The sequence below is a fragment of the Enterobacter sp. 342 genome, assembly GCF_036663495.1.
Classification (GTDB): domain Bacteria; phylum Pseudomonadota; class Gammaproteobacteria; order Enterobacterales; family Enterobacteriaceae; genus Enterobacter.
Map to the genome: position 1 here is coordinate 115183 of NZ_JAWUEI010000007.1, position 56071 is coordinate 171253.

Sequence of the window (56071 nt, forward strand, 5' to 3'; positions counted from 1 at the left end):
AATAGTCATTTCTTGATAGGCCCCCCCTAACAATGAGTGGTTTTCGATTGTTTTAAACGATTTAACATTCTGAATACACTTAGACTATATTCTGTCCAGCAATGGATTCATCGTGCTTCATTCCTGACAAGGAGTAGCATCGCTGAATGTACTTTATAAGCGTATTAATTCATCGAGAGTCTAAATATGAAAATCTCTAAACTGTCTGCTGTATTGGCATTGGCTGTAAGCACTGCTGCAATTTCTTCTTTCTCAGCTCAAGCTACTGACGGGACTATTACTTTCAATGGTAGAGTGACTGACCAAACTTGTACTATATCCACCCCAGGCGGTAAAGATTTCACCGTAACTCTGCCAACTGTTTCTGCCTCTACTCTGGCAGCTCAGAGCGCAACTGCTGGCCGTACTCCGTTCGCGATCAATCTGAGCGACTGCTCTAAAGGCAATGTGGCTACTTATTTCGAGCCGGGCGCTACTGTTGATTTCAATACTGGCCGTCTGAATAACCAAGCGCAGACTGACGCTGCAACTAACGTACAGATTCAGTTGCTGGGCAGCAACAACCAATTCCTGCCAATCCTTGCTGCTGGTACTAATGGCGCGCAGGAGAACTCCCAGTGGGTTACCGTTGCTAACGAAGGTGACTCTGCTGACCTGAACTACTACGCTGAATATTACGCTACCAGCGCTGCCAGCGCCGGTGATGTAACTTCTACCGTCCAGTACACCATTATTTATCAGTAAGTAATATTTCTTTAAGAAATATTCTTATCCCGGTGGGGATGTTATGTCCCCACCGTTTTCCCTTACTGTAGCGATAATATAATGAAGAACTCATTTAAAAAATACAGCCTATTGCTGAGCGCCATGTTGTTCAGCAGCAGCGTTTTTTCCAGTGTCATTATTAACGGTACTCGTATTATTTATCCGGGGAAGCAACGGGAAGTTACCGTCCAATTATCAAATAATGGTGCTTCACCGGCACTTATTCAGTCTTGGATTGATGAAGGCGACGCAAAAACCACACCAGAAAACAGCAAAGCGCCATTTATCATTTCACCGCCAATCAGCCGTGTTGAACCGACTACCGGCCAAGCGCTGCGTGTTTCATTGACCACGGCGAGTTTGCCGCAAGACAAAGAATCCTTGTTCTGGTTGAACGTACTGGAGATCCCGCCAGCACCAACCGGGGCTAACAATAGTGCACCTGAAAACTATTTACAGGTGGCATTCCGTTCCCGCGTAAAACTGTTATATCGGCCTACTGGTCTGCCGGGGGAAGCGAATGATGCACCCGAAAAACTGCAGTGGCGTTTCAGCACTGCGGGCGTCAGCGTGAAAAACCCAACGCCGTACTATGTGTCATTTACCGAGATTAATGCAGTCGTAAATCAAAAACGTGTGCCATTGGCCCCGAACGGTGACATGCTGGCACCTGGGCAGGAAAAAACATTGTCCTTCTCCGGTGACATCACGCGTATTGCTGATATTGCTTACACCACCATTAATGATTTTGGCGGACGCGTGTCCCGTACTAAGAATAAGCAAAAGTAATTCTTGGAACAGAGTTTCAGGCCCAGAACAATTTATTTCAGAGAGCGGGCTTAATTTGGTAAAGGAATGCTTTATATGAAAGAGTTACCTATCTCTGCAGCGATTAAAATGGCGTGGCCCAATTATAAATCGATTCTACTGTTAAGCGGCAGCGCGCTCTGTATGGCGGCCCCTGCAGCGTCTTGGGCGAATGGAGGGGCTGATAGCAAAAAGCCTACGGCACCGGTTGAAGCGACCTTTAACAGTAGCTTCCTGGTTGGGGAAGCGCAAGGTGTGGATCTTTCACGCTTCCGTGATGGTAACCCGATCTTAGCGGGAAAATATTCGCTCGACGTGTATGTGAACGGCGAGTGGAAAGGCAAAAAAAACATCGACTTTAAAAACGTGCCGGGAAAAAACAGCGCTGATACCTGCTTTACCCTACTGTCGTTGGATGAGTTTGGTGTAGACACCGCGACAATGAGCGGGGACCCTGCGGTTAATACCGAGACGTGCAAAACTCTGGCTCAGTGGGTGCCTGAAGCCTATTACCGTTTGGACACCAGTACACTGCGCATGGATATCAGTATCCCCCAAGCGGCGCTGCGGCGCAGCGCTCGCGGCTATGTAGATCCGCGCTTCTGGGATCGTGGCATTACCGCCGGCAGCTTGTTGTATAACTTCAATGCGTTCAATACTCACAGCTCCGCCAACGGCAGCAATTCTGATTCAACTAATGCATACTTAACTTTGAACGCCGGGCTGAACGTGGCTGGTTGGCAACTGCGTCATGACTCCAACGTGAACTGGCGTTCTAACGACAGCACTCATTGGCAAAATACCGCGACTTACGCGCAGCGGGCAATGCCGTCTATCCGCGGCATGCTGACATTGGGTGACAGTTACACCAGCGGTGATTTCTTCAACTCCATAGGTTTTCGCGGTGTTCAGATCGCCACGGATGATCGCATGCTGCCTGATTCCTTGAACGGGTATGCGCCGGTTGTGCGTGGGGTCGCGCAAAGCAATGCTCTGGTGGAAATACGCCAGAATAACCAGCTAATCTATCAAACTACCGTTGCTCCGGGCGAGTTTATCATCAACGATCTCTATCCTACGGGTTACGGCGGCGATCTGAATGTTACCATAAATGAGGCCGATGGCAGCAAACGCCAGTTCAGTGTTCCCTATGCTTCGGTAGCGCAGATGCTTCGTCCAGGCATTCAGCGTTATGCAATAACCGCGGGTCGAGTACGCGATGATAATTTAAGCAAGGAACCCGATATGTTCCAGGCGACTTATCAGCGCGGTTTTACCAACATTATTACGGGATACACAGGTGGGATCGTCAGTGATGGCTATGGCGCAGTGCTGGTGGGCAGCGCGGTTGCGACACCGATCGGCGCATTTGCGTTCGACGTAACGCAGTCTAATACCCGACTGAAGCAAGGTGATCAGACAGGACAGAGTTATAAGCTCAGCTATAGCAAACTGATGGCCGAAACTAATACCAACTTCACTATCGCCGCTTATCGCTATTCAACTTCCGGCTACCTATCTTTGCAGGATGCCGTCTACTCCCGAGACAATGAACGCAAGGGATTGAGCGTAGATGCGGTTAACCGCCAGCGTAGCGAATACCAGCTGACGCTGAACCAAGGGCTGGGGGACAATTACGGTTCCTTGTACATCACCGGTTCGGTGCGTGATTACTGGAACCGTGGTGGGAGCACCAAGCAATACCAGGTGGGCTATAACAACTATTACAGTCGTGTGACCTATGGCCTTTCCGCTATGCGTACCACGGATATGTATAACCGAGATGAGACTCGTTATTACCTGACATTGTCGGTTCCATTCAGCGTCGGTTCGCAGACCCTGAGCCTGAATAGTTCACTAGGCTATACCGACAACGGCTACGACAGCAGTCGTGTGGGCCTGAATGGTTCAACCGGCGAAGACAACAACATCAGCTATAGTGCCACGTTGGCCAACGATCGTTCCGGCGGGACTAACAGTAGTGTGAGCGGTGAATACCGTAGTCGTTTTGCCACGATGAACGGGTCCTACAGCTATGGTAAAGATTACCGTCAATCTTCGATCGGCGTATCGGGTAGCGTCGTTGCCCATAGCGGTGGTGTCACACTGACACCGCAACGCGGGCAGACCATGGTGTTGGTGGAAGCCCCGGACGCCGCCGGCGCGATTGTGACCAACTCGTCAGGCGTTCGTATCGATGATAACGGTTATGCAGTGGTTCCTTATGTTGCGCCATATCGCATGACGAGCGTAACGCTCGATCCGAGCGGCATGTCGCGCGACGTTGAATTGGAAAGCAGCAGCCAACAGGTTGCACCCTATGCCGGTGCGATTGCCCGGTTGGAATTCAAGACAACGAAAGGCCAGGCGTTGATCATTCATGCACTCGGCCCTGATGGCAACGCGTTGCCGTTTGGCGCCGAAGTGCTGGATACCCGTAATCAGGTGGTCGGCATTGTTGGGCAGGGCAGCCGTATCTACTTGCGTACCGAAGCTCAGAAAGGTTTGTTGCAAATTAAGTGGGGCACACAGCCAACGCAGCAGTGCTCTGTCAGCTACAGCGCTAAGGCGCAAATTAATAATACTGACTACGAAATTATTGAAGCGAGTTGCAAATGATAAAGTATACATGTGTTCCATCGCTGAATAAAACGGCAGCGAAATGCCTGATGCTGCTCGGACTGCTAATGGCAGGTGGTCAGAGTGCTTATGCCGCCTGTTACGTCAATAATGGCTACAAGGCGCAAGTGATCAACATGAATCTTGGGCGTGTGCTGGTTACACCAAGCAGCCAGGTTGGGGATACTTTGGTCACCGCTCAGTTCACGATTAACCCGGTCTCTAGGTATGGCAGTTGTACTAATGGCGGCAACGCGATTGGGGAGATCCTCCAGGGCAGCCCGACGAGCTTCAGCAATGTGTGGAGTACCAATATTCCAGGTATCGGGATTCGTTTATACCGAGAAGCGGGGAGTATAAGTACCTATTATCCCCATACCTTGCGGTTGAACGGCAACATTGCTGTCAACCTGAACGGTGGTTATTTCAAGATCGACATTGTTAAAACCGCCGCACAAACCGGTTCTGGGCAACTGGTCCCTGGAAAGTACACGACTTATTATATGGATGGCTCTGGACGGAACTTACCGATGCTGGAATCGATCGTCGACGCCAACAGTCTGACAATCGTTACATCGACTTGTAACGTGGACAGCGGTTCCAAGAACAAGGTGGTTAATCTGGATACCGTCACCGCAGCCTCATTTGGTGGTGTAGGTTCAACGCAGGGCGAAAAGGCATTTGATATCAATATTAATTGCGTTGGTGGCATTGGCGAGGATCTGTTGCCGGGCAATGCGGGGCAAGGGATCGTCAATGTACGTTTTGACTATACGCAGGATGCTTCCAATGCTCCTGGCGTGATCAAATCCGAACCTGGTGCCAACACCGCATCCGGCGTTGCCATCCAGCTGTTGACTGGCAATACGACCCAGCCGATCAAGAATGGTGATGCGGTCAATGCCGGACGTACCATTCCTAACCAGTCCAATACGCTAACGTTGCCGCTGAAGGCGCGTTACTATCGCACTGGCTCGACAATTAAAGGCGGCAATATAAAATCGACCGCCACCTTTACCATCGAGTACAACTAAGCCGCGTTCAGACGAAAAAGCCAATGGAGTTACCCATTGGCTTTTTTGTTACGGAATCCCATGAATAATCTAAAAAAATCAGAAAGAGATTATCTCGCCTGTCACATCGGGGCAGGAAACAGGCGCTGATGCCGCCTGCCTATTCCGCGTTAATCCTTCCACCGTGGGGTTGATACCGGATGACGGATATAAATCTATGCGGGGGATTGATAGCAGAGCATGGTCCGCAAATCTGACAGCGTTGAATTATTGGCAGTGTGGGCAGAAAATGCCAAACACTCTGATTTTAAATTACATCGTCGGGTTGCCTAAAGAACTACTTTCGCCGGATCTGACCCGATGGGAAAAGAAGGGCAAAAATGACGAAGCCTTGTTACATTTTGCATGTGGTCTCGTCGTCTGGAATAAAGTCATATTGAGATAGATTTTTATTCAAAATTTAATTCATCATCGGCTTTTAACTTGACCATAAAATTATATAAGTCATGTGTGTTTTTTAATTTAAGTTTACTTACGATTTTCAACCTATGAGAATATACTGTCTTAAAATTAACATCTAAAATTGAAGATATTTTTTTACAATCATATTCGCTGGATATTAAGTCGAAAATAATTAATTCCCTTTGTGTTAAAGTATGAATGTAAATATATCGATGATATACTCCGTCAAGTATTTTTTGATAATCTGAAAGCGGAGATTTAAGATCTATAACAATTATTTTTGAAAAGAGGATTAGTCGATAATATGGAAAGGACTGAACATTATCAACTATGAATACAGGTACAGAATCAACAGGATTCAATAAATTATTATTGATAAACTTGATCTTCTCATAGCAGGACAAGTTATCTTTTGCTAAATTAAAAAAAATTATACTGCTGGTGTGATTCTCTATTTTAAAGTTACAACTTTCAGAGAAAGGTAATACATCAATATTTTTATTGATACTGCTGATAAATAACTGGATTGCCATTCCTGAAATATTATCTTCAGTGTAGATTTTTATTTTCTTCATCCGTATATCCTACGTATGGTCTACATTTCTTAAATATTTATCCTAGTGCATATCTCACACAACCCGATCTTTTATTCCGAGATGTTCCGAACTTACTTCCCTGTTTAATTTGAGCACAAATTCACGGTTTACTACGGCCAGATTCGACCATCATAAGCTCCGTTAATAAACATGTTTACTTCTGTGATCAGGAGTGAACTATAAACGGAGTAGAGTTAACACTCATAGTGTAATTTCTGTTTTTACCCTCTGTGGTGTCGTGATAAGTTCATCAATCCTTTTCTCTGGCCACAGATATCCCTGTAAAGCGAACCATGGCATATCTTTTAACCATGAAACATAGTGCAAAGTCTCAACACCTTCAATGACCACTTTATAATTATTTACATGGAAGTAATTTAATAATGCACACATCAGGTCCTGCCCGCCGTTCTGCGCAGATAAATTCCACAGAAGGTTTTTACTAATCTTTATATTTTGAAATGAATTATTTTCTAATGCCATAAAACCTGCATACCCTGCACCGAAATCATCCATCCAGAGTGAATACTCTTTATTTAGAGTGTTAATGATTGACCCGGATTTCACCAGCGATTCAGAAAACTCATTCATTTCAAAATGCAGACAACCGATTTTTCTTACCCATTGTATTATAGCGTCATCAGTCAGTATCTGTAATGTTGATTCATCAACATTCACTGTAGCAATAATATCATTCTGATGAAACCACGACCGATGCTTTTCAACAAGCGAAATCTGCTGCAGAAGGATCTGCGAGCGTAGTGTGACAGATATCTGACGAAAAAATTCCTCCATGGGCAAGGGGGCGTCCGTTAGACGGGTCAGACACTCTACGGCAACAATATTTCCGTCACGACCGAACATGGGTTGAAAAACATAATATACATCAGCCAGCATATTGGGTGTAGTGAGCATTAATAGCCCCTTAGGTTATTTGAAGGTGACATCAACATTAGCCGATGCATTAAAAGCACCTATTCTGGTCAGAGCTGCGTAGGTGCGCCATTTCAGGCTGGCCAGAAAATGACTTTCAATGACGCTGCCGTTGACACAGCCAAGAGTGGCCGGGTTGTTCATCGGGATCCAAGCTGTTGGGGCTGAAGAAGATATCAATATCCCAAAACCTCTGTCAGAAGTGTGCAAAATAACCGTTGCATCCTAGATGAGATTAATAATGCTGAAGGTAACCATCAGTGTTTGCCCCCCACCCTTGGTCAGTTCAGCCCTGATACTGAACGGAACCTGCTTTTCCCACTACTGCATTTCGCGCCAGAATTTTACTAAAATCCACCGCGGAATCATTATTGACTAAAAACATTATATTTTGACACATAATATATAAAATTTAGCCAAAATGTATAATCGTTATAAACGATTTATTTAACACTTTTCTTTGTTTATACCTATTGATTATGGTAATCAATAATTCTCAAACAATAGGATCAGGCTATTGAATGTAACGTTCCGGTGAACGCACATTGACGACAGTGACCGGTTCTGCATTCCACAGTTCCAGTCAGTCGATCAGGAGATTTTTCGCGAAGGGTAACAGTTCGTGCAGCCTCTCCTGCGGTAATGAAGGCAGGCGCTCCAGCACCGATTTCAGCCAGCCATACGGCTCCACGCCGTTCAGCCGCGCTGTTTCCAGCAGGCTCATGATGGCAGCAGCACGATGCCCCGCCTGCAACGATCCGGCGAACAGCCACGTATTCCGCCCCATCACCACCTGCCGGATCGCCCGTTCGCACCGGTTATTATCCAGCGGCAGCGCGCCGTCATCCACGAACCTTCTGAACTATGAGGATTATCATTGATGAGACAGTTTAAAATCTCCCACCCCGGAGAGATGATCGCCAGGGATTTAGCTGATATGGGGATTAGCGGTTGTCGATTTGCTCTCAATATTGGGGTTACGCCAGCAACCGTATCTCGCCTTCTGGCTGGAAAAACTGCATTAACTCCCGCACTTGCCATTCGAATATCTGCTGCGCTAGGCAGTACGCCTGAGTTTTGGCTCAGACTTCAAAGTGCCTTCGACTTACGCCAGCTTGAAAGCGAGATAGACACCTCAAATATCGTGCTGTATGGCACAGGAAGCGACGCAAAGACCAGCGCATAAAAGAAACCCGCCACTATCGGCGTAATGCCGATCAGTTAAGGATCGGTTGACCGATCCAGTGGCTGTGTAAGAATCCGGAAATGTTCATTCGTTTCCGGATTTTTTTATGCTTCTCAGTCAGGTACTCAACACCGTTCATAATTTTACACCGGAGGCGTTTTCTGCGCTTTCTGAACTGCTTTCACCTGAACTCATTGATGAATGCCTCGCCGATACAGGTATCGTCACTATTCGCAAACGTCGGCTTCCGATGGAGATGATGGTCTGGGCCGTGACCGGAATGGCATTGTTTCGTTCCCTGTCCATGAACCAGATAGTCTCACACCTTGATATTCTTCTGCCTGGTAAACGTCCCTTTGTGGCACCCAGCGCCGTTGTTCAGGCTCGTCAGCGACTGGAAGCCGATGTCATCCGTCTGGTCTTTGAAAAAACACGCCTGAACCGCCCCGGTTTTCCTGGAGTGAGTTAAGTTCGGGAGTTCAGGCTGCCAGATCCTTGTTCCCGATGGAAGCGTAATACGCTTTTTCTGCCTCTACGTTTTGCATGCATGGTTAGTTTCCTCTTGATTTTTCCATACGCTGTTTTAACCATGTCTTTACTTCACTTTCAGTCCAGCGGGAGCTACGGCCCAATTTAATCGGCTTCGGGAATTCACCGTCCTTGATGAGTTTATAAAACCATTTGTCTGTTAATCCAGTGTAAGCAGTAATAAAGGCCATATTAACGAGGCGATCTTTTGTGAGGTCTGTATCTGACATGTGATTATTATTTTTATGATTAAATACTGATGCATGTTCTTTCATTATTAATTCTCTTTCGGTAAATATACAATATCTGGAGTTGTTTGAAGTTTAGACTGATTTTTTTCTAAACTTTACCTTTAAAATATAACTGTGCGAAGAAAAATCACCTTCGGATATTATAAGTATCATCATTCAGGATGGATCATGAATTAATAGCGATTTTTTATATATCGTTAACTTACCTATATGCTGACATGAGTTGATCTGGCAACAGCAATAAATATTGAATAGATGGTATTAGCATTACAGCTACAATATCAGATTGACATCGGGCGATTATTTATCCAGTCGTCCAGTTCTGACTCCAGCCAGCCAACTGATTTAGTGCCCAGGCGACGTTGGATGGGAAAAGTTGGATCATATCGTGGTGATTTGGTGTTTAACCAGTCATAGATGGTCGCACGAGCGATGCCTAGCTTTTCCATGACATCTTTGATCCTGAGCATTTTAGCTGGATTTACATACTTTACTGTCTGCTGTGTTGAGTTACTTTGAGACATAATCAATACCTTTTTTGCGTTTTAGACAGGGACTATGTTGCCAACAAATGCCAGGCTACAATAGGCCTTAAGTAAATGAGCAGTTAAATCACTTCAGGGGGCTTTACTTTTTATGGATAATGTGAGTTGCGATTCTTTGGATGAAATATATCAAGACATACGCAAGGCTTTTGAAGAGAAGCTTGAAGCGTTAGTAACAAAGCTGAAAGGTTCAGTCCAATACGATGAACTGATAACAATGCGTGAAAAAGCTTATGAGGTTATTGAGGAATTTAAGACCATCGAGGAGGTACTGCCGGAGAGAATTGTTGATGAATCCCATCCAGATAATTTCCGTTTACTACAGGAATTTAATGATGTTAATGGAATTATTGTGCCAAAACCGTATGTCTATAAAAAAACTTACGCTGAGGCTCGGGCCAGTATACAGAAAGAAATGTTTGACGGTCGAATTTCTGGAATTATCAAATTAGTGGATGAAAACTTCTGGTTACATTATCTTTTTATGGGGTTTAAGGATTTTTACTGGAGTGAGTATATTTTATCAAATGGCAATAAAAAAGATAGTTGCGAGTTTTTACTTTATGCACTACTTTATATCACCTACGCCGCAGACAGAAATGATAAAGCAAAGACTGGTGATTGGCTTAGATTAAATGAAAGGTTTGATAGAATTAAAAGAAAATCAGCATCAAGCCTTGGCGGAAAGAAAAAATTAAAAGATCTCGATTATCTAAAGCCATATATATCTTCAGCGCTGTCCGATCATTCCCCTGAAGGTGGTTGGGAAAGCAAGAGGCAATTCATTGATACCATTATCCCACTCGTTGTAAAACTTGATGGAGAACACAATTCCGAAAAATGGAAGGGAGATCCAATAAAAAGGGAAAACACATTACGTAATAGAATCGATAAATGGTTATTGGACGACCTGCGGGACAATTATGATAAATTTATTCGAAATAAGAATAAGCGTTAATTAATTGAGTTAAAAATAACTTTTTGCATCTCCAATGCCCTTCCATATCTCATGTATTCACAAGTATGCTTGACACTTGACCAGGGAAGGGCATTATTTTTCTTTGCAAACTTAGAATAGTATAAAATTAATATGATAATGTCCGGAGGTGACAGTGATAACTGATGTTTTTCCCGCCTGGAACACCATCCCTGAAAATAATATTTTTATAAAAAAAGTTTTTATATATTTTCAAAAACATCATATATATCAATTTATTGCCACTCCGTTTGAAATATTCAACATATCTTAATCACTGCTATCAGTTGCTACTGGTAGCAACTGATAGCAGTGCAGTTGACATCAATGACGATGGATATGTATTATTTCGCTGGTGCTGCCATTACTATTTTTAATTTTTTCAATTCTTATTTTCTCATCTTCTTCCAGATAAGCTAGCGCATCGTTAAGTTTTCTTGAGTTTCTTAGAGCATATGGGCCTTTTCTCCTTACTATCATTTTATTCAGAATGGTGGGAGTGTTTAATATTTGAGGGTAATTAACATCAGGATTCTTGTATTTTAATAACCATTTGTACAATATATCAGCGTTATGCTCTATTGAATCTGAGCATGATGAGATAGCATCAAGAGCCTGTTGATAATAAAAATACGCTGTTTTCGCACCTGCCTGAATGGTTCTTTCAGATATTTCATTTCCGTGCTCATCACTAAAAAGATGAAAAACCCCAGCCAGTCTGACAATATTTTCAGGCATCTTAGACAACATGCCTTCTACAACAGGATGTTTCTCTCTGTCTTTAAGTATACGTGATTCAATATGTTTATATACTAAACCGAGTGCTGACTGAGCCTCTTCGGATAAGTATAGATATTTATGCTTTTCATTATTTTTGTACCTCTCTTCAGAAAGCAGCAGTAGTTCCTTTATTCTGTCATGAAACCTGATGGTGTTACTTTTACTGTTATTCTTAACAGAGCTGCGGTGACCTCTTTTTGAAGTTACTCCGGTTATCATAAAACGGGACAGAAACCCTGAGCCTACTGCATAATCCCCCTGAAGTTTGATATATTTTTTAAACTCACTGGACTGAATCATTAATAACATTGTAAACATACATTCATCCATACTACACCTGCCACTTTTTCGTTCTATATCAAACGGAGCTCCATCCCATAAAAGGTTTAAAAATCCCAGGTTATTCTTTGCACGTCCTTTGAAGAAAATACCGGCCTCATCCGACATAAGACTCGATGAAGGCACATGACTGCAGAGTCCCTGCTGTAGTGCTTCTGGTGTCGTATCACTGTAGATCAACTTATGCAATGCGGGTGGTTGCGGTTTTTTTCGGTAAAGCTCTTTCATGCTCTGAGTATCGTATTCAACATCAATTCCTTTCTCGGTTTTTTTACTAATCACTTTCAATAGTGCTTTCTCCTGACTTTTCCATGACTGAAGTTCTGCATTGTAATCCAGCATTAATAACGTATATTTTTGACGTGATTCCTTTTCAAAATCAAAAAATGGTTGTGTGACTAATTTAAATACGGCACTTTTTCTCTCTCCAGAGTCAGCAATAACGGTGTAATACATTGGGCAAGGGCTCACTCTCCCGTCTGGATGTTGTATTTTTATTACCCCCTGGCATGCCAGTGATACAGCAGCCAGAACAACTGTTTCAATGAGTTCTACCGGAGCCTGTAGTTCTCTTTCTATCTCCTCCACGGCATCTCTTAAAATGGGAGGAAAAAAATTTACAGGATTGTTATTTCTATCATTAAGCGAACATCCAACACTCATATCTTATCTCTCATGTCAAGTTTATTTTAAGGGTATCTCCTTCCGGTAATGAGAATATGCTATCCGGCTGCTATTTGGAATACACCAGAAAACCATCAGACCAAATTAGCTTTATTTGGATTGATATTATTTTAGTCAGGATTGTTTTGCTACCTGATACTGTACAGATATGAGTCATGAACAGCCCTGTGCTGGTCTGTTTTACTCATGGGTAAATAGATGATTTGTGATGCCATTATTTAAAGCTACATCCGAAATTACGTTCACCATCTGTAAAACATTTGCTTTTCTTTTTTGCAAAGTAACTTGTCCGGTAAATCAGCGAGCAATATGACTCACTTTGCTTGCCATCCTTTGCATTCAGGTAATAACAAGGATTCCTGGGTGTGTGGACTAACTCTTTATCGGGGGGATAAATGAAACTGACAGCACTCATCCATGACTCACGTATAAGGCGGAGGAGTGTACCTTTTTTACTATCGTACGCTCCCAGTGTATTGAAAGTGTCCCCGTTGAGTAAAAGTAATACGTGATAATGTTTTTTATGTGAATCAGGTGCAAACTCTCTGGCCCAGACAACGCGTAATGATGTCTTACGAACTCGCTTTCCCTCTTTCTCCCGCTTGTTAAGATAATGTGAAATTTTTGCTTTCAGAGAATCCGCAAAGCGGGATATTACTGATGAATCTGTCCTTGCGAAATTAGCCTCATCAGGCATGTCATTTAATGGTTTGAGAACAGGAGTATGTAAATCTATTCTTACAGCCAATACTCTTGAGTGTTCACTCAATGCTTTATCAATAGTCTGTTCTATTTTCTTTAAATGGTATTGATTTAATTTTCCGTGAGAGGTGATATATTCGTACATACTATCTGTTTCCTTTTTTATATTTCGAAAGTGTTAGTCGTAGTAGAGCTGATTATTTAATTAAATCACTTGCTCTACGCTTGTATTGTTCATATGCATTATGCATACGGTATATGTTTACTTGCCGAGTTATATGCATGAGCGTTGTTTTATTGGTGATGGAATGTTTGTTGGTTTCAATGTATTGAATTACATGTGTTCTCATGTTTATTAATCTAAAGATGTTAATTTAAATGCATTGATATGTATCAGTAATCTATATACACATCTATATACATACATAGACAAACGCCACTGTTCTTTAGTCTGGGGTTGAAATTGCAATAAAGGAAGGAGTTAACGATATTCATGATTTTTATACCTTTTTAGCCATCAAATTGCTCTGGAGTTATCACATATAATGCTCGGGCTTTTTTTTATTAAGTTATGGATGAATTTGAATCTATATTACTTTGGTGAAAATCCGTTATTCCTCGAAGCATATATCTATTCTTCTGAGGTTAAGCCGTTTGGTGCAAAGAGATAAATTAAGGAACTCATCATGAAACTAGCCAGTCGTTTTGGACGGGTAAATCAGGTACGGCGCGACCGCCCGTTAACCCGTGAAGAATTAATGCAATACGTCCCCAGTGTTTTTAGTGAGAATAAGCACGAATCCCGTTCAGACCGATATACCTGGATACCGACCATCACTATTCTTGAGAATCTGCAGCGGGAAGGTTTTGAACCTTTCTTTGCCTGCCAGACCCGCGTTCGGGACCAGCGCCGACGGGAGCACACCAAACACATGTTACGTCTGCGTCGTGCAGGACAGCTCACCGGCCAGCAGGTGCCCGAAATTATCCTCCTCAACTCACACGATGGCTCATCCAGTTATCAGATGCTGCCGGGATTGTTTCGTGGTGTCTGTACCAACGGACTGGTCTGTGGGCAGTCATTCGGTGAAGTGCGGGTGCCGCATAAAGGGAATGTGGTGGAGAAAGTTATTGAAGGGGCTTATGAGGTACTGGGGATATTCGACCGGGTGGAAGAGAGACGTGATGCCATGCAGTCGGCTCTGTTACCGCCACCAGCGCAGCAGGCGATGGCGAGGGCCGCTCTCCACTATCGTTTTGGTGAAGACCACCAGCCCGTCACTACTGCTCAGATACTGACGCCACGTCGTTACGAAGACCGCAGTGACGACCTCTGGACGGTGTATCAGCGGGTGCAGGAGAACCTGATGAAGGGAGGACTCGCGGGGCGCACCGCACAGGGGCGAAGCAACCGTACCCGTGCTGTGAACGGTATCGATGGCGATGTGAAACTTAATCGTGCGCTGTGGGTGATGGCAGAGAATATGCTTGACCTGCTGGGACAGGCATAACTTCGATGCGGAGGAACATACCCGTGAACACCGAAACCCATCCGCAACTTCCCTCCGGCCCGTTTACCCGTGAGCAGGCTTCAGGCATCGCAGCGCAATATGACAACGTCGCCATTGAAGACGACCAGGGAACGCATTTTCGTCTGGTTATTCGTTGCGAAGGAGTGATGGTCTGGCGGGCATGGAACTTTGAACCTGAAGCCGGGGTTATGCTGAACAGCTACATTGCTCGTTATGGCATCCGCAGGTCCTGACCAACCTTACCAGACTTCAGTCTCAGCCTTTCCCGCCAGCCCTGACCGGCAGGCTTTTTTATTTCCGGAGTCATTAATCATGAACAACGCATTAACGGATAACACCATTCCGACAGACACTCTTTGTGCCACACCTGTTAAAGATGAACAGCGCCTTCGTTTCTGGCCTCAGCATTTTGGTCGTATCCCACAGTGGATAACCCTCGAACCCCGCATCTTTGCCTGGATGGACCGGTTGTGTGCGGATTACAGCGGTGGCGTCTGGACTTTTTACACTCTCAGTAACGGTGGTGCCTTTATGGCTCCGGAAGAGAGTGACGGTCTATGGTATCTGTTTAATGTACTGAATGGTAACAGCGCTGAAATGAGTGCTGAAGCTGCGGGGATTGCGGCCTGTCTGATGGCTTACAGTCACCATGCCTGCCGCACGGAGTGCGATGCCATGACGGAGCATTATTACCGTCTGCGCGACTATGCGCTGAACCATCCTGAACGCAACGCCATTATTTACATCATCGACTGAGGCCCCGCACCATGGAAAAACAGTTACCGTTGTTTGCATATGAACTGACGGCATCAGCACAACAGACCATCCGCGAGGCGCTGGCTCTGCTGGAGCGCCAGTTACGCGAGCCCGGCGCATCGTTTACGTCCAGCAGCTCAGTAAGTGACTGGTTACGGCTCCAGCTGACCATGGAGGAAAGAGAGGCATTTGTTCTGCTGCTTCTGGATAACCAACACCGGCTGATTACGCACGAAACGTTGTTCAAAGGCACCATCAGCCATACCGAAGTCCATCCCCGGGAAGTGGTGAAAGCCTCCCTGAAATACAATGCGGCAGCCGTGATTGTTGCTCACTGCCATCCCTCAGGCCATGCCGAACCCAGCCAGGCTGACAGACGGGTGACAGAGCGACTGAAGAACGCTCTGGACCTTGTGGGTGTGCGTCTCCTGGACCACCTCGTTATCGGCGGAATGGATATCGTCTCGTTTGCTGAACGGGGCTGGTTGTAAGGGAGGAGTATTAATGAAAATTATCAGTAAGCGTCAGGCAATGGCGATATACCGCCAGCATCCACAGTCCCGGTTGTTTCGCTTCTGTACGGGGAAATATAAATGGTCCGGCAGTATCTGCCACTATGCCGGTCGCGAGGTGGACGATATCAGCGGTGTACTGGCCGTATTCGCAGAGCGCCGCCAGGACCGCAATGGCCCGTATGTCGTATTACGCAGCGTAAGCCTGAATTAATTCACGATTAAGGAGGACTACATTTTGTCGAAGAAAACCACGATAGAAACGCATGATATCAGCGAATCCTGGTGGGGGCTCAGACGCAGTGTCTCCGCGTGTTTTGGTGCCCGACTGGTCCAGGAGGGAAACCGCCTGCATTACCTGGCTGACCGCGCGAATTTTAACGGACAGTTCTGCGATGCGGATTTGCGCCATCTTGACCAGTCTTTCCCGGTATTGATGAAACAGCTGGAGTTAATGCTCACCAGCGGTGAACTGAATCCCCGTCATCAGCACTGCGTCACGCTGTATGCAAAAGGTCTGACCTGCGAGGCCGATACGCTCGGTTCGCATGGCTACGTTTATATCGCGATTTATCCCACTCCCGTCACCACAGAATAACACCGTAATACTTCACCCTTCAGCAAACACATCTTCCACTATAGAGATAACGTTTATGCAAACCAAATCACCCCCCTTCATGCGGGCGGCATCGTCACGTCCGTCTCCCGTGGGCGTCTGGCAGACCCTGCTGACCTGCCTGCTGGAACACCACTATGGCCTTACGCTTAACGATACGCCGTTCAGTGATGAACTGGTGATTCAGCAACATATCGAGGCGGGTATCTCGCTGGCCGATGCCCTGAATTTTATTGTTGAAAAGTATGAACTGGTCCGCACTGACCGGCCAGGCTTCAGCATCAGGGAGCAGTCTCCGTTTATTACATCCATTGATATCCTCCGGGCCAGAAAGGCAACGGGGCTGATGAATTGTGGCACGTATAAAGATGTGACGGCCATTACCAGAGGACTGCATAGACAGGTCAGCACCCCCGGTAAACGCTGATATGCCTACAGAATCCCACAAAAATATAAACGCCAGCCCTGACCGGCTGGTGTTTTCTGTTGTATATAAAGGAGAAAGCTAATGAGCAGGAATATCGTGACTGAGCCTGAAGTGTTAACCGGACAAAACGGTATGATTTGCTCCACCAGCATTGAACGTATTGTCACAGGCCGTAATGCTGCGTTGACAAGGATTGAAAGCCTTATTCATGCGCTTGATGATATCTCCATTCTTACTCGTGACATCGGCGGCGGTACAGCACAAGTGTGGGGGATGCGGGAGGGCCATCGCTACGATTGCTGGTTTACGGAAAAACCCGATAAAGCGATGAAAACGATTACCCGCAATATTGATCGCCGTATCTGGCGCGATCTGATGAATAAATCAGGCATGTTGAGCCTGATGGATGCTCAGGCTCGTGACGAGTGGCACAAAAGCCTGGAGAAAGACGATATCCCCGCGATATCTGAAGAAAATATCCTTAGTACCTTTGAGCAACTGAATCACGACAAACAGGCCGTTTTTGAGCGTGGTGTTATCAACGTTTTTAAAGCGTTATCGTGGGATTATAAAACGAACTCACCCTGTAGGTTTGGAAAAAAGATCATCATGGATGGTCTGGTTTCTTACAACCGCTGGGGGTTTAGCTTCACACATGGCTATCGACGCGACCAGATTGTTGATCTGGAACGTATGCTGACACTACTTGATGGTAAGCTGCTTCCGGACAATCGGGCTGACATTGCCTGTCGGCTGAGTGACCATATCGGCCAGAAGCGTACTGCCGCTGTTTATGAGGATGAGCTGTTCAGGATTAATTATTTTCAGAAGGGGAGTGCGCACATTGCGTTCAAGCGCCCTGAGCTGATTGAGCGGCTCAACGATATTATTGCCAGACACTATCCGGGGATGCTAGCTTGATTATGTTGTGGTAATTGGGTTCCCTGTTTGGCAACCAAACTATGTGCAGTTCTGTGAAAATCCAAGCGGAAGAATTACTGTATACGAATGTGTATAGCTATTGATGTAATGGAATAAAAATAATTTAATTACAGTGAGTTAAGTTCTTTGTTCGATTCCCTTCGCCCGCTCCAATCTCCCGATAAATCAACTGATTATGATTTATCAGTTAGTTACGATCCCCCACTTTAGCAGGTACAACTTAAACTACCCATTGTTCTACGCCCGCATCTGTCGCGTGATTGGTCTGTGGTACAAGGGGGCATATCATCACGCTGGCGGAGGTTCCAGGTTCTTACCGCGACAGCAAAACAACGAACAAAAAGCCCCATACCTGGCATAACTCCCGAACAGATTGATCACACGCATTTAAGCCCGATGTGTGGCCTGTGAGCCACGTAAACAGGTGAATAGTGGTAAACGTACCTGCACACAACATGCAGGCTCTGCCAGCGCTTCGCTCACGCTCAGAAAAGTACACGGGCATCCTGATAAGGTGTGATCCCTCTGACAATCTGATTTGGTCACTGGTGACTTTCGAAAAGCGAAACCAACTGGGTTGGCCTGATGAAGTCGCTACGCTCCGCTTGTTGCTTGTACCGCTAACGGGGCTTTATGGCTGCTATTGCCTGAAATCTGTTAAATAGCACAAACATCATGTGATCGTTAACCTTATATCGTCTCAATGTCTTGGCATCATCCAGAAGATAAGAAAGGGGGGAGATGTAATATGCCGAAAAGTTTCGGCTGGATTGCTGTAAAGTTCATCAGTATGATTGCTTGCACAATCAGCGATTGAGAAAACACTCCAGGGAGATAAGGGACGACACGATATGAAAGTAACTGATGAGGCTTTGTTACGTTCAGGGTTTACGCAGCCCGAATTGCAGAAGATAAAAAGCAATATTGAAAAATATGGAGGAACGCTTGGAGAGGCCATAAATGACCTCGCCAGGCGATTTATTACCTTGATGGGAGTGGTGGCTGTGTGTGCCTTTATCCTACTGTTACTTATCATCTTCAGCTCACCTGATAGAGCAGTTGCATGGGGGCTGGCGATGATCTTTGGGGTTGCCATTATCTCTTTCGCACAGCCGCCGGTAATTTCCTATAAATCCTGGCGTTACCGAAAAACTATCAAGGATTAACTGGTTCCATTTTCTGTTGTCAATAGGTCGAAAATCACTTTTGCTTTAACACCATAACCGACAATCTTCATTGTTAGTTTAGGAGTGCTCATTGTGCTGACTTTGCGATAGTAATCGTGTGGAAGCCAGCGGAATAATCTCCAGGCTCCAGTTTTTCGAGCGAGTCCTACAATGCTATACACACTGGCACCAAGAGTAACACCATTATAGAGAGCCAAGCCCGTGTTAGGATTAAATCCCATGAACTGGGCCGTATGCATCGCGGAGTCAGCAATGATACCTTGCGAGGGTTTATGTCCTGCAGGCTGATCAAAGTTGAGCACTTCTTTCGTTAATCCGTTCATTCCATCGGCAATCAGGACTGCCCCAGCCAGCATACCAATCGGCCCCATAGTGGATAACATCATAAAGCCACCAAAGAGAACCACGCCTGATAGCACCACATTTACAGCGGATATAACATAACCGACGATTTTATTATTTTCCTTAACAAACACGATTTTCGCGTAAAGCTGTGCGGCTCTGGTTCTTAACAGACGTTCTTGTTCGTGCAGATTATCCGTTTCGGTACGCAGATTTTTGATGCATATAATGCATTCTTCATCGGTTTTAGCTCGTCGTGCGGTTTCAAATTCTTTCTCTACAACCTGTTTTATCTCTTCGACAAACTTGATACGTGTAAGACCATCTTGCAAATAGAATGCTGACAGCCGGTTTGCTGTTTCGACGAGTTTCCGGGCTTCCAGATTCACCATGGTATCTGACCATGTTCTGTTCCACCCCCTGTTGAGCAGCGCGATATCCATTAAAGACTCCTTCCCAAAATGTGCCTGGTCATTTTACGTGCAATAAAGTCGAAAACAACAGGAAATGCTTTCCCAACGTTTGATTTTAGCGGAACGAACACATAATCAAACTCTGAGACTCCACGCGGCAATTCTCTATTTTTCATTGTCCGACGTTTCAAACTGACCTGCTCCCCGTTGATTAATACACCGCGATGTTAGCAATGTCTTCATAAGACACATGAGGACATCCCTATTAAGAAGCCATTTTCCGACGAACAGATCATCATTATCATCTGCGATGACTCCCAACGAGGAGTTATGGTGCAGAGAGTCTATGTACAGATGAGACTTTTCCGCAAAGTTGGTTTTCATTGAAGATAAAGGTATTTTCATCCATGAACTAGAGCATTAGTGGCAACATCAACACGAGCAATAGGTGAGAATACGGGGCACTTTTAGCTGGGTTGCTGAATATACTTATAGACTGGTTCAAGAAAAGCTTACTGGGTACTGCTGGTTTATGGGATCAGTAAATGGTCTTACTATTGAGAGCTGGGTGAATAGGAATGTACAGAGGAGTAGGTATGTTGCTGGGTGTCGTATTTCTCTTAACGGGATGCCCTGGTCCTGGTGACAGAATGGTAGATCGAGAATCTACAAAGGCATTTATCAAAGACAATCTTGTTTGTGTGGTGTCGCCACTGGAACTACAGGAACGGATTACCGCGATTCAAATCAACAGCGATAAAAGCGACTCTCTTCACAAGGTTTTTGATGACAAGCCTGTTTATGTACCTAAAGGTGAGTGTCTTCCTGTGTTCGGATTTAAGTTTATTTCTGGAAAACGATATAGCATCGCATATGAAGTCCAGTCTGATAAATCAGTGTCACATTTAATCACTGCTGATTTTTCTTATCCTAAAGGATAAGGTGCTGTCCAAACAAGAGGGCAGGCTCATCTACCGATGGGAGACAATGCATAAATGACTTTGAGTTGTCTGTTAAACCTGTGGTGATTCAGAGTCGTGGCTACAGTGATGTTATGTTTTCAGAATAGCATTTATTGAGACGCGTCTTGTTCCAGACGGTCGCTGACAGTGAGAAGATAGGGAACATAATAAAGAGTAATAGAGTGTGTTTATTGCCTGTTGGTGTAGCACATATGTTCATCATATGTGCTACACAATTTTTCAAATCATCTATCGCCTTGCGAAGAAAGATCTACTATTCTGTATTTCCATTGAATAGCAGTTCGCTAAATTAGCGATTAACCCTTAATTTTAAGCTCTTTAATTCGGAAATCGTTGCCCATACTTGCCGCAACATGACTAACAATAACGAGTTGTGCATTACTACCCGTGGCTTTAAATTTTCCACTCAGGGTTACCCATTCATTCGCCTGCTTCAGTTCCAGCGGTGCGGAAATATCTTTGCCATCCGCCCGGAGCGAAATTTTTGGCGCTTCATATTTTCCGATAATGCGCGCAACTTTCACCGTCCAGGTATATTCATGCCCGGCGGTAAGACCTGAAAGTGTCTTTTTGAGGATCTCTCCGGCATGGTTTTTGCCAGGTTTGGTAATGAATTCTACCGCTCTCGTGCTGGTATCAACCAGGTAAAGATCGTGCCCGGCCGGTCCCGCCTGCCAGTTATTCCAGTTATCACGTTCAAAGTTGGTTAAATCTTCATATGGTTCTGATGGTGCTGCTGTAATATCCGCCTCACGATATACTTCAACACTGAATTCACCGGAGTTGTCTTTATACTGGTCTTTACCGTCTGCAAAAATCAGTGACAGTGCACCTTCCGCAGGAACTGACCAGCGATATTTATGGTTGCCAACTGGATATTCTTCTTTACCAATCCGCGCAAGCAGCGAAGGGTTGCGAACTGCCAGCGTTTCACCTTCCCGAGGAATACGCCCTTGTGGTGCGGTCAGAGCAAAAGTTTCACTCCCATTTTTGGCCCAACCACTGGCCAGAATGGTAATGATCTCTCCTGGTTTAAGAGTAATGCCGGTATTTATCGCTTCGGCATTCTTTGCTTCCACTTTTCCTGACCAGATTAAATTAGTGCTCATGTCTGACTCCTGTGACATTTGGCGGATAAATTCGCCATTGAAAATTATCCATACGGAATGTGTTTATTTGTGATTCTCCGTCAGTTAACGGCTCGAATGAGAATAGTCAGGGTGTATATAGAATTCAAAATTATAAAAATGATAATTTTGATTGTTATTTTTTAATTTATTAAAAACTAACAACTATTTTTTATGATATTAAGAATAATCTTAATAAGATGCGCCATATGTCATGAAGCGGGCAAAATTCAAAAATAAACATGCTTTCTTTTTACTCGCTCTTTATTCGCTGATATACCTTCCGCGTTGTTTATCTTTAACGAGTCAGATATGAAAATACGAATATTACTGAGTGTGGGCCTGCTGGTGAGTTCCTGCACCCATGCCAGCGGCCTCTATTTTTATGAAACAGGTACCGAGGATACCGCTCTGGCCGGGGCAGGGCAGGCTGCTCGCGCCCAGGATGCCTCAACGATAATGACCAACCCGGCGGGTATGACACAGTTACCGGATCATATGTTCACTGGTGGGTTACAGGTGATGGATGGGTCTATCGACTACCAACTGAATAACACTGCGCAGCGCAGTCCTGGTGATGTGATGAAAACCTTCCCGAATACCAGCGCCTTTTACAGCCAAAAAGTGACCGACAATCTCTATGCCGGGATCGGGCTTTATGGCAACTATGGTCTGGGGATCGATTATGGTAACTGGGCGGGCGACAGGCTGATCAAAAAGAGCACAATGGCAGCGATGACCCTCAGTCCTTCTCTGGCGTACAAACTGAACGACAGGCTTTCAATCGGTGCATCTGCCAATGTGAACTACGGTTTTTTGTCGCTGACCCGTAACGTTAACGATAATGATCGCCAGCAGCATGATCATGACTGGGCCATGAGCTATCGTCTGGGGCTACTCATGGAGTTGTCCGGGCAGACGCGTGCCGGGATCACCTGGAATAGCCAAACCGACTACGGTTTCAATATTAACGGTAAAGTACGTGGAGACACTCTGCCGCTCTCAGCCCAGGTCCGCGCACCGCAGCAACTTATGCTCAGCGTCGTGCATGATGTGAATCAGCAGTGGTCGTTGATGGCCGATCTCGGCTGGCAGGACTGGAGCCAGTTTGGCGCACCGCAGGTGACGGTGAACGGACGGAAAGCAAACCAGGAGAACCGCATGAAAGATACCTGGCATAGTGCGCTGGGCGTGCAATACCGGCCAACGGCACAATGGCGTCTGAATGCTGGTGTGGCATTTGACAGTTCACCTTATCGTCGTCAGGATGATGTGGCAATGACACTTCCCACTGGCGACGAGTGGCGCTTCGGGACGGGGGCACAGTATCAGATCTCTCCGGCCAGCAATATCGGTATCGCAGTAGAGTACCTTCATATGCAGTCATCAAAGGTGAGCTCGCCGTCTGCCTTCGCGGGAAGTTACGATCACCCCCATCTCTGGTTTGCCAGCGTCAACTATAGCTATCAATTTTGAGCAGTTTATCGTTGGTCTATACTGGAAATTATCCCATGTTAGAAGGTTGTACTATGCATATTTTACCGCCTGTTCGACCGGAAAAATCCATTGAACGACTGACCGCGATCCTCGAACCGATTGCTGAACAAGTAAAAGTCATCCCACGTAAACGGATCACCTGGGCATATAAAGGTCGCCAGCAAATGTACCTGTTTCTGGAGGGCGAACTGTCCATACTTCGTGCCCAGGATGGTTTGTTGTTGGTCACGGTTTACGAGCCTCATCTGTTTGGTATTGCAGAGATGATCCAGCCCACTCAGGGGCATATTCTTCGCGCTGAAACAGAATCAACCATCTTGCGTGTTGATGCAGAACAGGCCGCCGATCTTTTTCGTGAGGAGGGGGTATGGGAAGATGTGTCGGCATTGCTTTCATATCACACGGCCTATTTAATTTATCGCGATGCTCAGGTTGTTCAGCAGCGAACCTATTCTGTTATTCGTAACCATCTGCAGGAGATGATATTACTGCCTGAAGAGGCGCGTATGCGCACGACAATTCTTGACTATATTCAGGACCGTACACTATTATCCCGTAGTAGTATTCTCAATGTCTTATCAGCCCTTAAACAAGGAGAATACATCTCTTTTAAACGCGGCGGATATTTATTAACTCTTGGTAATTTACCAGAGTCATTTTAGTGAAGTTTAAAATTAAACATAAAATCAATTAACCACCATCTCGTTTACCGCTATTGTTTGTTTACTGAAAAACATTCAACAGTGTAAACGGGATTTTCTATGAAAAAGACACTTGTCGCTTTAATTCTTGCTAACGCATTTACCGCAACCACCGCATTTGCTGCAGCCGATGTAGGTACCTGGTATGGCGGTGCTAAATTCGGTTGGTCACATTATTTTGACACAAACACCGGAGCTAAAGCACACGACGCCAATAACAGCTTTGATCAGGATAATGTCGGTGGCGGTGTTTATACCGGTTACCAAATTACACCCTGGCTTGCTGTTGAGGGTGGTTACGATTACTTAGGTAATATGCAGATCAAAGGGCAGCATGGCGCAGGCGCGCAAATGAAGGCTCAGGGTTTGCAAATGTCCTTAAAAGCCAGCTACGCCATGACGGACAACTGGGATCTTTATGGCCGAGCCGGTGCGATGGGGTATCGTGCTGAGTCTGATGTAAGTGGTCACAATCGCTTTGAAACCGGTGTACGTCCGCTTGTGGCTGTGGGGACGGAGTATGCGTTCAACAAAAACTGGGCGGGGCGTCTGGAATATCAGTGGGTCAGTAATGTAGGTAACGCGAACCAGATCGGGGTGAGCAGTGACGTAAGCTCCGTTACGGCAGGGGTAACTTACCGCTTTGGACAGCACGACTAATATTTACCCGCATTTCACTAATACAAGCCCGGCTATGGCGTAGTCGGGCTTTTGACGTTTATCCTTTCATTAAAGGTTGAAGCAGGACATTAATAGTACTCAGACCAGCCTCATTTTTATCTTTCAGATATTGCTCGTTGACCATCTCTAACTGTTCCAGCTTTGTCAGAGAAGCATAAACTGGCTGGATGGGACTGTCCTCAGTAAAAATATCTCTCGCTGTCGCATCCTGTAAATACTTCACTTTAATGTTATTCGTTAGTTTATCAATCTGCTGTTTGTTTCTCTGGTAAAGCGCTGCAATGTGTGAGGTCTGCACCACCGGTGGTTTTTCACCGGGAAGGACTAACGGGATATTTAGATGGTTTATTTGTTCAACTTTATCTGGCTGGGAATGACTGCATGCGGTTAATGAACCGAGGCTGAAAACAGCCACTAATAGCGAGAGTTTATTCATGGGGAACTCTGAAAGGATAAATGAGGCAGGTATTATCTAAAACAACGATGGCAGCTTCAGGTTAAAGTTGTTTATTTTTAAACGTAATAGCGATGGATAATGAAACGCTACCGCTGGTAGCCTTATTTAACCAAAACTGATTATTCCTCGTTGGGGGGATGCAACGTAGTGCAATGACTGTCGCTCAGGAGTTGCAAAAAAGGCTGCATTGCGCAGCCTTTTTATCACCCTTTCGGGAAGATCCAAACATGCTTCTCAGGCAGCGAAAGATGGCAGTGCTGCGGGTCGCGAACCTCATGCCCATACGCTCGGATCACAAAATCATCCCCCGTCGTACGGAACAAATATTCCCAACGGTCGCCGAGATACATGCTGGTGAGCAGCGGCAGTTCAAGCTGATTTTCCCCTGGACCGTCGACCACCGCCACACGCTCGACGCGGATCACCGCCGTGGCCTCAGCACCACTCTGTACCCCTTCACCGGCCTGGCCCCACAACACCCAGCCTTTTCCTTCGATACGCGCTCTGCCGTCGCGCACTTCGGTGACCTTGCCATGCAGACGGTTATTGCTACCCATAAACTCAGCAGTGAACAGCGTTTTGGGTGAGCCATACATCTCCTGAGGTGTGCCTTGTTGCTCAATTTTACCGTTGTTGAGCAGCAGGATGCGGTCGGAAATGGACATCGCTTCGTTCTGGTCGTGCGTTACCATGAGCGCGGATAAACCGAGTTTGATGATCAGCTCACGCAGGAACACACGTGCCTCTTCGCGCAGCTTGGCGTCGAGGTTAGAAAGCGGCTCGTCCAGCAAAATTACCGGTGGGTTATAGACCAGCGCCCGACCAATCGCCACGCGCTGCTGCTGTCCGCCGGAGAGCTGGTGCGGGTGGCGTTTACCCAGATGACCCAGACCAAGCTGGTCCAGCACATCCTGCACGCGCTGCTGGATCTCTTTGGCCGGGACTTTACGCAGTTTGAGCGGGTAAGCCACGTTTTCAAACACGGTTTTATGCGGCCACAAGGCATAGGACTGGAACACCAGCCCCAGGTTACGCTCTTCCACGGGGATCTCGCTGCGCGGTGTGCCGTCGTAAACTTTGTTTTTGCCAATGACAATCGAACCCTGAGTGGGTTTCTCCAGACCCGCCACCGCACGCAGCAGGGTGGTCTTGCCGCTACCGGAGGGCCCCAACAGGGAAACAACCTCACCGCGCTTCAGGTTCATGGAGACCCCTTTTAAAACAGGATTGTCGCCGTAGGTTAAGTGCAGATCGTCAACCGCTAATTCAATCATGTATTTTGACTCCGAAACGAAGGGCAATGCCCAGACCTACCACGACCAGCAGGATGTTAATGAAAGAGAGCGCCGCCACGATATCAATGGCACCCGCAGCCCAGAGGGAAACCAGCATCGAGCCGATGGTTTCCGTCCCGGGTGAAAGCAGGTACACACCCGTTGAGTATTCGCGTTCAAAGATCAGGAACATCAGAAGCCAGGAACCGATAAGACCGTAGCGGGAGAGCGGAATAGTAACGTGACGGGTGATCTGGCCACGTGTTGCCCCGGTGCTGCGCGCCGCTTCTTCAAGCTCTGGTCCCACTTGTAACAGCGTTGAGGAGATGAGTCTGAGTCCATAAGCCATCCACACTACGGTATAGGCCAGCCAGACACTGAAAATGGTGCTGCGCAGCGAACGCAGCCAGACGATGACGTTTTCGCGCATCCAGTCGGTCCAGGCAAACCCGGAAAGCCAGCCGGATTTCAGCGCATTATCCAGCCACATCGGCAGGAACAGGAACACCCACAAAAATGCCAGCCCCGCCAGCAGGCCAGGCACGGCGCGTGGCACCAGCACGCTGTAATCCAGGAAGCGCGTGGTGTTGTCCGGTTTGCGGTGCATGGCAATGCCGACAAACAGGTAGCAGACTACCGCCAGCGCACCGCCAATCACGCCAATCGCCATGGAGTTGATGATGGCACGCAGCAGGTTGGGCTGCGCCCAGATGGTGCGGAAGGTGTTCAGAGAGAGCTCATCCCACAACGAAACGCCGACGCCCCAGTTAGAGATAAACGCACGCAATACCACGCCGAGCAGCGGAACACCGATGGTAACGGTAAGCCAGAAGGCAATCACCGCGCCAGCAACCCAGCGCCATTTACCCAGCGGTAACGCACGGGCCTGAGAGGCTTTTCCCTTCATGGTGACGAAGCGGTTGGCGGTGCGCATCAGGCGTCGCTGGAGCATCACCAGCGGGATGGTGATGCAGATCAGCACCACGGCAACCGCCGCCATCAGGTGATAGGATGGGGTACCCATCTTGTTCGTCAGCTTATAGAGATAGGTCGCCAGCACCATGTTGCCTTCCGGGTCGCCGAGCACCAGCATCAGGCCGAACACTTCCAGCCCCAGGAAGAAGAGCAGCACAGTGGCGTACAGAATGGACGGGCGCACCATCGGCAGGCTGACGGAGGTCATCACCTGCCAGGGAGACGCGCCCGCGGTGCGCGCGGCCTCTTCTACATCGGAGCCTACGCTGCGCAGCGCTGACGAAATATACAGATAGGCGTGCGGGACGTGCGTCAGGCCGGCAATGACCACAATGCTCGACATGTCGTAGATATTCCACGGCACAAAGCCAATCAGCGCCTCAGCCCACTGGGAGAGAAAACCCACCGGACCCGCGGCTACCACGTAGCCGAAGCCCAGTACCATCGGTGAAACGAAAATCGGGACCAGGATCAGCGGCTCAATCAACCGGCGACCGGGCAGGTCGGTACGCACCATCAGAAATGCCAGCACACCACCCAGCGGAATGGAGATAAAAACCAGCCCGAAGGCGAGAATAAAACCACTTTTCAGGGCCTTATAAAAATCAGGGTCGGTGAAAATAAAATCAAATGATTCAAAGCTCCACTCTTTTGACGGAGAAAAGAACGGGGCGGACAGGAAGCTCTGTATCACGATAAACGACAGCGGCGTGTAGATAACCAGAGCGGTTATCAGCACGACGATGCCTCGCGGCAGGCTTTGCCACTTTCTGCGTAATGTATTCATGGGGTATCCCTGGTGTTGCAGCCCAGAAAAACGAACTCAGTCGATGAACTGGAGCGCGGCGGCCTGCGCCGCGCTCAGACGCTTATTTACCGGCGGCAGTACGCCACTCTTTGATGTACTCCAGGCGTTTTTTTGGCTGCAGGTATTCCAGCAGCGTTTCATCAACCGGGATCGGCTTCAGCGCGTTGCCGAGGATTTTGGTCAGACCGTCGATATCATTTTTCCCTTCGATATCATTACGAATGGACGGAATGTCTGCCTGGTTCGCCAGAATGTTTTGCCCTTGCTCAGACAGCACATAGTCGAGCCACAGTTTTGCCGCATTACTGTTTTGCGCCTGCTGGCTGATGAACGACACACGCGACAGCACCAGGGTGTAATCTTTTGGATAGGAAATGCCGAGCGACGGATCGTTCTTCGCACGTGCTTCAGCATAAGATCCGAGGATATTAAAGCCGATCAGGTTTTCACCGGAGGAGACGCGCTCCATCATGGTGCCGGTAGACGACTGCACTGATAAACCACCTTTGGCGACGTCAGCCAGGGTTTTAAAGTAATTAGGATCGGCGTTGTGATCCTGCACTGAGAGCATAAAGCCCAGACCCGACTTCTCGATGTCATAGGTGGTGACTTTGCCCTTGAATTTGTCCGTCTGGCTGGCAATCAGTTTCGCCAGCGCGGCGTGAGAATCGGGCACGTCGCCGGCCGGGATCAGGCGTTTGTTGTAGATAAAGACCACCGGCTCATAGGTGGTGCCGTATGCCTTGTCTTTCCAGACCGCCCATTTCGGCAGCTGGCTTTGCTCCGGCGATTTGTACTCCATGGCGTAGTCGGTGGCGAGCTTCAGACCAGTGTCCATGGAGGAGCTCCAGACTACGTCGCCGCTTACACCGCCGGAGGCCTGTTCACTGATGAAACGGTTGTACAGCTCGGTGCTGTTCATGTCGTTGTATTCAACTTTAATGCCCGGGTAGGTTTTTTCGAAGCCCTGGATCAGCGGCCCGGCAGCTTTGATGTCGGTGGTGGAGTAAATGACAACCTTGCCCTCTTTCGTTGCGCCATTGACAACGTTTTGATACTCAGCAGGATAGCCCTGCGGCAAGGCAGACAGTGCAGAAGCAGAGAACAGTACAGTAGCGGTAATCAGAGAAATTCGGAATGTGTTCGACATTATAGTTAACCTTTTAGTTACATTTGAGGAACTAATTGTCAACATAGCGCAGTGGGCTCCACCCACAATAGGGTGAAGCGGGCAATGATTCCGAAGTGTGATTGTTGCCGTCGTTTCAGCAATTAACACCATAAAATCCGCGAACGTTAGCCTGTGAACGGTTGCGGATTACGGTTTATCGGGGGCTTTGCGGTATAACCTTCGTGGATGACCAATGTTGCCATACAGCATCTCGACGCTGATTAACCCACTTTCCACGCAGTATTCAAGATAGCGACGTCCCGTGGTTTTGCTGATCCCGACGTTCTCCACGACCTCTTCCACCGACATCGCACTGTCGGGATTATCGGCGAAAAATTGTTTCATCCGTTCCAGCGTTTGGGGCTCAATACCTTTCGTCGACGGGGTGAGAGAGGATTCCGCAGCAGGTAGATTAAACAGGCGATCCAGCGCATGCTGGTCGACGACCTTCACCTGCTGCACGGTATGGATGAAGCGCATAAACCGCTCAAGGGAGGCATGCAGACGCTGGAAAAAGACGGGCTTAATCAGATAGTCGAACGCACCGCTGCGCATGGCATGGCTGCAGGTCTGCATATCGCTGGCGGCGGTGATGAAGATCACCGAGCATTCGTAGCTTTTCAGTAGTGGGTTGTCGATTAACTCCACGCCTTTACCGTCCGGGAGATAGTTATCCAGCAATATCAGCCGCGGCTGATGCTCACGAATCAGGTTACAGGCCTGCTCAATCGACGCGGCGATGCCCACCACACGTAAGTGAAAATTCTGCTCTATGTACTCACGATGCAGCTCCGCCAGGTGCGGTTCATCTTCAACTATCACAACATCAAGTGCTCGGGTCATGCTGTTGCCCATTCGGAATAAACACAGAAAAAATAGTGCCTTGTGGCGTGTTGTCGGCGATCTCTATGCTGCCGCCCGCTTTCTCGATATAGCCTGCCACCAGAAACAGGCCAATACCGTGCTCTGTACCCACAATGTCGTTCTCGCTTTCTGGTTTACTGCTGAAACCATGGCGGAAAATATGCGGTTTCAGTGCATCATCCACCCCGCAGCCCCTGTCGGCCACCTCAATCAGCAGCTCCTGGTTGCGGTCAGAAATGTAGATCTCCACCGGGGCGTGAACGGAGGCCTTCAGGGTGGCATCCACGGCGTTATCCAGCAAATTACCGATCACGGACATTAGCTCCGTTTCGTTGATGGCGGCCGGCATGCGGGTGAGCTGGCAAGCGGGATCAAACAGCAGTTCAATGCCTTTTTCACGTGCGCTGACATATTTCCCTAACAGCAGCCCACACAGTGCCGGAGAGGCAAAATGGGCCGAGACAAAGTCCAGCACTTTTTGGGCGCCTTCTGACTGCAACTGGATGTAACGGATCGCCTCGTCATAGTGTTTCATCTGCAGCAATCCCACCAGCGTGGCGGTCCAGTTCAGCTGTTCGTGGCGCATAATGCGCAGGTTATCCGCATAGCGCTTGATCTGACTGAGCTGACTGCTGAGTGTGTTAATGTCATTTTTGTCGCGAAAACTATATACCCAACCACTCTCGACACCCGGTTCTACCTCAATCCCCACGCGGTTAACGATCACCTCCCGCTGATTAAGCACCGCAATCTGGTCATGGCTGCCGCTGCTCACTGAAGCGTAGCGCTGAGACAGGAATCCTGGAGAGGTTTGCAGAACCTCTTCCAGTGGTTTGCCGATAAGTTCTTTCTCACTTTGCCGAATATCCAGCATTTCTCGTGCGGCGCGGTTAATGAGAATCAACTGCTTCTCTTCATTGACGGCAAAAATTCCTTCATACATAGCTTCCAGCAATGCTCTTTGTTGCAAGACCAGTTGAGCGATATCTTTCGGCTCAAGCCGGAACATCTGCTTTTTAAGATTGCGGGTAAACAGCCAGGAGAAAATAAACAGCAACAACAGGAGGCCAATACCGTATAACCCGGATTGCCAGAGAATGCGGGCATTAATATTGGCAATATATGAGGTCAGATAGCCGACTGAGACAATCCCAATCACCTGATGCTGAGCGTTGAAGATGGGCGCTTTACTGCGTAGCGACACGCCAATTCCACCCTGACGCACGGAAATAATGGTTTTTCCTTTTAATACCTCCGCATTATCCCCACCGATCATCGGTAAATTGATGCGCTCCGGGGATTCTGAATGATAGAGGTGCTGCTCCCGGGTATCGCCAATCACAATATAACTGGCATCGCTTTCGGCACGCAGCGGCTGGATTAGCCGGGCGATACCGGGGATATCTCTGGCTGCAACCATTGTCGCCAGACCTGGCATCAGCGCGATCTGACTGGCCTGAACCCGGGCTCGCTGGCCAAGATCGTGATGGAGTTGGCGGTCAATAAAATGAAACAGGATCGTTCCCAACAAAACTAACAGCAGGCAGGAGAAGCACACCAGCGCTAAAAAAAGCTTTACCTGAAAAGAGAGTCTGCGTTTCATTCAACCTGCGATAGCCATTTAAACGTGAGACATTTGCGAAGCCTGACATGCGTAATAGGGGGACGCAATCTGGCATGAAAAGAGTTGTGACCTGGATTTTCGTTTTCGGTGTTATAGCCATCAGGATCTCGTAAGGCTATGCTTCATTTCATACCAGAATAATTACAGAGGTAATGTCATGGATAAAGAACTACTGGATGCAGGTTACCGGGCCTATACCGGCGAGAAAATTGATATTTACTTCAACACCGGGATCTGTAAACACTCAGGTAACTGCGTACGCGGTAGCGCTAAGCTGTTTAACCTGAAACGTAAACCGTGGATCATTCCGGATGAAGTGGACGTTGAAACAGTGATACGTGTGATTGATACCTGCCCGAGCGGTGCGTTGAAGTATCGCCAAAAATAAGCGAGGAACCATGGATATTCTGGAAGGCCATAACAAGTTTTACGTGAACGATGCTCACGGAAATCAGGTCGCGGAGATTGTCTTCGTACCGACCGGCGAGCACCTGAGCATTATTGAGCACACCGACGTTGATCCGAGCCTGAAAGGGCAGGGCGTTGGCAAACAGCTGGTGGCGAAAGTGGTGGAGAAGATGCGCGGTGAGAACCGTAAAATTATTCCGCTATGTCCGTTTGCTAAACATGAGTTTGATAATACGCGGGAATATGACGATATTCGGGCGTAAATAACACCGGCGATGGCCGGTGTTTTTTTATATTACCTGCTCAAACAGCAATACCATCGCTATCAGCACCATCAACCCTCCCGATGCCCTGCTCACCAGACGCGCCGCCTGTGGTCGGGTCGCCAGCACGGCTTTCGAGCCATACCCCACCAGCAGGTAGACCAGCGTACAGGTGATAAGATGCATCATCCCAAGCGCAGTCATCTGCATCGCTATCGACCAACTTCCGGTTGGGTCTGTAAATTGCGGAAGCAGGGCCAGGAACAGCAAAAAAACTTTCGGGTTTAGGCCGCTAATACAGAGTCCTTTCACCGCCCACTGTGTCCAGTTTCCCGTATGACGGGTGGCTTTTTCCGGTGCAGCCGGGTGACGCAATAACGTTATGCCAAGCCACAGGAGATACAGGGCTCCCGCCACGGTTAACCCGGCTAACGCCAGTGGATGTTGAGCAATTAAAACGCCCACGCCCGCAACCACTATCATCGTAGCCAGCAGATGACCGGACATCAGTCCCATCACAGCCGGGACCACGCGTCGACCGTTAATCCCGGCACTAATGGCATAGGCCCAGTCCGCCCCCGGCGTCATGATAAGCAGAAAAGAAACCACCCAAAAGCCGGCCACAATACTCATTTCCATCGTCCTGAAGACTCCCGCAGTGCGTCAAACGTTGAGAAAAAGAATATCGCTAACCCTGCGAAATAGGCTTTCAATGTTATGCTCATAACACGGTAAAACTGAGAAAATCTTCCACATGGATAGCATTGATCGAAAAATTCTTGCTGAGCTGCAATCTGACGGTCGTTTATCACTTACGGAGCTGGCAGAGCGGGTGAATTTGAGCCTCTCGCCGTGCCATCGTCGCGTGCGGGCGCTGGAGCAAAGCGGGGCCATAACGGGATACCGCGCCAGCCTCGATCCCGCCAAAATGGGATTTAATTTCCTGGCGATAGTCTTTGCGACGCTTAAAGAGGGTGACAGAAAAGCGGTTAGCGCCTTTGAAGATGCGGTGGAAGAGATACCGCAAATCGTGCTGGCACAGCGTTTGTTTGGCGATCCCGATTATCTGATGCACGTCGTAACGCGTGACCTGTCGGCATTTCAAAAACTCTATGACGAGAAACTCTCAGCGATGCCTGGCGTGCAGCATCTTCGCTCGACGCTGGTAATGAAAACGGTCGTTCAGGACAGACCTTTTCCGCTGGAGACGACGGGACGAGACTGAATGGCATGCCCGGCAAAACGCCGGGCACGAAAGGGATTAGCCGACAAACATCACCGACACGCACAGCACACCGACGATCAGCGTCAGCAGGTTGCCAATGGAACGGTACTGTTTCAGGGACGGGATCAGATACGTCGACAGCGTCGGCATGATAAACAGGATCATGGCGATAAGCGGACCGCTGATGGCATAAATCATCGAAATGGCATTCGGGTTAATGCAGCAGACTGCAAAGGTGATTAACGACACCCCCATAATGGAAATCGCGCGGTTAAAGGCGCGGCTCTTTTTCACGCCCACCTGATTCAGCGACGACTTCACGATCTCCGTCGCCCCTTCAATCACGCCAAAATAGGTGCCGAGGAACGATTTCGACATCGCAATAATTGCCACGATAATCCCGGAAATACCCAGCCACGCCGGAGAGGAAGGCATCATCGACAGCGCGGACAGGATCGTAACCCCTTGCTCTTTGGCGGTCACAATATACGACGGTGGAATAGAGAGCAGGCAGCTGAAGACAAAGAACAGCACGCTCAGGCAGATAATGAGGTACGCCACCTTCATGATTTTCTTGCATTTATCCATAGCGCCGTCAGCAAACTTCTCACGACGGTCAACGGCAAACGTTGAGATAATCGGAGTATGGCTGAAAGCAAAAACCATCACCGGAATCGAAATCCATACCTGATGCAGGGTATGACGATCGACGGTCATTTGGCTGGTCAGCAGCGACGGCTGCCAGCTTCCGGTCAGATAGAGCGAGACAAACAGGAAATAGGCAATCAGCGGAAACACCAGGAAGCCCATCACTTTTATCGTGATATGTCGTCCCATCAGGAATATCAGATTAAGAACCAGCACCACCCCCAGGCTGACCAGTACGCGAACGGCGGTATCCACCGTCAGGTGTTTTGCCAGTTGCTCCGTGAGCGAGTTAGTGATGGCCACCGCATAAATCTGCACCACCACAAAGAAGGCGATGAAATAGAGCGTGGTGATCAGATTGCCAATCTTCCTGCCGTAATAGTGCGATACGGCGCCGGTGATCCCTTCATTGCCTTTTGTTTTCGATGACAGGATAAATTGTGCCAGCGCTCTGTGCGGCCAGTAGGTTAACGGATAAGCCACAAGGGCGGTAATAAACAGGACGATAGCGCCTGCGGAGCCCAGCTGAATAGGCAAGAACAGCGTTCCTGCGCCCACGGCCGTGCCGTAGAGAGCGAAACTCCAGAGAGTCTCATCTTTTGACCAAATTTTCGACATTAGAGCAACGTATCAACTATCAAACCATCGGAATGGAGTGCAATTTACCATAGTTATGCGTGGAGAGCGCAGTTGCTTCGACGGAGTTTGGCCGGACCAGTTGTCCGGCCAGGGGGAGTTAGCCTGCCAGGGCGCGTCGTTGCTGACGACGCTTAAGGAATTTTTCACGTAACGTGTCATATGCCCAGTTGTAGAACATGGAGTAAGGCAGGAAGAACAGGAAGAAACCTATTTCCAGCGTGAATGCCTCTAGCAGCGTGACGCCCAGCACAGCGGCGACAATCGTCAGGCCGATCACGATGAACCCGCATTCGAACCCCAGGGCATGCAGCGCACGGACTTTTGCCGTACGTTTGACGCGCTGAACTGGCCAGAAACGATCGAAGCCGAAGTTATAAATAATGTTCCACAGCATGGCGGTGGTGGCCAGAATAATGGCTAACCCGCCCATCTCAACCACGGAACGCTGCATGAGCCACGCCGCCGTAGGGGCGAGGATCGCCGTGGCAATCCCTTCGAAACAGATAGCATGAAAGATCCGCTCCGGCAGTTTACGTTGGAGTGCATCCTGGTGTTGCATAGTCATAGACCTCGTTAATTCGCCAGTATGGGCGTTGATGGGGCCTATTTTTATCGTTAAAGCTGATATATTAAAGATGGTATCCATCGTAAAAGTAGATAGATCATGCGCTATTCCCCCGAAGCCCTTACTGCGTTTGTTGAAACCGTCGCGGCAGGTTCTTTTTCTGCTGCCGCACGCCGGTTGCGTAAAAGCCAGTCGACGATCAGCACGTCCATTGCCAATCTTGAAGCCGATCTGGGTTTCGAGCTTTTTGACCGCTCGGCGCGCCAGCCGGTGTTGACGGCTCAAGGGGAGCAGGTGCTGGGCTATGTGCAGGCTATCCTCGCCGCCAGCACGCGGCTTGATGAGCTGGCAGTATCATTAACGGCACAAACGGAGGCGCGTCTGACATTTGTCCTTTCCGATACCCTCAATCCGGATGTGCTGGAAGATCTCATGAACCAGTTTGACCGGCGCTTTCCTCATACGGAATTCGAATGCCTGATTGGCGAAGAAGAGGACGTCATCGATCTGCTGCAAAAGGAACGCGCACAGGTTGGACTGACGGAAGCGCGGGACAGTTACCCTACGGATATCGGCGTCACCCGGCTGCCGATGCAAACCCGCATGGCAATATATGTTGCGACCACGCATCCTCTGGCCGGCCAACCTGAAATTCAGGCTGACGAACTGCACGGCTGGCGGGAGTTGCGGCTCAGCACCTATCTTGAGCGCGAGGCGACGCTCGCGCGCGGGCCCGTCTGGTCAGCCCCGAATTACCTGTTACTCTTGAGTATGGCAGTACAGGGATTTGGCTGGTGCGTGTTGCCGTGCGCACTGGTGGAAGAATTTGCCGCCGCGAAATCGTTGGTACAGTTAAATGTCCCCGGCTGGCCACGAGCGACAGGGATCGATCTGCTATGGAATAAACGATCCCCACCAGGTATTGCCGGAAGCTGGCTGCGGCAGTATCTGCAGGATGCACGCTGATCCTTGTGATTAAACTCACTATTTTTAAACAATTAAGATAATTGCCAGTAACAATCCTCTACTATCGTCATGTCATTTAACACAGAGGTCGTGATGAAAGATGTCGTAATAGTGGGTGCGTTGCGTACAGCTATCGGCTGTTTTCAGGGAGCGCTTGCGCGTCACTCGGCGGTTGACCTGGGTAGCGTGGTAGTAAAAGCGCTGGTGGAACGTAGCGGGATCGCAGCCCATGAAATTGATGAGGTGATCCTGGGACAAGTTCTGACTGCCGGAGCCGGGCAAAACCCTGCGCGGCAGGCGGCGCTGAAAGGCGGGTTGCCCAATACCGTCTCCGCAATCACCATTAACGACGTCTGTGGATCAGGCTTAAAAGCGCTACATCTTGCAACGCAAGCCATTCAGTGCGGTGAAGCGGATGTGGTCATTGCGGGCGGACAAGAGAACATGAGCCGCGCCCCACACGTATTGACCGACAGCCGTACCGGCGCACAGTTGGGCAATAGCCAGTTGCTTGATAGCCTGGTGCATGACGGGCTGTGGGATGCATTCAATGATTATCATATGGGTGTGACGGCGGAAAACCTGGCGCGAGAGTACGGCATCAGCCGTGAGCTGCAGGATGCTTATGCGCTAAGCTCACAGCAAAAGGCGCGCGCGGCGATTGATTCCGGCCGTTTTCGCGATGAAATTGTCCCGGTCAGTACGCAGCGTCAAAACGGCGAGGTTATCGTCGTGGATACCGATGAGCAGCCGCGTACCGACGCCAGCGCTGAAGGCCTGGCAAGGCTTAACCCTGCTTTTGAAATGCAAGGGTCGGTTACGGCGGGAAATGCTTCCTCCATTAATGATGGTGCAGCGGCCGTCATGATGATGAGCGAAAGCAAAGCCCTTGAGCTGAATCTCCCTGTATTAGCCCGCATCAAGGCGTTTGCCAGCGTGGGTGTTGATCCTGCGTTAATGGGGATCGCGCCGGTTTATGCCACCCGTCGCTGTCTTGGTCGTGCTGGGTGGCAGCTCTCAGATGTGGATCTGATAGAGGTAAACGAAGCCTTTGCCGCGCAGGCGATCTCGGTCGGCAAAATGCTGGAGTGGGATCCACTGCGGGTAAACGTCAACGGCGGGGCGATCGCGCTGGGACATCCTATTGGTGCGTCTGGCTGCCGGATCCTGGTATCGCTGGTCCACGAAATGAAAAAGCGGAACGCCCGTAAAGGCATTGCCACACTCTGTATCGGTGGCGGGCAGGGGGTGGCGCTGGCCATCGAACGCTAACCTTTTCTCATTGCAAGAAACCTCCTGCGGGAGGTTTTTTTATGGTGCTGTTTTTTCTCAATCTCCATTTATCGTGATCCAGGTGTCATTTCCGATACAAACAAAAATAAAAATGAAACGTTGTTTTAAATATAATTGAAAAGCCCACTTTATGCCGATAGTATGTGTTCATTACAAAAACGGAACGCTGTTTCGTTTATCTTTTGCCTTCGGGCATGACCACATCTGGAGGTTATCGTGGACATCAGACAAAGCATCCACAGTGCGCACGCCAAAACGCTGGATACTCAAGGGCTGCGTAATGAGTTTTTAGTCGAACAGGTGTTCGAGGCCGACAAGTACACCATGGTCTACAGTCACATCGACCGCATTATTGTGGGCGGGATTATGCCAGTCACGAAAACCGTCTCCGTGGGTGGCGAAGTGGGTAAACAGCTGGGCGTAAGCTATTTTCTGGAACGCCGCGAGCTGGGGGTTATTAACATCGGTGGGCCCGGCACGATCACCGTAGACGGACAGTGCCACGAGATTGGTCATCGTGAGGCATTATATGTTGGCAAAGGTGCGAAAGAAGTGGTCTTTGCCAGCATAGACGGCAACAAGCCCGCGAAGTTTTACTACAACTGCGCCCCGGCTCACTTTACCTACCCAACCAAAAAAGTCACCCCGGCAGACGTAGCCCCTGTAACGCTTGGCGATAACCTCACCAGCAACCGCCGCACCATCAATAAATACTTCGTGCCGGATGTACTGGAGACCTGTCAGCTCAGCATGGGGCTGACCGAACTCGCGCCGGGCAACCTGTGGAACACCATGCCGTGCCATACCCACGAGCGCCGCATGGAAGTCTATTTCTATTTCAACATGGACGAAGACGCCTGCGTATTCCACATGATGGGGAAACCTCAGGAAACACGTCATATCGTCATGCACAACGAGCAGGCCGTGATTTCACCGAGCTGGTCTATCCATTCTGGTGTCGGGACAAAGGCCTATACCTTTATCTGGGGAATGGTCGGTGAAAATCAGGTCTTTGATGATATGGACCATGTCGCGATTAACGATCTGCGCTAGTCGCGGGCAGTGAAGCATAAACCTGCCTGTGAGTGACAGGCGTTGAAAGAGTAAGGAATAAACATGATTCTGGATGCATTCTCTCTGCAGGGGAAAGTGGCTGTGGTTTCCGGGTGTGACACCGGGCTGGGTCAGGGGATGGCGTTAGGTCTGGCGGAGGCGGGCTGCGATATCGTGGGGATTAATATCGTTGAACCGACTGAAACCATTGAACGCGTGACGACGCTGGGCCGCCGTTTCCTGAGCCTGACTGCCGATCTGCGTAAAATCGACGCCATTCCTGAACTGCTGGAACGTGCTGTCGCGGAATTCGGGCATATCGACATTCTGGTGAACAATGCCGGACTGATTCGCCGTGAAGATGCGATTAATTTCACGGAACGCGACTGGGACGACGTGATGGATCTGAACATCAAGAGCGTGTTTTTTATGTCCCAGGCTGCGGCGAAGCACTTCATTGCGCAAGGGAAAGGCGGCAAGATCATTAATATTGCCTCGATGCTCTCTTTCCAGGGCGGTATCCGCGTGCCGTCATACACCGCTTCAAAGAGCGCCGTGATGGGTGTAACGCGCCTGCTGGCGAACGAATGGGCGAAACATAATATCAACGTCAATGCGATTGCCCCGGGTTACATGGCGACCAACAACACGCAGCAGTTGCGTGCGGATGAACAGCGTAGCGCGGAAATCCTTGAACGTATTCCGGCTGGCCGTTGGGGGCTGCCGGGTGATCTGATGGGGCCGGTTGTATTTCTGGCATCACCGGCCTCGGACTATATCAATGGCTACACCGTGGCGGTTGATGGCGGTTGGCTGGCACGATAAACCCGCTTCAGGCAAATACCTCTGCTTTTAGGTGGAGGTTTTTTTTGCCCAAAAATTGTCAATGTCCATATTGGAAAACACGAAAAATCCATACTGAAAAGGCATGAATGACTCGCGTCACACTTTTAATTTTTAGAAATTAAAGAGTTAATAAAAGAATGTGATTATTCAGCATTGGTTGAAATTGTAATGTCCATCACAGATCACTATGTCGCAGCGAAATAGTCCATATCTTCACCTTTTCCCGCCTGACACTTTTTTTCGCTATCTCGTAATTTCACTTAACGAATTTCGCTGTTCAGGCAGGAAACTATGACCTCTATAAATGACTCAACCCTTATGCCCGCTGCGTTACGCGATACCCGCCGCATGAACCAGTTTGTCTCTATTGCGGCCGCGGTAGCGGGCTTGTTATTTGGACTGGATATCGGCGTGATTGCCGGTGCATTACCGTTTATTACCGATCACTTCACGCTGAGTAGCCGTCTGCAGGAGTGGGTGGTGAGCAGCATGATGCTCGGTGCCGCCATCGGTGCGCTGTTTAATGGCTGGCTCTCGTTCCGCCTTGGACGCAAATACAGCCTGATGGTCGGGGCGATTCTGTTTGTTGCCGGCTCCATTGGTTCCGCGTTTGCCACGAACGTTGAAGTATTGCTGCTTTCCCGTGTGTTGCTCGGTGTGGCGGTCGGGATTGCTTCGTATACGGCGCCGCTCTATCTCTCCGAAATGGCGAGTGAGAACGTACGTGGCAAGATGATCAGTATGTATCAGTTGATGGTGACGCTGGGTATTGTTTTGGCGTTCCTGTCTGATACCTACTTCAGCTACAGCGGCAACTGGCGCGCGATGCTCGGCGTGCTGGCTTTACCAGCACTGGTGCTGATTGTACTGGTGATTTTCTTGCCGAATAGCCCGCGTTGGCTGGCGCAAAAAGGGCGTCATGTGGAGGCCGAAGAGGTGCTGCGCATGTTGCGTGATACTTCGGAAAAAGCACGGGAAGAGCTGAACGAGATCCGCGAAAGTCTGAAGTTGAAGCAGGGAGGCTGGGCGTTATTTAAGATCAACCGCAACGTACGCCGTGCGGTGTTCCTCGGCATGTTACTGCAGGCAATGCAGCAGTTCACCGGGATGAATATCATCATGTACTACGCGCCACGCATATTCAAAATGGCGGGGTTCACTACCACAGAACAGCAGATGATGGCCACCCTGGTGGTGGGTCTTACCTTTATGTTCGCCACTTTTATTGCGGTGTTCACCGTGGATAAAGCCGGACGTAAACCGGCACTCAAAATTGGCTTCAGCGTGATGGCGCTCGGTACATTGATCCTCGGATACTGCCTGATGCAGTTTGATAACGGCACGGCCTCAAGTGGTCTTTCCTGGCTCTCCGTCGGTATGACCATGATGTGTATTGCCGGGTATGCGATGAGCGCCGCGCCTGTGGTGTGGATCTTGTGCTCCGAAATTCAGCCGCTCAAATGTCGTGACTTTGGCATCACCTGTTCCACGACCACCAACTGGGTGTCGAATATGATCATTGGTGCGACATTCCTGACGTTGCTGGACGCAATTGGCGCGGCGGGAACATTCTGGCTCTACACCGTATTGAACGTAGCATTTATTGGGGTCACATTCTGGTTAATTCCAGAAACTAAAGGGGTGACGCTGGAGCATATTGAACGCAAGCTGATGGCGGGGGAGAAACTGCGTAATATCGGCGTGTAATCGTATTGCCAGTTTAAGCGTTTAATAGATGTCAGAGTTGGTGAAATGATGTTTTGTTACAATAATAACGTGATGAAACTCACTACCAACTCTGGCAGGGGGAGCTAAATAGAGGGATTTGAACTTAAGATAATTCTGAAGATATTGTATCATCGGACCACTCTTATTGATTGCGCAATATGCACAGCGTCCTATAAAGAAGAATGGTTATGTCTGAGATGGATATCAAAAAAAGCACCGATCTTGATTTTCCCCGCTATGCAACCCCAGCTGTAAACACCAAAGAAATAGATCTTTTGGGACTATTAGAGGTGCTTTTTGCGGCAAAAAAACGCATCATCGCCGTCACTCTTGCGTTTGCACTGGTGGGGCTGGCCGTTTCATTTTTGCTGCCGCAGAAATGGACCAGTAAAGCGGTGATCACTCAGGCAGAACAGTCGCAGTGGAACCCATTACGCCAGATGATGGTTACGCTACAGGTGCTTGACGTGGATGCGAAGATTTCCCGCCCGGAAGTCTTTGATCTGTTTATTAAAAAGTTTCAGTCGCAGTCATTGCTTGAAGAGTATCTGAAATCCTCTTCTTACGTGATGTCGCAGCTTAAAGACGCCGAGGTCGATCCACTCGAACTGCATCGTGCTATCGTCAATATCTCAGACAAAATGAAAGCAGTGAATGACACGCAGGCGAAAGACGCGGAAAAAATGCCTTATGTCTCATGGACATTGAGCTTCACAGCACCTCAGGCTGGTGATGCGCAAACTGTCCTGGAGGGATATATCAATTATATTGCAGCTATTGTCGAAAAAGAGACACTGCAGAACATCCGTAATCAGATCGCCCTGAAAACAAAGGCTGTTGAGCAGCAGCTGGAACTGGATCGTGTCCGTCTGACCAATGCTCACAACACCAACCTGCAGCGACTTAATTATTCGCTGAAAGTGGCAAATGCGGCAGGGATTAAGAAGCCGGTCTATAGCAACGGGCAGGCAGTAAAAGATGACCCGGATTACTCCGTTGCGCTTGGGTCTGACGGTATTGCGCAAAAACTGCAGATTGAAAAAAATCTGAAGGACGTGACCGAGTTGAATGCGGACTTCCAGAACCGGGAATTCTACCTGGCGCAGCTGAAAAAATTGTCCTTCTCAGATATCAAACTTGAACCATTCCGCTACCAGCTTTCGCCTTCCATGCCGGTGAAGAAAGATGGTCCAGGCAAAGCGCTGATTGTCCTTCTGGCGACTATACTTGGTGGTCTTTTTGCTTGCGGCAGCGTTTTATTGCGCGAAGCGATGCTCACACGTAACCCGCTGACGGAGCCGGTGACGGAATAAACTCTGCAGGTTAAAAAGGCGCTGAATACAGCGCCTTTTTTTATTGGCGCCGGTTGTGTTAAAAGAGAGAACAGAGATAAGGAGGGATGATGAAAACGATCGGCCTGTTAGGTGGGATGAGCTGGGAATCGACAATCCCCTATTACCGCCTGATTAATGAAGGGGTAAAGCAGCGTCTGGGCGGCCTGCACTCCGCAAGCCTGCTGCTGCACAGCGTTAATTTCCATGAAATCGAGGCCTGCCAGTCGAACGGTGAATGGGATAAAGCCGGGGAGATCCTGGCACAGGCGGCGCTGGGGCTGGAGCGTGCGGGAGCAGAGGGAATTTTGCTCTGTACGAACACCATGCATAAAGTCGCTTCCCGGATCGAAGAGCGTTGCTCGCTGCCCTTCCTGCATATCGCCGATGCGACCGGGCGTAAAATTGCTGCATCCGGAATGTCGCGTGTGGCACTGCTGGGTACGCGCTATACCATGGAGCAGGATTTCTATCGCGGTCGCTTGAGTAGTGAGTTTGGGATTGAAAGCCTGATCCCTGATGAGGCTGACCGGGCACGCATCAATCAGATTATCTTTGATGAGCTTTGCCTGGGGACATTCAGTGAACCTTCCCGCGCGTATTACGTCAGCGTGATCGAGAAGCTTGCACAGCAGGGGGCAGAAGGTGTGATCTTTGGCTGTACTGAGATCGGCTTACTGGTTCCGGTAGCGCGTAGTTCAATCCCGGTGTTTGATACCACAGCGATTCATGCTGCCGATGCCGTGGAGTTTATGCTCTCCTGAGCGGGCTTGCCCCGGGAACGTCCCGGCTCAGGTCTGTGCATTGGCGGCGTCATAAGCGGATTGCGCCGCCACAATCGCATCCATATTACTTTCCACCCAGTGTGCCAGCACGGTCACTGTTTCGGTTAGCGCCTGTCCCAGCGGCGTCAGACTGTACTCCACTGTCACCGGTACCGTCGCGAAAACCTCACGTGAAACCAGCCCATCGCGTTCCAGCTTGCGTAATGCCTGGGTCAGTACCTTTTTGGTGATCCGCTGAATATCCCGTTGCAGATGGTTAAAGCGCATTGGTCCGTTTTCAAGACGCGCGAGGATCAGCAGCGCCCATTTGTCGGCGATACGCGCCAGCACGTCGCGGGTAGGGCAGCGTTCATCGAACACGTTATAAGGAGGCATCTCCTTTTTCAGTACAACAGACTCAGTCATGGTGGTTCCCTCGAGGTAACCAGGTGAGGTAAAAGTGCCTTCTTACGCCCGCGAATATTTGCGTGTATAAAACGACGTAAGGTTTCTATTTGATACCAGGGAACCGAAAATGGCAACTGCTCGCAGAGCAATTTTAAAACCGTCTTAAACTTTTGACTCACAAGGCAATATTGCATCAGGAGATCTATTATGAGCGTTGTAGTTATCTATTATTCTGGCTACGGCCACACCCAACGTGTTGCTGAAACAGTCGCAGAGGGCGCGCAGGCTGAACTGATTGCCATCGACAGCAATGGTGAAATTCAGGAAAGCGACTGGCAAAAATTGAACGAAGCAAAGGCGATTATTTTTGGCGCACCAACTTACATGGGCGGTGTGCCGTGGCAGTTTAAGAAATTTGCTGATGCCACCTCTAAAGCCTGGTTCGTACGCAGCTGGCAGGACAAAGTGTTTGCGGGCTTCAGTAACAGTGCGAGCCTTAACGGTGACAAGCAAGTTTCCCTGCAATACCTGCAAACGCTGGCATCGCAGCATGGTGGGATCTGGGTGAGCCTGGGTCTGCCACCATCGAATACGCAGGCTGCAACGCGTCAGGATATCAACAACCTCGGTGGCTCTGTCGGGCTGCTGGTACAGTCTCCGTCAGATGCGGATGCTGGCGCGATTGCCAGCGGCGATCTGCAAACGGCAGTAAAATTCGGTGAGCGTGTTGCCGCTGTGGCTAAGCGTTTTAACTGAGTCAGAGGACGCCCGCTGGTTTAGTCGGGCGTCTTTTCCAGCACCTTCTTCAGTTGTGCGGTTAGCGTGCTTAGCCCACTTTGTAGATGTTCGCTGAACGCTTCTACCAGCGCAGAGGCCGGGCGATGCAGCGGGCGGATCAGGCTGACGGTAAAGGGGACTGAAACGCTAAACTGTCGAACCACAATTCCACTTCCCGCATAATCCAGCGCCGTGAGCGGATTAACCACTGAGACGCCCACGCCTGCACGAACCATTGCGCAAATAGATGCTGCACTGTGCGTTTCGACCACCATTCTTCGTTTCACCTGATGCTCGGTAAAGAGCATATCCAGCAGCTGTCGGTAGCTGTCCGTCTGTGACAGGCTAATGTAGTTCTCGCCGTGGAAATCCACAGGGGTCAGGACGCTTTTTTTAGCCAGGGGATGACCCGCAGGCAGGACGCAGACCTCATCTAACGCCAGTAATTCTGTGCGCTGCGTTCCCGCCGGTGTGGCGAGGGTTTCGGTTAATCCCAGATCATGACGCTGCGCCGAAAGCCACTCTTCAAGCAACGGTGACTCCTGCGGGACGATGGTGAGGTTCACCTCGGGATAACGGGCCAGAAAAGGCTGTATCAGCATCGGCAGAAACGACTGCGAAAACACGGGCAGACAGACAATCGACAACTCGCCCTGGCGAAATTCACGTAAGCTTTCCGCCGCGCTGACAATTCGGTCCAGCCCGTACCAGGAGCGCTGAACTTCCTCGAACAGACGCAACCCTTGCACCGTTGGGTGTAACCTGCCACGGGTGCGTTCAAACAGCTTCAACCCAAGTACTTGCTCGAAGCGTGCCAGTTCCCGGCTCACTGTCGGCTGTGAGGTATGCAGCATCTGCGCGGCTTCGGTGAGATTACCGGTGGTCATCACAGCGTGAAAAATCTCAATATGGCGTAAGTTGACGGCGGGCATAGGGCACCTGAAAGCAGACGAGTATCCATATCATTTTTGCATAGACTCTCGATAAAACGATATTTTTTATTCTTTTTCCGCTGTGGCGTAATCATAAAAAATGAATTTATCCGGAGAAGACCATGCCACGCCCACTCAACCAGACTGATACCGATTTGAACGCTGAAAACCTGCTGCGCTTGCCAGCCGAGTTTGGCTGTCCGGTTTGGGTCTACGACGCGCAGATCGTTCGCGAGAAGATCGCCGCTCTCCATCAGTTTGACGTGGTGCGCTTTGCTCAAAAGGCATGCTCCAATATTCACATTCTGCGCCTGATGCGTGAGCAGGGCGTAAAAGTGGATTCCGTTTCACTGGGTGAAATCGAGCGTGCGCTGGTGGCCGGGTTTGATCCGAAAGCCGATCCAGATGCGATCGTCTTCACTGCCGATGTGATCGACGATGCGACGCTTGCGCGCGTACATGAATTGCAGGTACCGGTGAATGCCGGGTCTGTGGATATGCTTGAGCAGCTAGGCCAGGTTTCGCCAGGTCATCGCGTCTGGTTACGTGTGAACCCGGGCTTTGGTCATGGTCATAGCCAAAAAACCAACACCGGCGGCGAAAACAGCAAACACGGTATCTGGTATGCCGATATGCCAGCCGCGCTTGACGTGTTGCAGCGTTATAACCTGAAGCTGGTCGGCATTCATATGCACATTGGCTCTGGCGTGGATTATGCTCATCTTGAGCAGGTCTGCGGGGCAATGGTGCGTCAGGTTGTCGATTTTGGTCAGGATCTGGAGGCCATCTCTGCAGGTGGCGGGCTTTCTATTCCTTACCGTGAAGGTGAAGAGGCGATCGATACCGATCACTATTACGGTCTGTGGAGCGCCGCGCGTGACCAGATCGCTGCGCATCTTGGTCACGCTGTGAAACTGGAAATTGAGCCGGGTCGTTTCCTGGTTGCCGAAGCCGGTGTATTGGTGGCGCAGGTACGCAGTGTGAAAGAGATGGGTTCACGCCATTTCGTGTTGATTGATGCCGGTTTTAACGATCTGATGCGTCCGTCCATGTACGGCAGCTATCACCACATAACGGCACTGGCTGCCGATGGTCACGATTTAACGCACGCACCGCGCCGTGAGACGGTCGTTGCGGGGCCGCTGTGTGAATCGGGTGACGTGTTCACTCAGCAGGAAGGTGGCAAAGTGGAAACCCGCGCGCTGCCAGAGGTCAAACCGGGCGATTATCTTGTACTGCACGATACCGGTGCCTACGGGGCTTCTATGTCATCTAACTACAATAGTCGCCCGCTGCTGCCGGAAGTGCTGTTTGATAACGGCAAGGCACGGCTGATCCGCCGTCGCCAGACCATTCAGGAACTGCTGACACTGGAACTCATTTGATTAAAGTACGGCCCCGTGGTGACCGAATCGCGAAGTACCAGCGTGCCGGTAAACGGTGGGATCGCATCGACGGGCTGGTTTTTTGCCAGCCTGATGGCCTGATCGATAGCAGTGACAATCATATTGTCGATGGGCAGATAAACCGATGAAAGTGCAGGTTCCAGCCATTTCGCGCTTGGGGCGTCGTCAAAACCAAACAGCGAAATATCCTGCGGGATCTTAAGCCCCGCCTGGTGTAACGCTTTGGATGCACCCAGCGCCATATCATCATTACAGGCAAACAGGGCGCTAAACGACACACCATCGGCAATGAGCTCTTTACACAGCTCATATCCCCGCGTCATTCCCGCATCGCCATACTTTACCCGGCGTTCGTCCAGACGAATGCCGTGCTTTTCCAGCGCCTTACGGTAGCCCATCAGTCTCGCTTTCCCGGTTGGGGTATGGATCGGGACGGTGATACAGGCGATCTCCCGGTGACCCTGATTGATCAGGTAATCCACTGCCTTAAAGGCAGCATCCTGTTGTTCGAAGAAAACGCAGCGATCCGGCGCCTGGCTGACTTCACGGTTGATGACCACCAGCGGGGTTTGCACGGTATTCATCAGTTTGATAATCGCTTTTTCGCTCATATAGCGCGTGTACAGCACAATGGCATCACATTTGCGATCGGCCAGCATCTGCACTGCCTGCTCTTCCTGCTCCGGCGCGTCGTGTCCATCCGTGACGATCAGCTGTTTCCCGTGGGTTTCAGTCTGCCGCGATGCCTGTTGCAGAAGGCGACCAAAGTAAAAGCCATCGAAGGTTGATACGACCAGACCAATGCTGTTACTGGTCTGGTTAGCCAGTGAACGCGCGAGAAAGTTCGGGCGGTAACCCAGCTCTTCCATCGCAGCAAACACTTGCTGACGCGTACTCTCTTTAACCTGACCTGTGCCGTTCAGTACGCGCGATACCGTGGCCTTCGACACGCCCGCACGCAGTGAGACATCCAGCATTGTTGCCATTCTACATTCCTGCTTCCACGTAATGGTCTGCAGTTTAACACAGACCTCGCAGCGTATAAGCGATGCGGGGGACGCAAAACTTCTGCCACGATCACGCTTTTTGGTAACGATCCGCCCGTCGACATAACGGCCTGCCCGCAGTCAACGAAAATGGCCGGGTTCTGGTAAAATAGTGAACAAACTGGCCGGGGGGCATCAGGCCTGAATATCGAACTGAAAAACGCAGGTAAAACATGGATAAGGCTGACATTCTGCCGCTTTACGCCGCACCGCAGTATGCGGAGCAAGTGACCGACTGGATCTGGCACGCCTTTGGTGAGGGGCTTCCCCGGGCGTTTTTTCATAGCATTGTTGAGCACAGCCAGACGGCGGGTGCCTTGCCATTGACCTTTATTGCTGTGCAAAACGAACAGCTTCTTGGCACGGTGGGGCTCTGGCGCTGCGATCTGATCACCCGGCAGGATCTCTTCCCGTGGCTGGCGGCGTTGTACGTTGACGAAGCGGCGCGTGGCAAAGGGTTAGCCGGGCAACTCCAGCAGCATGTTATGACCTATGCTGCTCAGGCAGGGTATCGCGAGCTGCATTTGTGGTCTGCCTGCCGTGACTTCTATGAACGTTACGGCTGGCAGTATATTGGCGATGCACTGGAGTACCCGAATAAAACGGTACACCTTTACCGCTATTCCTCTCCTGCTTCTGCAGGCGATGCTACGGAGTGACGACGCACTAAAGTCGGGCTGAAGAGATGGGTAATGTCCGGTGGCTGGCGTTTCTCAGCCAGCGCTAACGCCAGCTCTGCGGCTTGTGTTGCCATCGTGATGATCGGGTAACGTACCGTTGTCAGGCGCGGGCGCACGTAACGGGAGACCAGCACATCATCAAAACCAATGAGTGAAATTTCTGACGGCACTTCAATCCCGTTGTCATTTAGCACCCCCATTGCCCCGGCGGCCATGGAGTCGTTATAGCAGGCAACGGCGGTGAAATTTCGTCCGCGGCCAAGCAACTCAGTCATGGCCTGCTCACCGCCGCTCTCATCCGGCTCACCGTAGGCTACGAGACGGTCATTACACGGTAGATCGTTTTCGCGCAAGGCATCGTAGTAGCCTTGCAGTCGATCTTCCGCATCAGAAATGGGGTGGTTTGAACAGAGATAACCAATTCGTGTGTGTCCCTGTTGAATCAGATGGCGGGTGGCGAGCCAGGCGCCATAGCGGTCGTCGAGCGCCACGCAGCGTTTTTCAAACCCGGGAATAATACGGTTGATGATCACCATGCCGGGGATCTGCTTCATCAGATGAATAAGTTCAGCATCGGGAAGCATTTTGGCGTGAACAACCAGCGCCGCGCAGCGGTGGCGGATAAGCTGTTCAATGGCCTGGCGTTCTTTTTGTTCATTATGGTAGCCATTACCAATCAGCAAAAAATTGCCTGTCTGATAAGACACTTGCTCCACCGCTTTAACCATCGCGCCGAAAAAGGGATCAGACACATCACCCACGACCAGCCCAATGGTTTCAGTGGACTGCTGGGCGAGCGCGCGGGCATTGGCATTGGGATGGTAGTTCAGGGATTCCATGGCGCTTTGCACAGCCTGGCGTGATGCGTCACTGGCTTTAGGTGAGTCGTTAATCACGCGCGAGACGGTTGCCACCGAAACTCCTGCCAGACGGGCCACATCCTTTATTGTCGCCATTAATTACCTTCTTAGTGGGGGTAAGCGTTTACACACCCGGTAGTGTTGCGGAAAAGCGGTACGCATTCAAGGGGAGTGGATTTCAGTTCTCCACAAACGTGACGCAGAACAACCCTGACGGTGTAATCGTTACACGACCAGTCATGTCTGAATAATGTCAATCTGAACCTTTAGTTACACTTTGCCTCAGGCTGTTGCGATTGTCCGATGGCGAGGAAGTTAAAGAGGTTGATAGAGTTGAGATCCCAGAGGTATTGATTGGTGAGAATTCTTAGTACGGTTTCGTACTCATCTCTTGCACCAACCTGCGCGGATGCGCAGGTTTTTTTTCGCCTCCACTTTAGCTGTCGCTCCTGTATCACTTCTCGTGTAATCTGCCACCATTTACTATCAACCCTTCACACTGGCTGGCAAAGGGAGTTGAGATGCTATTTGGGTTCTTCCGTACACTTTTCCGTATTCTTTTTCGAATCCGCGTCACTGGCGATGCCCAGGCGCTTCGCGGCGAACGCGTTCTTATCACACCAAACCATGTGTCCTTTATAGATGGCATTTTACTGGCGCTGTTTTTGCCTGTGCGTCCGGTGTTTGCGGTTTATACCTCCGTCAGCCAGCAGTGGTACATGCGCTGTCTCACGCCGCTGATTGATTTCGTGCCGCTCGACCCGACAAAACCGATGATGATTAAACATCTGGTACGTCTGGTGGAGCAGGGGCGTCCGGTGGTCATTTTCCCTGAGGGACGCATTTCGGTGACAGGCTCGCTGATGAAAATTTACGACGGCGCGGGGTTTGTGGCGGCGAAGTCAAAAGCGACTGTGGTACCACTGCGTATTGAAGGGGCGGAGTTAACCCGCTTCAGCCGTCTTAAGGGACTGGTAAAGCAACGCCTGTTCCCCAAAATCACGCTGCATATTCTGCCGCCGACCTCGTTACCGATGCCTGACGCGCCGCGTGCCCGCGATCGTCGTAAAATCGCGGGTGAAATGCTGCATCAGATTATGATGGAAGCGCGTATGGCCGTTCGTCCGCGCGAAACGCTGTATGAATCTCTTCTTTCGGCACAGCACCGTTATGGCGCGAAGAAAAACTGTATTGAAGACATCAACTTTACCCCGGATACCTATCGCAAACTGCTGACCAAGACCCTGTTTGTGGGCCGCATTCTGGAAAAATACAGTAAGAAGGGTGAAAAGATTGGTCTGATGCTGCCTAACGCTGGCATCAGCGCGGCGGTGATTTTTGGCGCTGTTTCTCGGGGCCGTATACCGGCGATGATGAACTACACGGCGGGTGTGAAGGGGCTGACCAGCGCCATCACCGCCGCTCAGATTAACACCGTCTTTACCTCCCGCCAGTTCCTCGATAAAGGCAAACTCTGGCATCTTCCTGAACAACTTACCCAGGTACGCTGGGTCTTCCTGGAAGATCTGAAAGCGGACGTGACCACCGGCGACAAGCTGTGGATTTTTGCGCACCTGCTGATGCCGCGTCTGGCGCAGGTCAAACAGCAGCCGGAAGATGATGCGATTATCCTCTTCACTTCGGGTTCAGAGGGCAACCCGAAAGGTGTCGTCCACAGTCACAAGAGTATTCTGGCGAACGTCGAGCAGATCAAAAGCATTGCAGACTTTACTGCGAATGACCGTTTTATGTCCGCGCTCCCGCTGTTCCACTCCTTTGGTCTGACGGTGGGGCTGTTTACGCCGCTGCTGACCGGTGCTGAAGTGTTCCTCTATCCAAGCCCGCTGCATTACCGCATTGTACCGGAGCTGGTGTATGACCGTAACTGCACCGTCCTGTTCGGAACCTCCACTTTCCTGGGTAACTATGCGCGTTTCGCCAACCCGTATGATTTTTATCGTGTGCGGTATGTGGTAGCTGGCGCAGAAAAACTGCAAGAGAGTACGCGTCAAATCTGGCAGGACAAGTTTGGTTTGCGCATTCTTGAAGGCTATGGTGTTACCGAGTGCGCACCGGTAGTCTCGATTAACGTGCCAATGGCAGCAAAACCGGGTACGGTTGGCCGAATTTTGCCGGGGATGGATGCACGCTTGCTGGCTGTGCCAGGCATTGAGGACGGTGGCCGCCTGCAGCTCAAAGGGCCAAACGTGATGAACGGTTATCTGCGTGTGGAAAACCCGGGTGTGCTGGAAGCGCCGACGGCGGAAAACGTTAAGGGTGAGGTCGAAACAGGATGGTATGACACCGGTGATATTGTCCGTTTTGATGAACAAGGTTTCGTGCAGATCCAGGGGCGTGAAAAACGCTTCGCCAAAATCGCCGGTGAAATGGTCTCTCTGGAAATGGTTGAACAACTGGCGACGGCTGTGTCCGCTGACAAACAGCATGCGACAGTGGTGAAGAGTGATGCCAGCAAAGGCGAAGCGCTGGTCCTGTATACCACTGACAGCGAGCTTAAGCGCGAGCAGCTGCTCAAACATGCGCGTGAGCATGGTATTCCTGAGCTGGCGGTGCCGCGTGATATTCGTTATCTGAAGCAACTCCCGGTACTGGGCAGTGGGAAGCCCGATTTCGTGACCCTGAAGAGCATGGTTGAACAGGCGGAACAGCAAAATGCGTGAGTCAGTACACACTAATACATCGCTCAGATCAAAAGGCATGATGGCGGTTATCGCCGCGCAGTTTCTCTCTGCATTCGGTGATAATGCGCTTCTGTTTGCCACTCTGGCGCTGCTGAAAGCCGAGTTTTACCCCGACTGGAGTCAGCCGATCCTGCAGATGGTGTTTGTGGGTGCTTACATTATCTTTGCTCCCTTTGTAGGGCAGGTGGCGGACAGTTTCCCGAAAGGCCGGGTGATGATGTTTGCTAACGGACTGAAATTACTGGGTGCCGCAAGCATTTGTTTTGGTTTTAATCCGTTCATTGGTTATACGCTGGTGGGCATTGGCGCCGCCGCTTACTCTCCGGCGAAATATGGCATCCTCGGAGAGCTGACAACGGGTGATAAGCTGGTGAAAGCCAATGGTCTGATGGAGTCTTCCACCATTGCGGCCATCCTGCTCGGCTCCGTTGCGGGTGGGGTGCTTGCCGACTGGCATGTGCTGGCGGCTCTGGGTGTCTGTGCGGTGGTGTATGGTGGGGCGGTTGTGGCTAACCTGTTTATCCCGAAGCTGCCAGTGGCACGCCCGGGACAATCCTGGCGCTTTAAGCCGATGACCGGCAGTTTCTTCAACGCCTGTCGTGTGCTGTGGCGTAACGGTGAAACGCGCTTCTCCCTGATGGGAACCAGTATGTTCTGGGGAGCGGGTGTCACGCTGCGCTTCCTGCTGGTGCTATGGGTGCCTGTGGCGCTGGGTATCACCGACAATGCGACCCCAACCTACCTTAATGCGATGGTTGCTATCGGGATTGTTGTTGGTGCGGGGGCGGCAGCGAAACTGGTAACGCTTGAGACAGTAGCGCGCTGTATGCCGGCAGGGATCCTGATTGGCGTAGTCGTGCTTATTTTCTCGCTGCAACACGCGTTATTGCCAGCTTATGCCCTCCTAATCCTGATTGGTATTCTGGGTGGATTCTTCGTGGTACCGCTGAATGCGTTACTGCAGGAACGTGGCAAGCAAACTGTCGGTGCAGGCAACGCCATTGCGGTACAAAACCTGGGTGAAAACCTGGCGATGTTGTTAATGCTGGGGCTTTACTCGCTGGCAGTAAAAGTAGGTGTGCCGGTGGTGGGTATTGGCGTCGGGTTTGGTGGGCTGTTTGCGCTGGCGATTGCTGGCTTGTGGATCTGGCAGCGTCGGCGTTGATCTCTTTGCCGGGTCAGGCGAAGCCGCCACCCGGCAAAAGCGTCCAGCTATGGTGCCGGGTATGTATATACCTGATGCACCGCTTCAATCTCCGCTAAAACCTCTTCACTCAGGTTCAGATTGAAACTCTCTATGTTAGTTTTCAACTGTTCCATAGTGGTCGCGCCAAGCAGGGTGCTGGCAACAAACGGCTGACGACGTACGAAGGCCAGCGCCATCTGCGCAGGATCGAGACCGTGACGTTTTGCGATATCCACATAGGCTGCAACGGCTTTCTGCGTCTGCTCACCGCTGTAGCGGGTAAAGCGGCTAAAGAGGGTATTACGCGCGCCAGCCGGTTTCGCACCGTTCAGGTATTTCCCCGTCAGCGTGCCAAAGCCGAGACAAGAATAGGCGAGCAGTTCCACTTCTTCATACTGCGTCACTTCGGCCAGTCCCACTTCGTAGCTGCGGTTAAGCAGGCTATAAGGGTTCTGAATGGTGACGATACGCGGCAGATCGTGTTTATCCGCCAGGTGCAGGTAACGCATCACACCAAAGGCCGTTTCGTTAGATACACCGATGTAGCGGATTTTACCCGCTCGCTGGCACTCGGTTAGTGCTTCCAGCGTTTCCAGTAGCGTAACGGCAGGGGCGCTCTCATTCCAGCTGTAGCCAAGTTTACCAAAGCAGTTTGTTGGACGCTGAGGCCAGTGAACCTGGTACAGGTCGAGATAATCTGTTTGCAGGCGCTTCAGGCTGGCATCCAGCGCCGCACGGATATTCTTGCGATCGAGGATCTGGTTTGGACGGATCCCGGCATCGTTATTTCGCGCGGGGCCGCTGACTTTCGACGCAATGACCAGCTTTTCACGGTTGCCACGTTTTGTCAGCCAGTTACCGACGTAGGTTTCAGTAAGCCCCTGTGTTTCCGGACGGGGTGGTACAGGGTACATCTCTGCGACATCAATCAGGTTAATGCCCTGGCTGACGGCATAATCGAGTTGTGCATGGGCATCGGCTTCGCTGTTTTGTTCACCAAATGTCATCGTGCCCAACCCCAGTTGGCTTATCTCCAGAGAGCTGTGGGGGATACGGTGATAATGCATAGCCGGCTTCCTTCAATAGACATGTAGACCGCGTCAGGAACTTCCCGACAAAGGAATATAAACATGGCAGAGGGGAAGCAAAAGGGGAAGAGAAAAATCAAAAAGGCCAGCAAGTGACTGACCTCTCTCTGTTTATCGCTCGATAATTTGTGAGACTTCGTCGCGATTAATCTGCATTTTATTACCTTCCTGGTCACGGTAGCTGACCAGACCGGTATCATCATCGACTTCGGGTTTGCCGTCGGTCAGGATCATCCGACCATCTTTTGTCGCCATGACATAATCACTACTACAGCCCGATACTGCAAACGCTAAGCCGACTGCTGAAATTAACACTGCCCATTTTTTCATCGTTATCGTCCTCACCTGGCTGGTATCAAATCATAGTGTAGTATTAACCCGATATACCGACAGGAGGAAGCGGTAAAATCTTAAAAACCAGATGATTATGTTTGGGATCTCTCAAAATGAGTAAAAAACTATGTTTTCAGTAAAAAATGGCGTGCAAGCAGCGCACCGGTGAAATTCTTTTTGAGATAAAAGCCGCGCGGTAACGTTAGTATTGGCTCGCCCTGCGCACCGATCGCCTCGGTAAGCGCTTTACTGTTGGCTGCCTTCGGACGCAGCTGTAACACTTCCCCGTGTCGGGCTGTGATGCGCTCTACCTGTCCAAGAACGATCATATCCATCAGTTCCTCCCAGTCCAGACGCAATTGATGCTCCTCCTCTTCATTCGGGCTCCAGAGCACCGGAGCACCAACGCGACGCTCGGCCAGGGGAATGTGGCGTTCACCTTCAACCGGTACCCAAAGCACGCGTTTCAGCTTATGACGAACGTGGCTGGTTTCCCATGTCACACCGGTATTGCCGGTTAATGGCGCAACGCAGACAAAGGTGGTCTCAAGTGGTTTCCCATGGCTGTCTATGGGAATGGTTTTTAACTCTACGCCAAGAGCCGCAAAATCTTGCTCTGGTTTACTCCCCGCACTGGCACCCAGCCACAGTTCAAGCAGCATGCCTGTCCAGCCTTTATCCCGTTTCAGATCCTTCGGGATCGGAATCCCGGCCATTGCCGCCAGCTCGCCCAGCGAAAAGCCAGCCAGGCGTTGAGCCTGCTGGAGCAACTGGCCTTCGCTGGAAGGTGGTGAAAGCAAGGGTGTAAGCGGATGCATGAAGATAACCTTTTGATTAAAAAATAAACGA

Annotated in this window: 59 protein-coding genes and 3 pseudogenes; 36 read left to right on the top strand and 26 right to left on the bottom strand. The window is 49.7% G+C overall.

Annotated elements, in window-relative coordinates:
- Nucleotides 1-186: 186 nt before the first annotated feature.
- The 5 genes and pseudogenes from V6E55_RS08105 to V6E55_RS25805 all read left to right on the top strand — a co-directional run.
- Nucleotides 187-744, top strand: coding sequence for a fimbrial protein (locus V6E55_RS08105; RefSeq protein WP_089046405.1), 558 nt, complete (start codon nt 187-189; stop codon nt 742-744).
- Between the two features lie 81 nt (nt 745-825).
- Nucleotides 826-1554: a fimbrial biogenesis chaperone gene (locus V6E55_RS08110; RefSeq protein WP_042933963.1), complete on the top strand. Its 729-nt coding sequence runs from the start codon at nt 826-828 to the stop codon at nt 1552-1554.
- A gap of 75 nt (nt 1555-1629) precedes the next feature.
- A complete protein-coding gene (locus tag V6E55_RS08115) occupies nt 1630-4191 on the top strand; it encodes a fimbria/pilus outer membrane usher protein (protein ID WP_014837265.1) in 2562 nt (853 codons plus the stop codon).
- Nucleotides 4188-5225, top strand: a complete 1038-nt coding sequence (locus tag V6E55_RS08120) for a fimbrial protein (RefSeq protein WP_042933965.1) — start codon at nt 4188-4190, stop codon at nt 5223-5225. The genes V6E55_RS08115 and V6E55_RS08120 overlap by 4 nt, the downstream gene beginning before the upstream one ends.
- Nucleotides 5226-5556: 331 nt before the next feature.
- A pseudogene (locus V6E55_RS25805) lies at nt 5557-5649 on the top strand (IS5/IS1182 family transposase); the annotation flags it as partial.
- Nucleotides 5650-5653: 4 nt separating this feature from the next.
- Here V6E55_RS25805 and V6E55_RS08130 read toward each other — a convergent pair.
- The 4 genes and pseudogenes from V6E55_RS08130 to V6E55_RS08145 all read right to left on the bottom strand — a co-directional run.
- Nucleotides 5654-6241 carry a LuxR C-terminal-related transcriptional regulator gene (locus tag V6E55_RS08130; RefSeq protein WP_047683733.1) on the bottom strand — a complete coding sequence of 196 codons (588 nt, stop codon included), beginning with the start codon at nt 6239-6241 and terminating at the stop codon, nt 5654-5656.
- A 222-nt stretch (nt 6242-6463) separates the two neighbouring features.
- On the bottom strand, nt 6464-7177 hold the full coding sequence (locus V6E55_RS08135) for an EAL domain-containing protein (RefSeq protein WP_042933967.1): 714 nt from the start codon (nt 7175-7177) through the stop codon (nt 6464-6466).
- A gap of 15 nt (nt 7178-7192) precedes the next feature.
- The gene (locus V6E55_RS08140; RefSeq protein ID WP_014837269.1) at nt 7193-7339 is read right to left on the bottom strand and encodes a hypothetical protein; all 147 of its coding nucleotides are present in this window, start codon (nt 7337-7339) and stop codon (nt 7193-7195) included.
- Between the two features lie 439 nt (nt 7340-7778).
- Nucleotides 7779-8051 (bottom strand): annotated as a pseudogene (locus tag V6E55_RS08145) (transposase domain-containing protein); the annotation flags it as partial.
- Nucleotides 8052-8075: 24 nt separating this feature from the next.
- Between V6E55_RS08145 and V6E55_RS08150 the strand changes: the two are divergent.
- Both V6E55_RS08150 and V6E55_RS08155 read left to right on the top strand, forming a co-directional pair.
- The gene (locus V6E55_RS08150; RefSeq protein WP_042933968.1) at nt 8076-8381 is read left to right on the top strand and encodes a HigA family addiction module antitoxin; all 306 of its coding nucleotides are present in this window, start codon (nt 8076-8078) and stop codon (nt 8379-8381) included.
- Nucleotides 8382-8487: 106 nt separating this feature from the next.
- Nucleotides 8488-8814: pseudogene (locus V6E55_RS08155) on the top strand (transposase domain-containing protein); the annotation flags it as partial.
- A 118-nt stretch (nt 8815-8932) separates the two neighbouring features.
- Here the strand turns inward: V6E55_RS08155 and V6E55_RS08160 are convergent.
- Both V6E55_RS08160 and V6E55_RS08165 read right to left on the bottom strand, forming a co-directional pair.
- Nucleotides 8933-9139 (bottom strand): helix-turn-helix transcriptional regulator, encoded by a 207-nt coding sequence (locus tag V6E55_RS08160; RefSeq protein WP_047725194.1) that lies wholly within the window; start codon nt 9137-9139, stop codon nt 8933-8935.
- A 302-nt stretch (nt 9140-9441) separates the two neighbouring features.
- Nucleotides 9442-9684 carry a helix-turn-helix transcriptional regulator gene (locus V6E55_RS08165; RefSeq protein ID WP_044350487.1) on the bottom strand — a complete coding sequence of 81 codons (243 nt, stop codon included), beginning with the start codon at nt 9682-9684 and terminating at the stop codon, nt 9442-9444.
- A gap of 112 nt (nt 9685-9796) precedes the next feature.
- Between V6E55_RS08165 and V6E55_RS08170 the strand changes: the two genes are divergently transcribed.
- Nucleotides 9797-10663: a hypothetical protein gene (locus V6E55_RS08170; protein ID WP_044350485.1), complete on the top strand. Its 867-nt coding sequence runs from the start codon at nt 9797-9799 to the stop codon at nt 10661-10663.
- Between the two features lie 342 nt (nt 10664-11005).
- On the opposite strand, the gene V6E55_RS08175 is transcribed toward V6E55_RS08170, so the two are convergent.
- Nucleotides 11006-12463, bottom strand: a complete 1458-nt coding sequence (locus tag V6E55_RS08175; protein WP_047724808.1) for a YfjI family protein — start codon at nt 12461-12463, stop codon at nt 11006-11008.
- A 235-nt stretch (nt 12464-12698) separates the two neighbouring features.
- Complete coding sequence (locus V6E55_RS08180; protein ID WP_072040125.1) at nt 12699-13331, bottom strand: inovirus Gp2 family protein; 633 nt, start codon at nt 13329-13331, stop codon at nt 12699-12701.
- Between the two features lie 541 nt (nt 13332-13872).
- Between V6E55_RS08180 and V6E55_RS08185 the strand changes: the two genes are divergently transcribed.
- From V6E55_RS08185 to V6E55_RS08225, 9 genes are all read left to right on the top strand, one after another.
- Complete coding sequence (locus V6E55_RS08185; protein WP_040217125.1) at nt 13873-14697, top strand: DUF932 domain-containing protein; 825 nt, start codon at nt 13873-13875, stop codon at nt 14695-14697.
- Nucleotides 14698-14702: 5 nt separating this feature from the next.
- Nucleotides 14703-14951 carry a DUF905 domain-containing protein gene (locus tag V6E55_RS08190; protein WP_044347584.1) on the top strand — a complete coding sequence of 83 codons (249 nt, stop codon included), beginning with the start codon at nt 14703-14705 and terminating at the stop codon, nt 14949-14951.
- Between the two features lie 79 nt (nt 14952-15030).
- Nucleotides 15031-15474: an antirestriction protein gene (locus V6E55_RS08195; RefSeq protein ID WP_014837277.1), complete on the top strand. Its 444-nt coding sequence runs from the start codon at nt 15031-15033 to the stop codon at nt 15472-15474.
- Nucleotides 15475-15485: 11 nt separating this feature from the next.
- Nucleotides 15486-15965, top strand: coding sequence for a RadC family protein (radC, locus tag V6E55_RS08200; protein ID WP_014837278.1), 480 nt, complete (start codon nt 15486-15488; stop codon nt 15963-15965).
- Nucleotides 15966-15978: 13 nt separating this feature from the next.
- On the top strand, nt 15979-16200 hold the full coding sequence (locus V6E55_RS08205; protein WP_014837279.1) for a DUF987 domain-containing protein: 222 nt from the start codon (nt 15979-15981) through the stop codon (nt 16198-16200).
- A gap of 24 nt (nt 16201-16224) precedes the next feature.
- Nucleotides 16225-16584, top strand: coding sequence for a type IV toxin-antitoxin system YeeU family antitoxin (locus tag V6E55_RS08210; protein ID WP_047683727.1), 360 nt, complete (start codon nt 16225-16227; stop codon nt 16582-16584).
- A gap of 55 nt (nt 16585-16639) precedes the next feature.
- Entirely contained in the window at nt 16640-17029 is a 390-nt protein-coding gene (locus V6E55_RS08215) for a TA system toxin CbtA family protein (protein ID WP_047683725.1), read from the top strand.
- Nucleotides 17030-17110: 81 nt separating this feature from the next.
- Nucleotides 17111-17950 (top strand): DUF4942 domain-containing protein, encoded by an 840-nt coding sequence (locus tag V6E55_RS08220; RefSeq protein WP_047683720.1) that lies wholly within the window; start codon nt 17111-17113, stop codon nt 17948-17950.
- An 872-nt stretch (nt 17951-18822) separates the two neighbouring features.
- Nucleotides 18823-19137 (top strand): hypothetical protein, encoded by a 315-nt coding sequence (locus V6E55_RS08225; RefSeq protein ID WP_316942558.1) that lies wholly within the window; start codon nt 18823-18825, stop codon nt 19135-19137.
- On the opposite strand, the gene V6E55_RS08230 is transcribed toward V6E55_RS08225, so the two are convergent.
- Complete coding sequence (locus V6E55_RS08230; protein WP_316942559.1) at nt 19134-19943, bottom strand: DUF4225 domain-containing protein; 810 nt, start codon at nt 19941-19943, stop codon at nt 19134-19136. The two genes, V6E55_RS08225 and V6E55_RS08230, sit on opposite strands and share 4 nt — an antisense overlap.
- 566 nt (nt 19944-20509) lie before the next feature.
- Here V6E55_RS08230 and V6E55_RS08235 point away from each other — a divergent pair.
- Entirely contained in the window at nt 20510-20854 is a 345-nt protein-coding gene (locus V6E55_RS08235; protein WP_316942560.1) for a putative T6SS immunity periplasmic lipoprotein, read from the top strand.
- Nucleotides 20855-21192: 338 nt separating this feature from the next.
- Here the strand turns inward: V6E55_RS08235 and V6E55_RS08240 are convergent, their stop codons facing one another.
- Nucleotides 21193-22005 carry a LecA/PA-IL family lectin gene (locus tag V6E55_RS08240; RefSeq protein WP_114979943.1) on the bottom strand — a complete coding sequence of 271 codons (813 nt, stop codon included), beginning with the start codon at nt 22003-22005 and terminating at the stop codon, nt 21193-21195.
- Nucleotides 22006-22335: 330 nt separating this feature from the next.
- Between V6E55_RS08240 and V6E55_RS08245 the strand changes: the two genes are divergently transcribed.
- From V6E55_RS08245 to V6E55_RS08255, 3 genes are all read left to right on the top strand, one after another.
- Nucleotides 22336-23499 (top strand): OmpP1/FadL family transporter, encoded by a 1164-nt coding sequence (locus V6E55_RS08245; RefSeq protein ID WP_316942561.1) that lies wholly within the window; start codon nt 22336-22338, stop codon nt 23497-23499.
- 53 nt (nt 23500-23552) lie between these two features.
- On the top strand, nt 23553-24182 hold the full coding sequence (locus tag V6E55_RS08250; RefSeq protein ID WP_114979945.1) for a helix-turn-helix domain-containing protein: 630 nt from the start codon (nt 23553-23555) through the stop codon (nt 24180-24182).
- Nucleotides 24183-24281: 99 nt separating this feature from the next.
- Nucleotides 24282-24881: an outer membrane beta-barrel protein gene (locus V6E55_RS08255; RefSeq protein WP_129995035.1), complete on the top strand. Its 600-nt coding sequence runs from the start codon at nt 24282-24284 to the stop codon at nt 24879-24881.
- Between the two features lie 58 nt (nt 24882-24939).
- On the opposite strand, the gene V6E55_RS08260 is transcribed toward V6E55_RS08255, so the two are convergent.
- From V6E55_RS08260 to V6E55_RS08285, 6 genes are all read right to left on the bottom strand, one after another.
- Nucleotides 24940-25338 carry a hypothetical protein gene (locus V6E55_RS08260; RefSeq protein WP_316942563.1) on the bottom strand — a complete coding sequence of 133 codons (399 nt, stop codon included), beginning with the start codon at nt 25336-25338 and terminating at the stop codon, nt 24940-24942.
- Between the two features lie 224 nt (nt 25339-25562).
- Nucleotides 25563-26633, bottom strand: coding sequence for an ABC transporter ATP-binding protein (locus V6E55_RS08265; RefSeq protein ID WP_316942564.1), 1071 nt, complete (start codon nt 26631-26633; stop codon nt 25563-25565).
- Entirely contained in the window at nt 26626-28395 is a 1770-nt protein-coding gene (locus V6E55_RS08270; RefSeq protein WP_129995038.1) for an ABC transporter permease, read from the bottom strand. Before V6E55_RS08270 ends, V6E55_RS08265 begins: the two co-directional genes overlap by 8 nt.
- Nucleotides 28396-28477: 82 nt before the next feature.
- Nucleotides 28478-29566 (bottom strand): ABC transporter substrate-binding protein, encoded by a 1089-nt coding sequence (locus V6E55_RS08275; protein WP_114979950.1) that lies wholly within the window; start codon nt 29564-29566, stop codon nt 28478-28480.
- A 168-nt stretch (nt 29567-29734) separates the two neighbouring features.
- Entirely contained in the window at nt 29735-30430 is a 696-nt protein-coding gene (locus tag V6E55_RS08280; RefSeq protein WP_129995039.1) for a response regulator, read from the bottom strand.
- The gene (locus V6E55_RS08285; RefSeq protein WP_114979951.1) at nt 30414-32054 is read right to left on the bottom strand and encodes an ATP-binding protein; all 1641 of its coding nucleotides are present in this window, start codon (nt 32052-32054) and stop codon (nt 30414-30416) included. The genes V6E55_RS08280 and V6E55_RS08285 overlap by 17 nt, the downstream gene beginning before the upstream one ends.
- Nucleotides 32055-32232: 178 nt before the next feature.
- Here V6E55_RS08285 and yjdI point away from each other — a divergent pair, with 178 nt between their 5' ends.
- Together yjdI and V6E55_RS08295 are read left to right on the top strand one after the other, a co-directional pair.
- The gene (yjdI, locus tag V6E55_RS08290; protein ID WP_316942565.1) at nt 32233-32463 is read left to right on the top strand and encodes a 4Fe-4S mono-cluster protein YjdI; all 231 of its coding nucleotides are present in this window, start codon (nt 32233-32235) and stop codon (nt 32461-32463) included.
- A gap of 10 nt (nt 32464-32473) precedes the next feature.
- Nucleotides 32474-32746, top strand: coding sequence for a GNAT family N-acetyltransferase (locus V6E55_RS08295; protein ID WP_028016938.1), 273 nt, complete (start codon nt 32474-32476; stop codon nt 32744-32746).
- A gap of 27 nt (nt 32747-32773) precedes the next feature.
- Here the strand turns inward: V6E55_RS08295 and V6E55_RS08300 are convergent, their stop codons facing one another.
- Nucleotides 32774-33385: a LysE family translocator gene (locus V6E55_RS08300; protein ID WP_316942566.1), complete on the bottom strand. Its 612-nt coding sequence runs from the start codon at nt 33383-33385 to the stop codon at nt 32774-32776.
- Between the two features lie 115 nt (nt 33386-33500).
- On the opposite strand from V6E55_RS08300, the gene V6E55_RS08305 reads away from it, so the two are divergent.
- Nucleotides 33501-33971, top strand: coding sequence for an Lrp/AsnC family transcriptional regulator (locus V6E55_RS08305; protein WP_114978561.1), 471 nt, complete (start codon nt 33501-33503; stop codon nt 33969-33971).
- A gap of 36 nt (nt 33972-34007) precedes the next feature.
- On the opposite strand, the gene V6E55_RS08310 is transcribed toward V6E55_RS08305, so the two are convergent.
- Complete coding sequence (locus V6E55_RS08310) at nt 34008-35237, bottom strand: amino acid permease (protein ID WP_129995042.1); 1230 nt, start codon at nt 35235-35237, stop codon at nt 34008-34010.
- 118 nt (nt 35238-35355) lie between these two features.
- Nucleotides 35356-35817 carry a multidrug/biocide efflux PACE transporter gene (locus V6E55_RS08315; RefSeq protein WP_129997061.1) on the bottom strand — a complete coding sequence of 154 codons (462 nt, stop codon included), beginning with the start codon at nt 35815-35817 and terminating at the stop codon, nt 35356-35358.
- 105 nt (nt 35818-35922) lie between these two features.
- Here V6E55_RS08315 and V6E55_RS08320 point away from each other — a divergent pair, with 105 nt between their 5' ends.
- The 7 genes from V6E55_RS08320 (at nt 35923) to V6E55_RS08350 (ending at nt 43804) form a co-directional block, all read left to right on the top strand.
- Complete coding sequence (locus V6E55_RS08320; RefSeq protein WP_114978564.1) at nt 35923-36789, top strand: LysR family transcriptional regulator; 867 nt, start codon at nt 35923-35925, stop codon at nt 36787-36789.
- Nucleotides 36790-36882: 93 nt separating this feature from the next.
- Entirely contained in the window at nt 36883-38061 is a 1179-nt protein-coding gene (locus tag V6E55_RS08325) for an acetyl-CoA C-acetyltransferase (RefSeq protein ID WP_316942567.1), read from the top strand.
- Between the two features lie 237 nt (nt 38062-38298).
- Complete coding sequence (gene kduI / locus V6E55_RS08330; protein ID WP_316942568.1) at nt 38299-39135, top strand: 5-dehydro-4-deoxy-D-glucuronate isomerase; 837 nt, start codon at nt 38299-38301, stop codon at nt 39133-39135.
- A 63-nt stretch (nt 39136-39198) separates the two neighbouring features.
- Nucleotides 39199-39960 carry a 2-dehydro-3-deoxy-D-gluconate 5-dehydrogenase KduD gene (gene kduD, locus V6E55_RS08335; protein ID WP_114978567.1) on the top strand — a complete coding sequence of 254 codons (762 nt, stop codon included), beginning with the start codon at nt 39199-39201 and terminating at the stop codon, nt 39958-39960.
- Between the two features lie 294 nt (nt 39961-40254).
- Nucleotides 40255-41688, top strand: a complete 1434-nt coding sequence (gene araE, locus V6E55_RS08340; protein WP_286168813.1) for an arabinose-proton symporter AraE — start codon at nt 40255-40257, stop codon at nt 41686-41688.
- Between the two features lie 209 nt (nt 41689-41897).
- Nucleotides 41898-43022 (top strand): LPS O-antigen length regulator Wzz(fepE), encoded by a 1125-nt coding sequence (gene wzz(fepE), locus V6E55_RS08345; RefSeq protein ID WP_236921159.1) that lies wholly within the window; start codon nt 41898-41900, stop codon nt 43020-43022.
- A gap of 89 nt (nt 43023-43111) precedes the next feature.
- Nucleotides 43112-43804, top strand: coding sequence for an aspartate/glutamate racemase (locus V6E55_RS08350; RefSeq protein WP_316942585.1), 693 nt, complete (start codon nt 43112-43114; stop codon nt 43802-43804).
- A gap of 27 nt (nt 43805-43831) precedes the next feature.
- Here V6E55_RS08350 and V6E55_RS08355 read toward each other — a convergent pair whose 3' ends face one another.
- Nucleotides 43832-44230: a winged helix-turn-helix transcriptional regulator gene (locus tag V6E55_RS08355; protein WP_237995180.1), complete on the bottom strand. Its 399-nt coding sequence runs from the start codon at nt 44228-44230 to the stop codon at nt 43832-43834.
- A 189-nt stretch (nt 44231-44419) separates the two neighbouring features.
- Here V6E55_RS08355 and V6E55_RS08360 point away from each other — a divergent pair, with 189 nt between their 5' ends.
- The gene (locus tag V6E55_RS08360; protein WP_028016925.1) at nt 44420-44968 is read left to right on the top strand and encodes a flavodoxin family protein; all 549 of its coding nucleotides are present in this window, start codon (nt 44420-44422) and stop codon (nt 44966-44968) included.
- Between the two features lie 20 nt (nt 44969-44988).
- On the opposite strand, the gene V6E55_RS08365 is transcribed toward V6E55_RS08360, so the two are convergent.
- Nucleotides 44989-45921 (bottom strand): LysR family transcriptional regulator, encoded by a 933-nt coding sequence (locus V6E55_RS08365; RefSeq protein WP_236921160.1) that lies wholly within the window; start codon nt 45919-45921, stop codon nt 44989-44991.
- A gap of 122 nt (nt 45922-46043) precedes the next feature.
- Here V6E55_RS08365 and lysA point away from each other — a divergent pair, with 122 nt between their 5' ends.
- Nucleotides 46044-47306 (top strand): diaminopimelate decarboxylase, encoded by a 1263-nt coding sequence (lysA, locus tag V6E55_RS08370; protein WP_316942570.1) that lies wholly within the window; start codon nt 46044-46046, stop codon nt 47304-47306.
- Here lysA and V6E55_RS08375 read toward each other — a convergent pair.
- The gene (locus tag V6E55_RS08375; RefSeq protein ID WP_114978574.1) at nt 47276-48313 is read right to left on the bottom strand and encodes a LacI family DNA-binding transcriptional regulator; all 1038 of its coding nucleotides are present in this window, start codon (nt 48311-48313) and stop codon (nt 47276-47278) included. The genes lysA and V6E55_RS08375 overlap by 31 nt on opposite strands.
- A 233-nt stretch (nt 48314-48546) precedes the next feature.
- Between V6E55_RS08375 and V6E55_RS08380 the strand changes: the two genes are divergently transcribed.
- Nucleotides 48547-49032: a GNAT family N-acetyltransferase gene (locus tag V6E55_RS08380; RefSeq protein WP_236921162.1), complete on the top strand. Its 486-nt coding sequence runs from the start codon at nt 48547-48549 to the stop codon at nt 49030-49032.
- Here V6E55_RS08380 and galR read toward each other — a convergent pair.
- On the bottom strand, nt 48993-50009 hold the full coding sequence (galR, locus tag V6E55_RS08385) for an HTH-type transcriptional regulator GalR (protein ID WP_316942572.1): 1017 nt from the start codon (nt 50007-50009) through the stop codon (nt 48993-48995). The two genes, V6E55_RS08380 and galR, sit on opposite strands and share 40 nt — an antisense overlap.
- Before the next feature lie 425 nt (nt 50010-50434).
- Between galR and aas the strand changes: the two genes are divergently transcribed.
- Both aas and lplT read left to right on the top strand, forming a co-directional pair.
- Nucleotides 50435-52594 carry a bifunctional acyl-ACP--phospholipid O-acyltransferase/long-chain-fatty-acid--ACP ligase gene (gene aas, locus V6E55_RS08390; RefSeq protein ID WP_316942574.1) on the top strand — a complete coding sequence of 720 codons (2160 nt, stop codon included), beginning with the start codon at nt 50435-50437 and terminating at the stop codon, nt 52592-52594.
- Complete coding sequence (lplT, locus tag V6E55_RS08395) at nt 52587-53780, top strand: lysophospholipid transporter LplT (RefSeq protein WP_028016918.1); 1194 nt, start codon at nt 52587-52589, stop codon at nt 53778-53780. Before aas ends, lplT begins: the two co-directional genes overlap by 8 nt.
- Before the next feature lie 47 nt (nt 53781-53827).
- On the opposite strand, the gene V6E55_RS08400 is transcribed toward lplT, so the two are convergent.
- From V6E55_RS08400 to mutH, 3 genes are all read right to left on the bottom strand, one after another.
- Nucleotides 53828-54868, bottom strand: a complete 1041-nt coding sequence (locus tag V6E55_RS08400; RefSeq protein WP_114978578.1) for an NADP(H)-dependent aldo-keto reductase — start codon at nt 54866-54868, stop codon at nt 53828-53830.
- A gap of 132 nt (nt 54869-55000) precedes the next feature.
- Entirely contained in the window at nt 55001-55219 is a 219-nt protein-coding gene (locus V6E55_RS08405; protein ID WP_114978579.1) for a YgdI/YgdR family lipoprotein, read from the bottom strand.
- A gap of 128 nt (nt 55220-55347) precedes the next feature.
- The gene (gene mutH, locus V6E55_RS08410; protein WP_114978580.1) at nt 55348-56040 is read right to left on the bottom strand and encodes a DNA mismatch repair endonuclease MutH; all 693 of its coding nucleotides are present in this window, start codon (nt 56038-56040) and stop codon (nt 55348-55350) included.
- Between the last annotated feature and the right edge of the window lie 31 nt (nt 56041-56071).

Coding starts and splice junctions, on each gene's coding strand:
- V6E55_RS08105 (WP_089046405.1), top strand. CDS start 187: ATGAAAATCTCTAAACTGTCTGCTGTATTGGCATTGGCTGTAAGCACT.
- V6E55_RS08110 (WP_042933963.1), top strand. CDS start 826: ATGAAGAACTCATTTAAAAAATACAGCCTATTGCTGAGCGCCATGTTG.
- V6E55_RS08115 (WP_014837265.1), top strand. CDS start 1,630: ATGAAAGAGTTACCTATCTCTGCAGCGATTAAAATGGCGTGGCCCAAT.
- V6E55_RS08120 (WP_042933965.1), top strand. CDS start 4,188: ATGATAAAGTATACATGTGTTCCATCGCTGAATAAAACGGCAGCGAAA.
- V6E55_RS08130 (WP_047683733.1), bottom strand. CDS start 6,241: ATGAAGAAAATAAAAATCTACACTGAAGATAATATTTCAGGAATGGCA.
- V6E55_RS08135 (WP_042933967.1), bottom strand. CDS start 7,177: ATGCTCACTACACCCAATATGCTGGCTGATGTATATTATGTTTTTCAA.
- V6E55_RS08140 (WP_014837269.1), bottom strand. CDS start 7,339: ATGAACAACCCGGCCACTCTTGGCTGTGTCAACGGCAGCGTCATTGAA.
- V6E55_RS08150 (WP_042933968.1), top strand. CDS start 8,076: ATGAGACAGTTTAAAATCTCCCACCCCGGAGAGATGATCGCCAGGGAT.
- V6E55_RS08160 (WP_047725194.1), bottom strand. CDS start 9,139: ATGTCAGATACAGACCTCACAAAAGATCGCCTCGTTAATATGGCCTTT.
- V6E55_RS08165 (WP_044350487.1), bottom strand. CDS start 9,684: ATGTCTCAAAGTAACTCAACACAGCAGACAGTAAAGTATGTAAATCCA.
- V6E55_RS08170 (WP_044350485.1), top strand. CDS start 9,797: ATGGATAATGTGAGTTGCGATTCTTTGGATGAAATATATCAAGACATA.
- V6E55_RS08175 (WP_047724808.1), bottom strand. CDS start 12,463: ATGAGTGTTGGATGTTCGCTTAATGATAGAAATAACAATCCTGTAAAT.
- V6E55_RS08180 (WP_072040125.1), bottom strand. CDS start 13,331: ATGTACGAATATATCACCTCTCACGGAAAATTAAATCAATACCATTTA.
- V6E55_RS08185 (WP_040217125.1), top strand. CDS start 13,873: ATGAAACTAGCCAGTCGTTTTGGACGGGTAAATCAGGTACGGCGCGAC.
- V6E55_RS08190 (WP_044347584.1), top strand. CDS start 14,703: ATGCGGAGGAACATACCCGTGAACACCGAAACCCATCCGCAACTTCCC.
- V6E55_RS08195 (WP_014837277.1), top strand. CDS start 15,031: ATGAACAACGCATTAACGGATAACACCATTCCGACAGACACTCTTTGT.
- radC (WP_014837278.1), top strand. CDS start 15,486: ATGGAAAAACAGTTACCGTTGTTTGCATATGAACTGACGGCATCAGCA.
- V6E55_RS08205 (WP_014837279.1), top strand. CDS start 15,979: ATGAAAATTATCAGTAAGCGTCAGGCAATGGCGATATACCGCCAGCAT.
- V6E55_RS08215 (WP_047683725.1), top strand. CDS start 16,640: ATGCAAACCAAATCACCCCCCTTCATGCGGGCGGCATCGTCACGTCCG.
- V6E55_RS08220 (WP_047683720.1), top strand. CDS start 17,111: ATGAGCAGGAATATCGTGACTGAGCCTGAAGTGTTAACCGGACAAAAC.
- V6E55_RS08225 (WP_316942558.1), top strand. CDS start 18,823: ATGAAAGTAACTGATGAGGCTTTGTTACGTTCAGGGTTTACGCAGCCC.
- V6E55_RS08230 (WP_316942559.1), bottom strand. CDS start 19,943: ATGGATATCGCGCTGCTCAACAGGGGGTGGAACAGAACATGGTCAGAT.
- V6E55_RS08235 (WP_316942560.1), top strand. CDS start 20,510: ATGTTGCTGGGTGTCGTATTTCTCTTAACGGGATGCCCTGGTCCTGGT.
- V6E55_RS08240 (WP_114979943.1), bottom strand. CDS start 22,005: ATGAGCACTAATTTAATCTGGTCAGGAAAAGTGGAAGCAAAGAATGCC.
- V6E55_RS08245 (WP_316942561.1), top strand. CDS start 22,336: ATGAAAATACGAATATTACTGAGTGTGGGCCTGCTGGTGAGTTCCTGC.
- V6E55_RS08250 (WP_114979945.1), top strand. CDS start 23,553: ATGCATATTTTACCGCCTGTTCGACCGGAAAAATCCATTGAACGACTG.
- V6E55_RS08255 (WP_129995035.1), top strand. CDS start 24,282: ATGAAAAAGACACTTGTCGCTTTAATTCTTGCTAACGCATTTACCGCA.
- V6E55_RS08260 (WP_316942563.1), bottom strand. CDS start 25,338: ATGAATAAACTCTCGCTATTAGTGGCTGTTTTCAGCCTCGGTTCATTA.
- V6E55_RS08265 (WP_316942564.1), bottom strand. CDS start 26,633: ATGATTGAATTAGCGGTTGACGATCTGCACTTAACCTACGGCGACAAT.
- V6E55_RS08270 (WP_129995038.1), bottom strand. CDS start 28,395: ATGAATACATTACGCAGAAAGTGGCAAAGCCTGCCGCGAGGCATCGTC.
- V6E55_RS08275 (WP_114979950.1), bottom strand. CDS start 29,566: ATGTCGAACACATTCCGAATTTCTCTGATTACCGCTACTGTACTGTTC.
- V6E55_RS08280 (WP_129995039.1), bottom strand. CDS start 30,430: ATGACCCGAGCACTTGATGTTGTGATAGTTGAAGATGAACCGCACCTG.
- V6E55_RS08285 (WP_114979951.1), bottom strand. CDS start 32,054: ATGAAACGCAGACTCTCTTTTCAGGTAAAGCTTTTTTTAGCGCTGGTG.
- yjdI (WP_316942565.1), top strand. CDS start 32,233: ATGGATAAAGAACTACTGGATGCAGGTTACCGGGCCTATACCGGCGAG.
- V6E55_RS08295 (WP_028016938.1), top strand. CDS start 32,474: ATGGATATTCTGGAAGGCCATAACAAGTTTTACGTGAACGATGCTCAC.
- V6E55_RS08300 (WP_316942566.1), bottom strand. CDS start 33,385: ATGGAAATGAGTATTGTGGCCGGCTTTTGGGTGGTTTCTTTTCTGCTT.
- V6E55_RS08305 (WP_114978561.1), top strand. CDS start 33,501: ATGGATAGCATTGATCGAAAAATTCTTGCTGAGCTGCAATCTGACGGT.
- V6E55_RS08310 (WP_129995042.1), bottom strand. CDS start 35,237: ATGTCGAAAATTTGGTCAAAAGATGAGACTCTCTGGAGTTTCGCTCTC.
- V6E55_RS08315 (WP_129997061.1), bottom strand. CDS start 35,817: ATGCAACACCAGGATGCACTCCAACGTAAACTGCCGGAGCGGATCTTT.
- V6E55_RS08320 (WP_114978564.1), top strand. CDS start 35,923: ATGCGCTATTCCCCCGAAGCCCTTACTGCGTTTGTTGAAACCGTCGCG.
- V6E55_RS08325 (WP_316942567.1), top strand. CDS start 36,883: ATGAAAGATGTCGTAATAGTGGGTGCGTTGCGTACAGCTATCGGCTGT.
- kduD (WP_114978567.1), top strand. CDS start 39,199: ATGATTCTGGATGCATTCTCTCTGCAGGGGAAAGTGGCTGTGGTTTCC.
- V6E55_RS08350 (WP_316942585.1), top strand. CDS start 43,112: ATGAAAACGATCGGCCTGTTAGGTGGGATGAGCTGGGAATCGACAATC.
- V6E55_RS08355 (WP_237995180.1), bottom strand. CDS start 44,230: ATGACTGAGTCTGTTGTACTGAAAAAGGAGATGCCTCCTTATAACGTG.
- V6E55_RS08360 (WP_028016925.1), top strand. CDS start 44,420: ATGAGCGTTGTAGTTATCTATTATTCTGGCTACGGCCACACCCAACGT.
- V6E55_RS08365 (WP_236921160.1), bottom strand. CDS start 45,921: ATGCCCGCCGTCAACTTACGCCATATTGAGATTTTTCACGCTGTGATG.
- lysA (WP_316942570.1), top strand. CDS start 46,044: ATGCCACGCCCACTCAACCAGACTGATACCGATTTGAACGCTGAAAAC.
- V6E55_RS08375 (WP_114978574.1), bottom strand. CDS start 48,313: ATGGCAACAATGCTGGATGTCTCACTGCGTGCGGGCGTGTCGAAGGCC.
- V6E55_RS08380 (WP_236921162.1), top strand. CDS start 48,547: ATGGATAAGGCTGACATTCTGCCGCTTTACGCCGCACCGCAGTATGCG.
- galR (WP_316942572.1), bottom strand. CDS start 50,009: ATGGCGACAATAAAGGATGTGGCCCGTCTGGCAGGAGTTTCGGTGGCA.
- aas (WP_316942574.1), top strand. CDS start 50,435: ATGCTATTTGGGTTCTTCCGTACACTTTTCCGTATTCTTTTTCGAATC.
- lplT (WP_028016918.1), top strand. CDS start 52,587: ATGCGTGAGTCAGTACACACTAATACATCGCTCAGATCAAAAGGCATG.
- V6E55_RS08400 (WP_114978578.1), bottom strand. CDS start 54,868: ATGCATTATCACCGTATCCCCCACAGCTCTCTGGAGATAAGCCAACTG.
- V6E55_RS08405 (WP_114978579.1), bottom strand. CDS start 55,219: ATGAAAAAATGGGCAGTGTTAATTTCAGCAGTCGGCTTAGCGTTTGCA.
- mutH (WP_114978580.1), bottom strand. CDS start 56,040: ATGCATCCGCTTACACCCTTGCTTTCACCACCTTCCAGCGAAGGCCAG.